Origin of the sequence: Pseudomonas sp. Pseu.R1 (genome assembly GCF_045764065.1) — a bacterium.
In the GTDB taxonomy this organism is placed as follows: domain Bacteria; phylum Pseudomonadota; class Gammaproteobacteria; order Pseudomonadales; family Pseudomonadaceae; genus Aquipseudomonas.
The window spans coordinates 4,217,693-4,275,363 of the sequence record NZ_JBJGEE020000001.1 but is presented as its reverse complement, the minus strand read 5'-3'; the positions used below and the strand labels follow the sequence as shown (position 1 = coordinate 4,275,363).

At 56.5% G+C, this 57,671-nt stretch carries 48 protein-coding genes and 1 pseudogene (2 of these 49 running past the window's edge); 22 read left to right on the top strand and 27 right to left on the bottom strand.

Annotated elements, in window-relative coordinates; genetic code table 11:
* Positions 1-8,126, top strand: partial view of a retention module-containing protein gene (locus ACI5GA_RS19605; RefSeq protein WP_421423885.1) — the 3' portion only. Its footprint begins 5,425 nt before the window's first position; the window shows 8,126 of its 13,551 coding nt (coding positions 5,426-13,551); the start codon falls outside the window, past its left edge; its stop codon occupies positions 8,124-8,126.
* 83 nt (positions 8,127-8,209) lie between these two features.
* A complete protein-coding gene (locus ACI5GA_RS19600; RefSeq protein WP_404636534.1) occupies positions 8,210-8,548 on the top strand; it encodes a tryptophan synthase subunit beta in 339 nt (112 codons plus the stop codon).
* 164 nt (positions 8,549-8,712) lie between these two features.
* Here the strand turns inward: ACI5GA_RS19600 and lapD are convergent, their stop codons facing one another.
* Together lapD and lapG are read right to left on the bottom strand one after the other, a co-directional pair.
* The gene (gene lapD, locus ACI5GA_RS19595) at positions 8,713-10,659 is read right to left on the bottom strand and encodes a cyclic di-GMP receptor LapD (RefSeq protein ID WP_421423884.1); all 1,947 of its coding nucleotides are present in this window, start codon (positions 10,657-10,659) and stop codon (positions 8,713-8,715) included.
* Between the two features lie 8 nt (positions 10,660-10,667).
* Positions 10,668-11,363 (bottom strand): cysteine protease LapG, encoded by a 696-nt coding sequence (gene lapG / locus ACI5GA_RS19590; RefSeq protein WP_421423883.1) that lies wholly within the window; start codon positions 11,361-11,363, stop codon positions 10,668-10,670.
* Positions 11,364-11,550: 187 nt separating this feature from the next.
* Here lapG and ACI5GA_RS19585 point away from each other — a divergent pair, with 187 nt between their 5' ends.
* Positions 11,551-12,384 carry a hypothetical protein gene (locus tag ACI5GA_RS19585; protein ID WP_421423882.1) on the top strand — a complete coding sequence of 278 codons (834 nt, stop codon included), beginning with the start codon at positions 11,551-11,553 and terminating at the stop codon, positions 12,382-12,384.
* A 44-nt stretch (positions 12,385-12,428) separates the two neighbouring features.
* Here ACI5GA_RS19585 and ACI5GA_RS19580 read toward each other — a convergent pair whose 3' ends face one another.
* The 5 genes from ACI5GA_RS19580 to ACI5GA_RS19560 form a co-directional block, all read right to left on the bottom strand.
* Positions 12,429-13,403, bottom strand: coding sequence for a KpsF/GutQ family sugar-phosphate isomerase (locus tag ACI5GA_RS19580; protein WP_421423881.1), 975 nt, complete (start codon positions 13,401-13,403; stop codon positions 12,429-12,431).
* 77 nt (positions 13,404-13,480) lie between these two features.
* Positions 13,481-14,107, bottom strand: a complete 627-nt coding sequence (locus tag ACI5GA_RS19575; protein WP_421423880.1) for an acyltransferase — start codon at positions 14,105-14,107, stop codon at positions 13,481-13,483.
* The gene (locus ACI5GA_RS19570) at positions 14,107-14,871 is read right to left on the bottom strand and encodes a TylF/MycF/NovP-related O-methyltransferase (RefSeq protein WP_421423879.1); all 765 of its coding nucleotides are present in this window, start codon (positions 14,869-14,871) and stop codon (positions 14,107-14,109) included. Before ACI5GA_RS19570 ends, ACI5GA_RS19575 begins: the two co-directional genes overlap by 1 nt.
* A complete protein-coding gene (locus ACI5GA_RS19565) occupies positions 14,871-16,079 on the bottom strand; it encodes an ABC transporter ATP-binding protein (protein WP_421423878.1) in 1,209 nt (402 codons plus the stop codon). The genes ACI5GA_RS19570 and ACI5GA_RS19565 overlap by 1 nt, the downstream gene beginning before the upstream one ends.
* A complete protein-coding gene (locus ACI5GA_RS19560; protein ID WP_421423877.1) occupies positions 16,069-16,830 on the bottom strand; it encodes an ABC transporter permease in 762 nt (253 codons plus the stop codon). The genes ACI5GA_RS19565 and ACI5GA_RS19560 overlap by 11 nt, the downstream gene beginning before the upstream one ends.
* A gap of 446 nt (positions 16,831-17,276) precedes the next feature.
* On the opposite strand from ACI5GA_RS19560, the gene ACI5GA_RS19555 reads away from it, so the two are divergent.
* Complete coding sequence (locus tag ACI5GA_RS19555; protein ID WP_421423876.1) at positions 17,277-18,347, top strand: class I SAM-dependent methyltransferase; 1,071 nt, start codon at positions 17,277-17,279, stop codon at positions 18,345-18,347.
* A 70-nt stretch (positions 18,348-18,417) separates the two neighbouring features.
* Here ACI5GA_RS19555 and ACI5GA_RS19550 read toward each other — a convergent pair whose 3' ends face one another.
* Positions 18,418-20,397 carry an acyltransferase family protein gene (locus tag ACI5GA_RS19550; protein WP_421423875.1) on the bottom strand — a complete coding sequence of 660 codons (1,980 nt, stop codon included), beginning with the start codon at positions 20,395-20,397 and terminating at the stop codon, positions 18,418-18,420.
* Between the two features lie 716 nt (positions 20,398-21,113).
* Here ACI5GA_RS19550 and ACI5GA_RS19545 point away from each other — a divergent pair.
* The 5 genes from ACI5GA_RS19545 (at position 21,114) to ACI5GA_RS19525 (ending at position 27,852) form a co-directional block, all read left to right on the top strand.
* Positions 21,114-23,498 (top strand): glycosyltransferase, encoded by a 2,385-nt coding sequence (locus ACI5GA_RS19545; protein ID WP_421423874.1) that lies wholly within the window; start codon positions 21,114-21,116, stop codon positions 23,496-23,498.
* Positions 23,499-23,517: 19 nt separating this feature from the next.
* Positions 23,518-24,612 (top strand): NAD-dependent epimerase/dehydratase family protein, encoded by a 1,095-nt coding sequence (locus ACI5GA_RS19540; RefSeq protein WP_421423872.1) that lies wholly within the window; start codon positions 23,518-23,520, stop codon positions 24,610-24,612.
* A 12-nt stretch (positions 24,613-24,624) separates the two neighbouring features.
* The gene (locus ACI5GA_RS19535; protein WP_421423871.1) at positions 24,625-25,575 is read left to right on the top strand and encodes a glycosyltransferase; all 951 of its coding nucleotides are present in this window, start codon (positions 24,625-24,627) and stop codon (positions 25,573-25,575) included.
* Positions 25,575-26,705 carry a glycosyltransferase family protein gene (locus tag ACI5GA_RS19530; RefSeq protein WP_421423870.1) on the top strand — a complete coding sequence of 377 codons (1,131 nt, stop codon included), beginning with the start codon at positions 25,575-25,577 and terminating at the stop codon, positions 26,703-26,705. Before ACI5GA_RS19535 ends, ACI5GA_RS19530 begins: the two co-directional genes overlap by 1 nt.
* A 223-nt stretch (positions 26,706-26,928) precedes the next feature.
* Positions 26,929-27,852 carry a glycosyltransferase gene (locus tag ACI5GA_RS19525; protein ID WP_421423868.1) on the top strand — a complete coding sequence of 308 codons (924 nt, stop codon included), beginning with the start codon at positions 26,929-26,931 and terminating at the stop codon, positions 27,850-27,852.
* 80 nt (positions 27,853-27,932) lie between these two features.
* Here the strand turns inward: ACI5GA_RS19525 and rfbC are convergent, their stop codons facing one another.
* A complete protein-coding gene (gene rfbC, locus ACI5GA_RS19520) occupies positions 27,933-28,478 on the bottom strand; it encodes a dTDP-4-dehydrorhamnose 3,5-epimerase (RefSeq protein WP_421423867.1) in 546 nt (181 codons plus the stop codon).
* A 294-nt stretch (positions 28,479-28,772) separates the two neighbouring features.
* Between rfbC and ACI5GA_RS19515 the strand changes: the two genes are divergently transcribed.
* Positions 28,773-29,768 carry a glycosyltransferase family 2 protein gene (locus ACI5GA_RS19515; protein WP_421423866.1) on the top strand — a complete coding sequence of 332 codons (996 nt, stop codon included), beginning with the start codon at positions 28,773-28,775 and terminating at the stop codon, positions 29,766-29,768.
* A 27-nt stretch (positions 29,769-29,795) separates the two neighbouring features.
* On the opposite strand, the gene ACI5GA_RS19510 is transcribed toward ACI5GA_RS19515, so the two are convergent.
* The 10 genes from ACI5GA_RS19510 to cbpA all read right to left on the bottom strand — a co-directional run bounded on the left by ACI5GA_RS19510 (position 29,796) and on the right by cbpA (position 38,976).
* Entirely contained in the window at positions 29,796-30,707 is a 912-nt protein-coding gene (locus ACI5GA_RS19510) for a glycosyltransferase (RefSeq protein ID WP_421423865.1), read from the bottom strand.
* Between the two features lie 30 nt (positions 30,708-30,737).
* Positions 30,738-31,628, bottom strand: coding sequence for a glucose-1-phosphate thymidylyltransferase RfbA (gene rfbA, locus ACI5GA_RS19505; protein WP_421423864.1), 891 nt, complete (start codon positions 31,626-31,628; stop codon positions 30,738-30,740).
* Complete coding sequence (gene rfbD / locus ACI5GA_RS19500; protein ID WP_421423862.1) at positions 31,625-32,530, bottom strand: dTDP-4-dehydrorhamnose reductase; 906 nt, start codon at positions 32,528-32,530, stop codon at positions 31,625-31,627. The genes rfbA and rfbD overlap by 4 nt, the downstream gene beginning before the upstream one ends.
* Positions 32,527-33,603: a dTDP-glucose 4,6-dehydratase gene (gene rfbB, locus ACI5GA_RS19495; protein ID WP_421423861.1), complete on the bottom strand. Its 1,077-nt coding sequence runs from the start codon at positions 33,601-33,603 to the stop codon at positions 32,527-32,529. Before rfbB ends, rfbD begins: the two co-directional genes overlap by 4 nt.
* A gap of 224 nt (positions 33,604-33,827) precedes the next feature.
* Positions 33,828-35,165 (bottom strand): DEAD/DEAH box helicase, encoded by a 1,338-nt coding sequence (locus tag ACI5GA_RS19490; RefSeq protein WP_421423860.1) that lies wholly within the window; start codon positions 35,163-35,165, stop codon positions 33,828-33,830.
* A 48-nt stretch (positions 35,166-35,213) separates the two neighbouring features.
* Positions 35,214-36,113 (bottom strand): drug/metabolite exporter YedA, encoded by a 900-nt coding sequence (gene yedA, locus ACI5GA_RS19485; protein ID WP_404636506.1) that lies wholly within the window; start codon positions 36,111-36,113, stop codon positions 35,214-35,216.
* Positions 36,114-36,237: 124 nt separating this feature from the next.
* Positions 36,238-36,852, bottom strand: a complete 615-nt coding sequence (locus ACI5GA_RS19480; protein ID WP_404636505.1) for a 3'-5' exonuclease — start codon at positions 36,850-36,852, stop codon at positions 36,238-36,240.
* A gap of 140 nt (positions 36,853-36,992) precedes the next feature.
* Positions 36,993-37,472 carry an NYN domain-containing protein gene (locus ACI5GA_RS19475; RefSeq protein WP_404636504.1) on the bottom strand — a complete coding sequence of 160 codons (480 nt, stop codon included), beginning with the start codon at positions 37,470-37,472 and terminating at the stop codon, positions 36,993-36,995.
* Between the two features lie 233 nt (positions 37,473-37,705).
* Positions 37,706-38,005 (bottom strand): chaperone modulator CbpM, encoded by a 300-nt coding sequence (locus ACI5GA_RS19470; RefSeq protein WP_404636503.1) that lies wholly within the window; start codon positions 38,003-38,005, stop codon positions 37,706-37,708.
* A 17-nt stretch (positions 38,006-38,022) separates the two neighbouring features.
* Positions 38,023-38,976 carry a curved DNA-binding protein gene (cbpA, locus tag ACI5GA_RS19465; protein ID WP_404636502.1) on the bottom strand — a complete coding sequence of 318 codons (954 nt, stop codon included), beginning with the start codon at positions 38,974-38,976 and terminating at the stop codon, positions 38,023-38,025.
* Between the two features lie 299 nt (positions 38,977-39,275).
* Between cbpA and ACI5GA_RS19460 the strand changes: the two genes are divergently transcribed.
* Positions 39,276-40,541 (top strand): Hsp70 family protein, encoded by a 1,266-nt coding sequence (locus ACI5GA_RS19460; RefSeq protein WP_421423858.1) that lies wholly within the window; start codon positions 39,276-39,278, stop codon positions 40,539-40,541.
* Positions 40,542-40,828: 287 nt separating this feature from the next.
* Here ACI5GA_RS19460 and ACI5GA_RS19455 read toward each other — a convergent pair whose 3' ends face one another.
* The 3 genes from ACI5GA_RS19455 to ACI5GA_RS19445 all read right to left on the bottom strand — a co-directional run bounded on the left by ACI5GA_RS19455 (position 40,829) and on the right by ACI5GA_RS19445 (position 43,260).
* Positions 40,829-41,839 carry an AI-2E family transporter gene (locus ACI5GA_RS19455; protein ID WP_404636500.1) on the bottom strand — a complete coding sequence of 337 codons (1,011 nt, stop codon included), beginning with the start codon at positions 41,837-41,839 and terminating at the stop codon, positions 40,829-40,831.
* A gap of 271 nt (positions 41,840-42,110) precedes the next feature.
* The gene (locus ACI5GA_RS19450) at positions 42,111-42,401 is read right to left on the bottom strand and encodes a PsiF family protein (RefSeq protein ID WP_074751914.1); all 291 of its coding nucleotides are present in this window, start codon (positions 42,399-42,401) and stop codon (positions 42,111-42,113) included.
* 73 nt (positions 42,402-42,474) lie between these two features.
* Entirely contained in the window at positions 42,475-43,260 is a 786-nt protein-coding gene (locus ACI5GA_RS19445; RefSeq protein WP_421423857.1) for an AraC family transcriptional regulator, read from the bottom strand.
* 97 nt (positions 43,261-43,357) lie between these two features.
* On the opposite strand from ACI5GA_RS19445, the gene ACI5GA_RS19440 reads away from it, so the two are divergent.
* Positions 43,358-44,242 carry a DMT family transporter gene (locus ACI5GA_RS19440; RefSeq protein ID WP_421423856.1) on the top strand — a complete coding sequence of 295 codons (885 nt, stop codon included), beginning with the start codon at positions 43,358-43,360 and terminating at the stop codon, positions 44,240-44,242.
* Positions 44,243-44,245: 3 nt separating this feature from the next.
* Here the strand turns inward: ACI5GA_RS19440 and ACI5GA_RS19435 are convergent, their stop codons facing one another.
* Positions 44,246-44,482, bottom strand: coding sequence for a hypothetical protein (locus tag ACI5GA_RS19435; RefSeq protein ID WP_404636496.1), 237 nt, complete (start codon positions 44,480-44,482; stop codon positions 44,246-44,248).
* A gap of 59 nt (positions 44,483-44,541) precedes the next feature.
* A complete protein-coding gene (locus ACI5GA_RS19430; protein WP_404636495.1) occupies positions 44,542-45,432 on the bottom strand; it encodes an esterase/lipase family protein in 891 nt (296 codons plus the stop codon).
* Positions 45,433-45,601: 169 nt separating this feature from the next.
* On the opposite strand from ACI5GA_RS19430, the gene osmE reads away from it, so the two are divergent.
* From osmE to ACI5GA_RS19415, 3 genes and pseudogenes are all read left to right on the top strand, one after another.
* On the top strand, positions 45,602-45,940 hold the full coding sequence (gene osmE, locus ACI5GA_RS19425) for an osmotically-inducible lipoprotein OsmE (protein WP_404636494.1): 339 nt from the start codon (positions 45,602-45,604) through the stop codon (positions 45,938-45,940).
* 323 nt (positions 45,941-46,263) lie between these two features.
* Entirely contained in the window at positions 46,264-46,797 is a 534-nt protein-coding gene (locus ACI5GA_RS19420) for a ferritin-like domain-containing protein (protein ID WP_404636493.1), read from the top strand.
* Positions 46,798-46,905: 108 nt separating this feature from the next.
* Positions 46,906-48,162, top strand: a pseudogene (locus ACI5GA_RS19415) (IS3 family transposase).
* Positions 48,163-48,187: 25 nt separating this feature from the next.
* On the opposite strand, the gene ACI5GA_RS19410 reads toward ACI5GA_RS19415, so the two are convergent.
* Positions 48,188-50,254, bottom strand: coding sequence for an AsmA family protein (locus tag ACI5GA_RS19410; protein WP_421423854.1), 2,067 nt, complete (start codon positions 50,252-50,254; stop codon positions 48,188-48,190).
* Positions 50,255-50,515: 261 nt separating this feature from the next.
* Here ACI5GA_RS19410 and ACI5GA_RS19405 point away from each other — a divergent pair, with 261 nt between their 5' ends.
* The 7 genes from ACI5GA_RS19405 to ACI5GA_RS19375 all read left to right on the top strand — a co-directional run bounded on the left by ACI5GA_RS19405 (position 50,516) and on the right by ACI5GA_RS19375 (position 55,608).
* Positions 50,516-50,785, top strand: coding sequence for a hypothetical protein (locus ACI5GA_RS19405; protein ID WP_421423853.1), 270 nt, complete (start codon positions 50,516-50,518; stop codon positions 50,783-50,785).
* Between the two features lie 220 nt (positions 50,786-51,005).
* Entirely contained in the window at positions 51,006-51,638 is a 633-nt protein-coding gene (locus ACI5GA_RS19400; RefSeq protein WP_404636490.1) for a TetR family transcriptional regulator, read from the top strand.
* A 171-nt stretch (positions 51,639-51,809) separates the two neighbouring features.
* Positions 51,810-52,310: an urease accessory protein UreE gene (gene ureE, locus ACI5GA_RS19395; RefSeq protein ID WP_404636489.1), complete on the top strand. Its 501-nt coding sequence runs from the start codon at positions 51,810-51,812 to the stop codon at positions 52,308-52,310.
* 10 nt (positions 52,311-52,320) lie between these two features.
* Positions 52,321-52,995 (top strand): urease accessory protein UreF, encoded by a 675-nt coding sequence (locus tag ACI5GA_RS19390; RefSeq protein ID WP_404636488.1) that lies wholly within the window; start codon positions 52,321-52,323, stop codon positions 52,993-52,995.
* 50 nt (positions 52,996-53,045) lie between these two features.
* Positions 53,046-53,660: an urease accessory protein UreG gene (gene ureG, locus ACI5GA_RS19385; protein WP_062378949.1), complete on the top strand. Its 615-nt coding sequence runs from the start codon at positions 53,046-53,048 to the stop codon at positions 53,658-53,660.
* Between the two features lie 28 nt (positions 53,661-53,688).
* The gene (locus ACI5GA_RS19380; protein WP_404636487.1) at positions 53,689-54,261 is read left to right on the top strand and encodes a HupE/UreJ family protein; all 573 of its coding nucleotides are present in this window, start codon (positions 53,689-53,691) and stop codon (positions 54,259-54,261) included.
* A gap of 210 nt (positions 54,262-54,471) precedes the next feature.
* On the top strand, positions 54,472-55,608 hold the full coding sequence (locus tag ACI5GA_RS19375) for an AGE family epimerase/isomerase (protein ID WP_421423852.1): 1,137 nt from the start codon (positions 54,472-54,474) through the stop codon (positions 55,606-55,608).
* A 148-nt stretch (positions 55,609-55,756) separates the two neighbouring features.
* On the opposite strand, the gene ACI5GA_RS19370 is transcribed toward ACI5GA_RS19375, so the two are convergent.
* Both ACI5GA_RS19370 and ACI5GA_RS19365 read right to left on the bottom strand, forming a co-directional pair.
* Complete coding sequence (locus tag ACI5GA_RS19370) at positions 55,757-56,530, bottom strand: SDR family oxidoreductase (RefSeq protein ID WP_404636485.1); 774 nt, start codon at positions 56,528-56,530, stop codon at positions 55,757-55,759.
* A 916-nt stretch (positions 56,531-57,446) separates the two neighbouring features.
* Positions 57,447-57,671: the 3' end of an ABC transporter ATP-binding protein gene (locus tag ACI5GA_RS19365; protein WP_404636483.1), read on the bottom strand. The gene runs 492 nt beyond the window's last position; only the last 225 of its 717 coding nucleotides appear in the window; its start codon lies off the right edge, out of view; it ends in the stop codon at positions 57,447-57,449.

Sequence of the window (57,671 nt, the reverse complement as noted above, 5' to 3'; positions counted from 1 at the left end):
ACCCGCAGGCGAACGATCAACTGTACTTCGCGACCACCAACGCGAAGATCACCGTGACCTCAGCCACTGTCGACGGCAAGCTGGTGTTCACCCTGACCGGTGAAGCCACGCAGGCCGAATACAACGACGTGCTGAAATCGCTGCGTTTCATCAACAACAGCGATAACCCGTCGAGCGTCAACCGCGTGATTGACGTCACCGTCAACGATGGCTCCGACAGTTCCAACACCGCTCAAGCCATTATCAAGGTCGTGCCGGTCAACGACGCACCGACGTCTGTCGGCGACGGCTCTGGCATCTCGTTCACCGAAGGCGGCGCTGGCACCACTCTCGCCGGCAAAGTCACCGTCGCTGACGTCGACAACGACAACCTGCAAAGCGGCAAAGTCACCCTCGTTGGCACTCAGACTGGCGATGAGCTGACCGTGGGTTCGCCAAACGGCCACATCACCGTCACCCAGTCGGTGGTCGACGGCAACATCGTGCTGACCCTGACCGGTAACGCTACAAAAGCCGAATACCAAGCGCTGATCGACTCGATCACCTTCAAAAACACCAGCGACAACCCGACCACCGATCCGCGCGCGATCACTGTCACCGTCAACGACGGTGCGCTGAACTCTGCGGCGTCCAGCACTGCCGTGACCGTGGCCCCGGTCAACGACGCTCCGACCATCACGTTCACCGGCGCAAGCTACACCGAAAACGGCGCAGCCACCCCGCTGGTCACGAACCTGGTCATCAAGGACGTCGACAGCGGCCAGCTGTCCAGCGCCACAATCACCCTGAGCGGCATCAAGGGTGAAGACCTGATCGTTTCCGATTACTACAAGGGCGGCACCGAAGGCGACACTTCGCTGGGCATTCACTACAGCCTGAGCAACGACGCTAACGGCAACATCGTCATCACCCTGACCGGCAACGCGTCGATCGACGACTACAAGGCGCTGATCAGCTCGATCACCTACGCCAACAACAGCGACAACCCGCACGCTGACGCGCGCGGCGTGAAGATCGAAATCACTGACGTCGATGCGCACGGCACTGACAACCAGTCCGGTTTCAGCACCGGCAGCGTCACTGTGACCCCGGTGAACGATGCACCGATCATTGGCCACACCGGCACAGGCACCAGCTTCGGCAACACCTGGAACGAATCCCTGGCCGATGGCACCCCATCGGGCAGCGGCAAGGGGCCAGGCAAAATTGCTCGCGATTTCACCCTGACCGATCCGGACACCACCGTTCTGAAGTCTGCGACCATCACCCTGACCAACTCGCACGATGGCGACATCCTGAACGTGGTCAAGAATGCGGGTCTGACGTACGAAATCACTAACGTCAAAGACGCTCAGGGCAACATCGTCAGCCAGACCATCACTTTTGGTCCGGGCACCGCAGCGCAATACCAGACTGCGATTCAGTCGATCACGTTCGACAGCTCGTCGCATAACCCGAGCACTGAAAACCGCATCATTAACATCACCATTGATGACGGCGGCGATGTGAACAACATCGCTACTACGGTTTCGACCATCCGGATTACCACCGTCAACGATGCGCCGACCGTGGGCACCGACAAGGTCACCTTCACCGAGAACGACAACGCCGTTTCGGTGGTGAAGAACCTGCAACTGAACGATCTGGACAACACCACCCTCAGCAAGGCCGTCGTCAGTGTCAGCGACATGAAGGCTGGCGAGCTGTTGACGTTCACCGGCACCACGCCTGACGGCGTCACCGTGACCGAAGTGAAGAACGCGTCGGGCCAGGTCACCGGCTTTACCCTTTCCGGCGTCGCGACCCTCGAGCAGTACAAGGCGCTGATCGAATCGATCAAGTTCCAGGCACCGGGCGATAATCCGATTGCAGGCACGCGTGGCGTCGACATCACCGTCACCGACTCCGGCGCCAAAGGCAACGGGGTGAACGGCAAAGAATCGTTCCTGGCCCACGGCGAGATCTCCGTGGTCGCGGTCAACGATGCTCCGACGGCCAATGCCGCTCAGGGCAGCGGCAACGAGGACGACGGGCAGACCAACCCGGGCATCGCCATCACCCTTAGCGGCAGCGATGTGGACGGTCAGATCGACCACTTCAACCTGGTCGATCTGGGTGCGCACGGCACGTTCTACGCCGATGCAGCCCATACGATCGCCATCAACACCAGCACGGATATCCCGGCCTCCGGCAACAGCGCGACCATCTACTTCGTACCGGATGCGGATTGGAGCGGCACCAACGACTTCACCTATAAAGCGGTGGACAATGGCCTGGCCGGCAAGGACGTGCTGAGCTCGCCTGTCGTGAATGGCAGCGTTACCGTGAACCCGGTCACCGATACACCATCGCTGACCATGGATGGCGGTTTCACCCGTGGCATCGACTTCCAAGGGTCCGGCACAGGCACTAACGTCGCTGTCGAGCAGTTCAGCGGCGGCGTGTGGCACACCGATAACTCCGGCAATGCGGTGGAAATCAACACCGCCAGCACCTATGGCGTGAATGACCCGAAACAGGCCTCGGGCAACCACGTCATCGAGCTGGAGCGCAACACTGGCGACAAGAGCAACCTGTGGACCGAATTCTCGGCCAAGGCGGGCCAGACCTACACCGTAACCGTCGATTATTCGCCACGGGCAGGTGCGCTGGACAACTCGACGATCAACGTCTTCTGGGGTACGACCCTGATCGGTACGCTGAACGCCAACGAGGTGGACCTCAAGACCTACGCGTTCCAGGTTCCGGTCACCGCCGACGGCACTGCGCACCTGGAATTCAGAGCCGCAGACAGCAACTCCACTGGCGGCATTCTGGACAACATTTCGGTAACCCAGAACGTCAACACCGGTTATGAAGATCAACCTATCCTGCTGTCACCGATTCACGCAGCCAGCACCGACCGCGATGGTTCGGAAAGCCTGACCCTGACCCTCGGCGGTCTGCCGAAAGGCTCGGTCATTACCGATGGCAATCCGAGCCACGTCTTCACCGCTGGCGATAACAACGCCTCGGTGGATGTCAGCAACTGGAACCTGAGCGGCCTGAAATTCCAGGCACCGCTGAACTACAGTGGCACCGTTGGGCTGGAGCTGACCGCCACCGCCAAAGATGGCGCCGCAGCGCCTGAGAGCACGTCGCTGAAATTCGACGTAACGGTTATCGCCGTCGCGGACGCACCGACCCTGACCGTGCATACCGATGGCGGCAACGAAGACAGCGCCATCAAGCTGGATATCGCGGGGGCGCTGGTCGACACTGACGGTTCGGAATCCCTGACGCTGACGGTGGCAGGTATTCCGTTGGGCGCAGTGGTGACCGACGGCCACAACAGCTACACCTCGATTCCGGGCGGCGATGGCGCTGTCATCGTCACCGGCTGGGATCTGAACAACCTGACAATCACTCCGCCGAAAGACTCGACGGCGCCGATTCAGCTGAGCATCATCGCCACGGCAACTGAAGCGAGCAACGGCAGCCACGCTTCCACGACGCTGCCGCTGACAGTCAATGTCAACCCGGTCAATGACGCTCCAACCGCCACGGGCGGCAGCAGCACCGGGGACGAGGACACCACCCAGACCCTGCACTGGAGCAACTTCGGTGTTTCCGACATCGATTCTCCAGCCAGCTCGCTGGGCGTGGTCATCACCGGCCTGCCCGCCAATGGCACCCTGCTGCTCAATGGCGTGGCCGTTGCGCAAGGTCAGTTGATCAGCAAGGCCGACATCGACGGCGACAAGCTGACCTTCAAGCCTGCCGATGACGCCAACGGCAACAACTACGCCACCATCGGCTTCCAGCCGAGCGACGGCGGCGCGACCCTGGGCAATGCGTCCAGCGTTGTGATCAACGTCACCCCGGTCAACGATGCGCCTATTGCCGCCAATGATATTGGCCAACCTGTCACCGGCAGCCTGCAGGGCAACTACTACGGCTACAAACAGGGCAGCGGCGCGGGCAACGATGGTCCGAACCTGAGCAGCATCAAGCAAGCGCTGGACTTCATCGCCACGCACAAAGCCGATGCGACCTTCAACGCCAGCACCCTGAACTATGGTGGCTCGTTCGGCAACGACCTGGGCAACGCCGGAAACCTGGCGACCTTCTTGGGCACGGACAAGGGCTCGCTGGTTTACACCAACGGTACTGCGCAAACCACTACGACTGACGCGATCGTCGAGCTGGCGGGCAAGGTCAAGATGGAAGCAGGCAATTACTCGCTGAAGATCACGGCGGACGATGGCTATATCGTTTTGATCGATGGCAAACAAGTGGCTGCCTATGACGCGAACCAGTCACCTACCGCTCGTACAACCTCGTTCTCGCTCGCGACCGGCGGCGAACACAGCATCCAGATCGTCTATTGGGATCAGGGCGGCCAGGCTCAGTTGAAAGTCGAAGTGGCGGAGGTCACCGGCAACGTGATTGGCGGCTACAGCGTTCTGGGCACCAACCCGGCCATTGCGCTGGCGCATGACACCCTGACCACGCTCGAAGACCAGCCATTGGTCATCAAGGCGGCAACCCTGTTGGCTAACGACAAGGATGCCGACGGCGACGCATTGACCATCAACTCGTTGCAAGGCAACGATCCGAAAACGCCATCCAGCGTCACCGACGCGTCGGGCAAAGTGGTCGGTTCGGTGGTCATGGATGCCGCGGGCAACGTGATTTTCACCCCGGCCAAAGACATCAACGGTCCGGTGACTTTCACCTACACCGTCACTGATGGGCATGCGACTTCCAACACCGCCACGGTCACGGTCAACGTGACCGCCGTTAACGATGCGCCGGTCGCATCGGCCAGCACCGGTGCGGGCAATGAAGACACTACCCTCACAGGTCAATTGCAGGGTAGCGATGTCGATGACAACGACGTACTGAAATTCGCCGTCAAGGACGCTGACAAGCCTGCCGGTTTCACGGTCGACGATTCCGGCAAGTGGACACTGGATGCCAGCAACCCGGTTTACCAGCACCTGGGCGCCGGTCAGACCACCACCTTTAACGTGCCGTTTACCGTCACCGACAAGGCGGGCGCGACCAGCACTTCGACCCTGACCATCACTGTGACCGGCACCAACGATGCACCGGTGGCCAAAGCCAGCGTCGGGTCCGGCAGCGAAGACAGCACCCTCAGTGGTCAATTGCAGGCCACCGATGTGGACGATGGCGACACACTGACCTATGCCGTCAAACCGGCTGACAAGCCTGCCGGCTTCACAGTCGACGAGTCGGGCAAATGGACGCTGGACGCCAGCAACCCGGCTTACCAGCATCTGGCTGCGGGCGAGACCACGGTCATCAACGTACCGTTCACCGTCACCGACAAATCGGGCGCGAGCAGCACATCGAACCTGGCGATTACCGTCACCGGCACCAACGATGCACCCGTGGTCAGCAATGCTGCGGCCACCGGCACCGAAGACACGGCGCTGGTGTTCAAGTGGTCCGACTTCGGCATCAGCGATGTCGACACCGCCAACTCGGCACTGGGCATCAAGATCACCGCCCTGCCAAGCGGCGGCGATCTGCAGTACAAGGCCGCCAACGGTAGCTGGGTTTCCCTGACCGGCAACGACATCGGCAAGGCCTTCAGCTATGCCGACATCGCAGCGGGCAAACTGCAGTTCGTTCCAGCGGCCGACAAATCCGGCAGCAGCGACTACAGCACCGCCGGTGTAGGCGATCAAAAGTCTGTCTACAGCCAGTTGCAGTTCAGCGCGACCGATGGCGGCTCCGTCGCCACGCCGGGCACGCTGAACATCAGCATCCGTCCGGCCGTCGATCAGCCTTCCCTGTCGCTGGGCACCAGCGCGGTCACATCGACCGGCCTGGTCAAGGATGTCTGGGTGGGCACGCTGACCGGCATGGGCACCGACGGCAACGGTGCGAGCGAATCGACTATCAAGGCCGGTTTCAATACCTCGACCGCTCCGACGACCCATACCACGGCAACCGCCGCGCAGGATGGCAACGTTGCCGCGGGCACCGGTACCAAGCTGTCCGGCCTGATCTATCTGGAAGCGGGTCACACCTACAACTTCTCGGGTTCGGGCGATGACAGCCTGCTGATCACCGTCGGCGGCAGCACCGTGGCCAAAGCGACCTGGGGCAGTAACAGTGGCGCCATCTCGTCGACCGGCTACACCCCGACCGAGTCCGGCTACTACACGCTGGATATCTACCACTACAACCAATCGGGCCCAGGCAGCTACACCATTAACCTGGTGGACAAGACCAACAGCACCGGCGCTTCCCAGACCGTCGCCCTGAACAGCGCCAACGAGCTGTTGTACACCTCGGCAGACGACCTGAAGGCTTCCGGCCTGAACGGCGTGACACTGCATGAAAACGGCGCAGGCTCCGGCGAGGGTTACTACACCGCCTACGACCTGAACCACGGTACCGAAAACAACCCGATCAAGCTGAGCTCGATCACGGCGAACTACACCGATAACGACGGTTCGGAAACCCACGTCACCACGATCAGCGGTGCACCTGCGGGCTCCATCCTGACCGACGGCGCCGGTCATAGCGTCACCATCGCCGCTGCCAACACCGCGGTCGATGTGAGCAAGTTCGACCTGAGCAGTCTGGTGATCAAGACGCCTCAGTACTACAGCGGCAACTTCACGCTGACCGTCACCGCGACGGCCACGGAAACCGCGCTGGTTGGCAAGCCGGGCGCCGTTGCGACAGCCACGGACACCAAGCAGATCGCAGTGACTGTCGACGCAGGCGTCTACAAGGCCAGCGAAGGCACTGCGGGCGACAGCACCGTTGTCGGCACGGCTTCCAATGACATCGTGGTCGCAGACGTGACCGCAATGAAGCTGGTGGCGGGTCAGAACTACGACATCGCCTTCATGATCGACACGTCGGGCAGCATGCAGAAGCAACTGTCGACCATGAAAACTCAGCTGATCTCAGCACTGACGCAACTGTCGACGTCGGCAGGCAGCGAGCATGCCGGAACGGTCAAGGTTTACCTGACCAACTTCGGCAGCACCGCGCACACGGGTCAGAGCTTCGACATCTCGACCACTGCGGGTCTGAAAGCGGCAACCGACTACGTCAACGCGCTGACCACGAATGGCAACACCAACTACGAGTCGGTGTTCAACCAGACGAGTGCATGGTTCAACAGCAGTGACGCCGTCAACGCCGGTGCTCAGAAACTGACCTTCTTCATCACTGACGGCCAGCCGAACACCTTCGACAGCAGCACCCCAGGCGTCGGCAACACGCTGGATTCGCACACCACTGCCGCTTACAACAAGCTGGTGGCCGCGAGCACCAACGGTATTGAAGCGATCGGGATCAACACCAGCGCGCTGGACAAGTACGACACCAACAACCACTCGCAGAACGTCATCGATGTCAGCAAGCTCAAAGAGGCGATCCTGAGCAGCGAGACCCTCACTGGTCCAGGCAAAGACACCGTCAGTGGCGGCGATGGCAACGACATCCTGTTCGGTGACATGATCAACTACAAAGCACTGGAAGGGACCGCTGCGCTGAAGCAGTTCGCTGCGGACACCCTGAAAGTCAATGTGTCGACCATCGATGATGCTGCGCTGCACAAGTTCATCACCAGCCACACCGATGATGTTGCTCAGTTGGCCAACACGTCCAACACCTATGACGCGACCAAGTATCCGTTGCTGGGTGATGGCAACGACACGCTGCTGGGCGGCAATGGCGATGACATCCTGTTCGGTCAAGGTGGCAACGACACCCTGATCGGCGGCAAGGGCAATGACATCCTGTTCGGCGGTGCTGGCACCAACACGTTCGTGTGGAAACAGGGCGACACCGGCTCTGACGTGATCAAGGACTGGAACAAGGGCAGCAGTAACACGCTGGACCTGAGCGATCTGCTGCAAGGCGAAAACGGCAACGACGATGCCAACATCGCCAAGTTCCTGCAGATCAACAAGGTCGGCTCCGACACCTACCTAGAAGTCAGCACCACCGGTAAGTTCGACGCTCAGACCACGCCGAGCAATGCCGCTCAAACAGCCGATGTTCACATCAAACTGGAGGGCGTGAGCTGGGATAACAGCATGCTCAAGTCGTTGATTCACGATGCTCATACCATCAAGGTCGATTCGCACTGATAGCTCAAGCGCGTGAGCTGATGTACTGTGCTGGCAGCCGTGTCATACGGCTGCCAGCCATTGCATTCATTGAGGAATGAGCCATGTTTTACGTTCAGCGCGATGCAGAGGGAGTGCTTGTTCGTGTGGAAGCGGCCGCGTTTGCCGAGGCGACCGGACAACTACCGGCCGACGATCACGAGATCCAGGCCTGGTATGCCAATGAGGTGGTGGAAAAGAGCCTGAACCAGCTCAAGTTGAGCGACATGGAGATGATCCGTGTACTCGACGACTTGATTCAGGTGCTGACCAGCAAGGGCATCCTGAATGTCACGGACTTGCCTCCCGCCGCTCAGGCGAAATTGCTCGATCGTACCCAGGCCCGGCAAACACTGGGTGGCCTGAGCGACTTGATCAATGATGATGAAACGCGGTTGATTTAAAGCAACTCTCGTCGGGAAGCGCTGCGCTTTCTGATTGAACGCAATTCCCTGTGGGAGTGAGCTTGCTCACAATAGGTGTGTCATTCAGCGCATAAGTGTCTGAAAGATCCAATCGTGAGCAAGCTCACTCCTACAATTCATTTATAGCCATCCAAACCGCAAGCTCACTTCCATGGCGCCGGGTCACCGACCAACTGCCCCTGCACCCCTTCAATCCCCATCTCGGCAATCACCTGACGCTCGCCTTCGGTCTCGACTCGTTCGGCGATCAATGGCAGGTCAATGCTGTGCGCCGCACGCTGAACGGCCTCGATGAACAGCCGCTTGTGACTTTCCTCGTCAATGGCACGAATGTAACTGCCGTCTATTTTCAAATACGCCAGCCCCAAATGCGCCAGGTTGCCGATCATGCTGAAACGACCGCCAAAGCGTTGCAGCGCCAGGCTGAAACCGGCCTCCTGCAAACGACGGGTCAGCTTCTCCAGCACCGCCTGCTCCGGAAGCTGTTCTTCGCCGATTTCAAACGTCAAACGCCCTCGCAGTTTTGGGTACTGACGCAGCGCCTCGAACACCTGATTCAGCGCAGCCGAATCGCTCAACGTCGCCGCCGACAGGCTCAGCGCCAACGGCTGATCATGGGTTTCCATGTGTTTGAGCACTTGTTGCAACATCATCACATCAAGACGGCTGGCCCAGCCAAAGCGCTCGATCCACGGCAGGAAACGACCGGCCGCAATCGCCTCGCCCTGCTCATTGATCAACCGTGACAGGGCCTTGTAATGCATCACACGTTTGATGTCCCGCGCGTAAACCACCGGCTGGAAGAACAACTCGAAACTGCCGTGACTGAGGGCGTGGTCCAGCACCAGACGCCAGGTATGCTCGTCATCTCCCGAGCGGGTCACCACGCCATTTTCGACACAGGCCCAGGTCTGCTCGCCTTGGGTTTCAGCCAACGCCAGCGCCTGATCCGCCAAGGCCAGCAAGGTCAGCGGCGCCTCACCTGGCGTATACGGCGCCAGCCCCATGTGAGCGACAGGCGAAACATCGGACGCACCTGTCGCGCCCAATGCGTGGAGGGCCTGTTCGATTTCGTGAACCAGCGCCAACGCTTCCTTGTTGGACATGCCCGGCGCCAACACCGCGAACTCGCCACCGCGAGAACGGCTGATGAGGTTGCGCGTTTTCGGATGCTTCTCACATTGTTTGAGCAACACCTGCGCCACGGCGATCAACAACGCGTCGGTGCGCTTACCGCCCAAACGCGAGTTCAGACCGGCCAGGTCCTGAACCCGCAGCAACAGCAGATACCCGTCCAGGTGCTCCTCCTGATTGCTGACATGGGCCTTGAGCTGCATATCGAAGTAACGGCGGTTGGACAGCCCCGTCAAGCTGTCCTGATAGGACTCGACGCGCAGCTTCTCACTGCGCTCGGTACTTTCCTGAAACAGCGCCTTGAGCTTCTCTACCATCTGGTTCATTGCCTGCACCACGCGGCGCAGTTCAGGGGTGCGCGGCAGCTCCGGCAGTGTCAGGAATTCCCGACGACCGATCGCCTGCGATTGCGCGACCATGTAATCCAGCGGCTTCAACTGCCGACGCAGCAACATCGCCCCGAGTGCTCCGCTCACGATGCCACACAGCACCAGCCAGCCCAGGCTGCCCAACGCGCTCTGCCAGAGTTTGGCCAGGGCGAACATCGGATGACTCACCACCTCGACCCGCGCCGTCTGCTGCCAACCCTTGCTGACAATGGCCTCGCCCCCCGCAGGATCGAGGCCGATCAGATCGGTGAACCACTGCGGTACGCCTTGATTGTCCGGGGTCGCGCTGCGCTCGACGATCACCGCATCGGTCGCCAGATCCACCACGCGAATGCTGGCGTAATAACCGCTGTCGAAAATGGAGGTCACCATCAGCTCGACCATCGTCGGATCGTCGATATTCGCGGTCAGCGACAACGCCAGCGACGTCGCCGCATCCTGCGCGTGAGAGCGCAGCTGGTTGACGTACTGCGCCCGCGAGCTCTCCAGACTGACGACAAAACTGCCTGCGAACGCGACCACCAGAAACAGACAGATAGCGATCAACAGCTGTTTGAAAAGAGACATCGGTACTCCTAGTTCTCAGGCTCGACGGGGAAGCCTTCGGCGGTCATTTTCTTCAGCACGTCCTGCCAGCGCGACAGACGTTTGGTATCGCTCACACGCTTGTTGCCCTGCGCACCCGGCAAGAACAGCCCTTCGGCGTTGAAGGAATACACAGGCAACAGGTCCGAACGTTCGCTGGCAGGCTTGATTTCATTGATGAGGCTGTCGAGTACCAGCGGCATCGCGCCGGGGCTCGAATAGTAGGTCAGCACCATGTGCGCGCGGTTCAGGCGCAAGGCTTTAACGTAAGTGATTTGCAGCTTCTCGCTGGAAACACCCAGATGACGCAGGCTGAAATACTTGGCGATGGCGTAGTCTTCACAATCACCTGCGCCCTTCCACAGCGCCTCGATGGGCGTGGCCCAATAATCGACCTCATGCCACAGGTCGATGTCTTCTTCATAGCGCATCTGCTTGTTGAAGAACTGGTTCACCACTCTCAGCTTGTCCATCTCGCTGATCTGCTTTTCGGTCGACAGCAGATTTTGCCAGGCGTCGATCCGCTGCTTACCGGCCCCCAAAGGCCCATACAACGCCTCGGCACGGCGACTGATCAGCGAAAAGTCCCAGTCAGCGCTCAGATAGCTCGCACACGCCGTGCACGTCAGTGCAAGCGCGAGCAGCAGCCAGAGTCCAGGGCGCTTGTGGGCGGAGAGTACTGCCAACTTGTCTAGTCCATCAGGCAAATGGATAACAGGTGAGATGGTGAGGGGTTGGCCGGGGAAAGGCAATGGCGGAATGAGATCATATGTGCACCGCTCTCAATAAGACGGCGCTGCAGCCACGCCACATCCGGTCAGCTTTTTGTGATGGCCTTACATAAAGGGCAAAGGTACAATTTTGGTCCAGACCATGAAGACCGGCGCCAGAATGGACAATCTAGTCAAAAAGCACGCATATTCAGCAATCGAAGAAGCAACACTGGTGTTGGCGCCATTTCCACATATCTACGTTGAGCGCATTCTGCCCGATGAGTTTTATTCAAAATTACTGAGCAAGCTTCCACCTGATGATGATTACGATATTTATCCCGCGCCTTATGAGCAACGGCACTATATCCAACTATCTCCCAGCCGGACTACGAAGCTAACAGAAGAGGTATCACAATTCTGGAAAGAGTTTGAGGCGTGGATTCATTCTCAAGAATTTCTTGAGATTCTGGTCGAGAAGTTTGGAAAGCGCCTCCAGATCAACCATCAGTACAGAGAAAAAGACTTGATGAAGAACTCTATTTCTGACGAGTGCGTGAGAGTAAGTCCAAGATCACTGCTGGTTCGTGATTATCAAAACTTCGCGCTCGGCCCTCACACGGACAGTGAGACCAAATTCATTGTTGGGGCGTTCTACTTCCCAAAAGATGAATCACTCCGCGAGTTCGGAACAAGCATCTACACACCGAAAGATAAACATCTGACCTCCTGGTCCTCCCCACACATGAAGCATGAAGATTTTAACCTTGTTAAGACCTTCGAGAACCGCCCGAATACCATGTTGGTTTTCATGAAAACTGATCATTCTTGGCATGGCGTCGAGCGCAAGCAACACTCTAATGTCGGCCGAGACGTCCTATTCTGGATTCCACAGATCGGCGCAGCAGCAGGCGCGGAAATTCCGCTGCGACTCCCCAAAAAGTGGTTCAGCAAGCCATCACTGTTAGACCGCATAGCATCCAAAATGGGCGTTTAGCTTTGCGCCACCGGATGAAGGCCCGCACTGTGCGGGCCTTTCTGTTAAATGACACCCGCGCGTAGCAAATCTTGAAGGTTGAACGCACCAACTGGACGCGCGTTCTCGTCAACCACAATCAGCGATCCTACTTTGTGGTCTTCCATGATTTTCAACGCCTCAGCTGCGAGCATATCAGGGCGCACAGTCTTCCCATGCGACGTCATAACCTCATCAATGAGAGTTATGCGAACGTCGACTGAACGATCCAAGGCACGCCGCAAATCACCATCCGTAAAAACCCCCGCGAGTCGCCCGTCAGGCTCAACAATCGCTGCCATCCCAAGACCTTTACGGGTCATTACCATCAACGAGTCACGTAGCAGCGTGCCACGACTAACCAGTGGTAAATCGTCACCGCAGTGCATCACATGCTCAACCTTAAGCAAGAGACGTCGGCCAAGCGCCCCTCCCGGATGAGAGAAAGCGAATTCCTCCGCAGTGAAGCCACGAGCATCAAGCAAGGCAATTGCCAACGCATCCCCCATGACCAACGCTGCTGTAGTCGAGGACGTCGGTGCCAGATTCAAGGGGCAAGCCTCATTTTTAACGCTCGCATTGAGGTTAACTTCTGCGGCCTTCGCCAACGCCGACTCCGGGTTCCCCGTCAGACTAATAACTTTAATTCCTAAACGCTTGAGCAACGGGAGCAATGTAACGATCTCGGCCGTGCTCCCGGAGTTGGAAAGAGCGAGGATAATGTCTTCCGACGTAATCATCCCCATATCACCATGACTGGCCTCAGCAGGGTGAACAAAAAACGCCGGAGTACCAGTGCTTGCCAGAGTTGCAGCGATTTTCCGCCCAATGTGCCCAGACTTGCCCATGCCGACCACCACGACTCTGCCCTTGCTGGAGATGATCAGTTCGCAGGCATGAGCGAAGTCCGAGTTGATATGCGCGAGCAGCCCCTCAACCGCCTCGATCTCCAGGCGGATTGCGTGCTGGGCTGATTGAATAAGATTATAAGCTCGAGTCATAAGTATAAAATCGATATGATAAAAACAAATATTGGGCAAGTGCTCATATTTCGTATATTTTGAACCTCATATACATATCAATCAGGGGCATCAAAGCCTGGACGATATTTGATGAGCCTGGCGGGCACCCCACCCACTATGGCTCCGCGCTCAACTGGCTTATTGACGACAGAGCCGGCTGCAAGAATAGCCCCATCAGCGATATTAACGCCGTCTAGAATCCGACAGCCTGTACCCACCCAAATATCGTTACCCATCACGATGCCAATACGAGTGAGGCCCTGCTTAGCGATAACCACATTGGGATCATCATAAACATGGTTAGCAGGAATGATGACGGTATGTGCCGCAATTCTCACGTAATCACCCGTTTTCAAACCACCGTGTCCATATACAACACAATACGGATTCAGCGAGTTGGATCTGCCCAACTCGATTGAACCACCCGGTCCGGTTTCTACGATCGCGCCATATTGAATAACACTGCCATCACCAATCACAATCCGCGACTGAGCATTGGTACAGATTAGTCGCGCGCCGGATTTGATCACGACACGCTTGCCAATGACTATATTTTCCAAACATCCTTCAAAGCACGCATCAGGCGCAATTTGAGCGCCCTCACCCTGCAAGAACGCAGGCTCCTTTTGCACCACCTCAGGAGCGAAAATCAAACGCTTTAGTTTTGAAAGCAGCGATAACATCAGTACTTCACCACGTACGCTTTGGTCCGATTAGGCGCATCATCCCCGTAGCGAATCTGAGCCAGCTTTTCAGGTTTATCACTGAAAAACTCGTCAATGGCTTTCCCCGCCATTGGATAATTAACGGAGTTGTAATCATCGAAAAAAATCACTCCGCCTTTCACCATGCGGTTATAAAAGTACTCCAAGCACTCAATGTGAGGTTCGAAAAGATCGCAATCGATATTGACATAGTGGTAGCGCTCCTCACGCAACAGTGGCAAGGTTTGACTGAACAGCCCCTCCCGCAGCTCCACATGGGCGCTCAGCCCCGCTGAATCGACCAACGATTGAACATGAGCAAGAGATGTTTCTGTGAATAATGTTTGATTTCGATAGACGGCATCTTCTGGAGCAAGCATTTTATCCTGCTCCGACAACGGTGGCAGACCACTAAACGTATCGAGACCGATCATTCTGAACGGTATGCCGGACTCAAAAGCATACTTCGAGCATGCAATCAAACTGCTGCCGGTAAAAACCCCACACTCTACCGCATTGAATCGGGAGAGATTGCCAAGTCCTTTATTCCAAAAAAAACGCCCCCACAGACCTTTTCTCTTTTGTTGCCTGTCACCTCTCAAATAGTTAGCAATTGCTATTTGAAAGCCGTGCAACACAGGAATCCGCTCGAAGAAAATTTCCGGGAACGGCGGCATATGCGGAAACGCCAAGGAAGCATTGAATTTAGGTTTTTTCTTTTTTACAACTTGATCTGAAGACATTATTCTACCTTAGCACTGGAAATAGCCAAACCCAAATCAACAATACCCGTTTGCCCCGATACGGTCGCGACGTCGAAACTGAAGAAGTTTTGCGACATCTCCAAGGGAACAGCCGCATCCCCGACAACCTCGTTAATAATATAACTCAGAAAATACTTCCCGCCGAGCAGCCGATTATCGAAGGAGAACACCAACTTATACTCATCGCCTTCTTCGACATCCGTAAGCATTGGGCCGACTTCGGATCCATCAATAGAGCAGACGCTGATTCCAGAGCTGTTCCTAATACCAAAATTAAAAGCCACACAACTGATAGCAGATGGAGCAACAAACACCCCACTAAAAAGATACTTATTTGAATCCTTGAGGTACTCCAGCGAAAAATTCGTAATCATACGATCCGCCGACGCATCACTGCCTCGTGCCACCTTACCGGCGGAACGGTGCTTCATCTCTTGCGTGCTTCGAATATCCTTATAAACCTCCAGCCCTTCAAACACTGAACCGTCATGAACTTTCTTGCCCCCTTCAATGACCACAGCGCGAGTGCAAAAATTTGCCAAGAGATTCTGATTATGAGTCACCAACAAAAATGTCTGCCCCGCATCCCGCATCGCACGAATACGGTCGTAGCATTTCATACGAAAGCTGGCATCGCCCACCGCCAACGTTTCGTCGATAATGATAAGGTCCGCATCCACATGCACGGCACAAGCAAATGCCAGACGAGATTGCATCCCTGAAGAATACGTCCGAAGGGGTTGATCGAAATACTCACCCAGATCAGCGAAAGCAATAATGTCCGCGATTCTGCGATCTGTACCTTCCTTACCAATACCTTGGATACTGCAAAAGAGATACGCATTCTCACGACCTGTGAAGCTAGTATTGAATCCAGCAGTGAGCCCCAAAAGTGTTGCAATTCGGCCATACCGCTGCACAGACCCTTGAGTGGGTTCGATGACATTGCCCAAAATACCAAGCAACGTCGTCTTCCCCGCGCCATTGCGCCCAATGATGCCTACTGTTTCACCGCTGCGCACTTTCAGATTTATGTTATCTAAAACCTTCTTACCGCCCACAGCTCTGGACGTTCGCTTGAACAGTGCGTCAAAAAAAACAGTGGTCGGACGTAATGAGCTTGCGTAGCGCTTGCTTACACTTACAGCCTCCAGGAGCACTCGGTTGTGCTCAATATTAGACGACATCAGCGACAACCCCTTTAATTCTTTTGAATAGCCATATCGCCAACACACTCAACAGCAGGCAAGAGACAAACAACGCACCCAGCACACCCCATGACGGACTATGCCCGAACACCAGCGCCTCCCTCAGAGGCTCAACAATCAATGTAAGAGGATTGAGCCAAAGCAGAAACTGAAATGACTCAGGGGCGAGGCTAACAGGATAAGAGATGGGTGCCGCGTAAAACAACACTCTCATCAATAGTCGCACGGCCTCTGAGATATCACCGATGAACGGACCGACGACCGACAAAATCAGAGAAACTGCTGATATAAGAATTAAAGAAAAGCTGAGCAGCACCGCTGTCCATGCGATATTTTCCGCCTCGAACTTTGAAAACCAAGCACACAGAATTAAGACCATGACTGCATACACAGCGCCGTGAATATAAGCTCGCATCAAATTCGCCACCCACAGCACCCATAATGGAAACGGCGATTTGACCACGTACGTTCTTTTACTGGAAAAGAGTATAGTCGAGGAGTTAACAACATCCGATATCAACAAATAAATAGATAGCCCTATAAAAAAAGGCAAAACAAAGCCAACCGACACCTCTGCACCTGGTTCTTTCCAGCTAACTTTTAGTATTCCACCAAAAACAACGGTATATACAGACAGCAAACACAGGGGCGTCAGCAACATCCAGAAAATGCCCAGCAACGATCGCTTGTATTTTGCTTGCAAATCTCGCCTGGCTAAATCCCAAGCCAATCTAAAACACTCTCCTAGCCCCATAAAATCCTCATAAAACGACGTGCAGCCAATTGACACTATTCCCAAGCACGAGAGTATAAAGGAAATGCTCCCCAGAAAGCGATCTGACCTATGCTTTGACTCTCCGCCAGCGGCATGACAAGCGCCCCTTAGAGTCAGGACGCAGGTGAGCGGATCGCCAACGCAGGCCCCGGAAATGACCGCACGTATGCACCAACCCCAGAGAGCCTACACCGCCAAGACAGACTCGAGGGCTGACGGACGGCACACCATAATGCGCCTCCCCTCCGGTTCGCCTCAGCGGGCCCGACAAAAAGACTGACTACATCGAAATCTTGGGATAGGATCCAGCTAAGGCGACCAAACGATTCAAGCGTCACCATTAGATTTCCGCCTTTTATGAGCCCCTAAGAAAAACTACTTATCGATATTCTAAGGCTAATATGAATTTATTCGACATGGTCAGCCGTAAAGATGAAGTCATCACAGTCAACGACAAGGTTTCACTCGCCAAAGTAAAACTGTCCGACGGCGAGCTATGGCGCTGCTTACGCATGGAGCAGCACCGAAGCACCCATATCACGGTATCCGCCATTACGCAGTGGTATCCGTTCTCCACGCGTCCTGAAACAGTAGGTTGGTACGCACGCACCTTGAAAAACTCCGCAACGGTCGAAGTACGGCTAGTGCAAAAAGATACAATCATGGGCTCCACGCGGATCAATATCGATACGACACCTAAAGCAATTCCGATTCCTTGGCCGCTCATACAGTCCCCGCTCTCTCCTGAACTGTCGCTCACCCTTCACTTTGATCTCGCAAAGGGTCAGCAGGCAGATCTGATGATCAACCGTTGCCTGGAGCGAAGCGAGCTAACATCGCTCGCACATGGAAATGGGATAGAGATTGGGCCAGGACCACGCCCGCAAATTCACAACAGCGCTACAGTCTCGGTAAAATACGTAGAAGAAATGTCTGCCGGGGAATGGAAAAACTTATACGACAAAGATGGGCAGTACGAATCAGACCACTTCGACTGGTCCAACCATATTGTTGGCAAAGCGAGCGAACTCCCTTGCGAAAATGGATCACTCGATTTCATATTTTCCAGCCACGTATTTGAACACTTAACGAACCCCCTCGGCCATCTGAGCCACTGGGCATCTAAGTTAAAGTCTGGCGGGGCCATTCTAGCGGTTGTTCCTGACGTTGCCGGGACCAAAGACTACCGGCAGCAACCTAGCAACCTTCAAGAGATGCTCCACGAGCAGCGGGAAGATATCTGGGAACCATCAGAGCATCACTATCGTCGCTGGGCGAGCACTCGCGGCGAGTGGAGTAAGCGGGTTGAAGAGGCCATGGCGCAAAAGCGGTCCATTCACGTACATTTCTATACACGAGAAAATACCGCAACCGTTCTGAATTATGCAACGGCTCACCTCGGCTTCGAATCTTTTCATCTCAGACACACCCCAAACCACCGAGATTTCTATTGGGTGCTTATCAAAAAATAGTGACGAGCGCACCGAGATATTAAAAAGCATCTCGGTGCGCCTTTACTACCCTCGTATCGATCGCACAGGACTAATCAAGAACATCCGGCATATTGAATTTTGCCCACTCGGCGAACTGAGAGATTATCAACCGACTGCCATACTCCGAGTAATGACGAAAATCTCGAAGCAGAGGCATTCCACCTTGCACTAAGTGACACTTCTCCTCATCGCAAAATAGCTTATTCTGGTCGAACAGCGGAACATCAGGATGTCGGGCATGAACCTGGCGAATGACATTTTCAATACCCTGCTGCTGAGCCTCCACCGCTCTTCGATCAACTTCACAATTATTCGCTCTGGTGCCAAACGGCCGAGAGAAACAAGTACGAATGTCATAGGTAACTTCTGGTTTCGGCAGGAAGATAACAGACTGTACACCATGCGCCTTCAGGAACGTCAGCTTCTCATCCAGAAATTTCATATAGCGGACATTTGCATTATCCCCTCCTGGCTGTTCAGCGCCGCTAATCATGTCAACGCGGCGACCCTGCTCATCAATACGGGGCCATAGCATACTAATGATTGCGAACTTTATAGAGGGATTATCTTTAACAATTCTCTCCTGCATATCGCAGTCAATCTCATAGCCTCCAGGCTCACATGACCCATAGGATAGAACGTTCTGTCTGGAAAAGCGGCTGTCTTCAACCAATCCCCCATACAAGTGGTTGGCGTAGCTGTTTCCGATCAGTATGAGCGTGGGCGATCCTGGGCGCTCCTGTGAGCAAAAGTACCGAAACGTCCCTGGATACAACGACACACAAAGGTCATTCTTTGTATACTTCCACGTTGGTCCTACCATTTGAAGTGTCGCTTCCTTACGAGCAGCCTCAAACCCACGGGACGGAAAGCCGTGCATTTTAAATATCACGCCAGCCGCAACTGAAACAACGGCCATGGCCGCAACCAGTGCATAGGTCTTTGTATTGCCAGCACCGTAACGAAGCGGGCGCTCAACATATTTAAACGTCAGCCACGCCAAGAGCACTGACGCTACCGCGATAACTATACGCACCCACGCCGGGGGGAGACCGCCATTGATGACGTGCGCAAATGACAGTAATGGCCAGTGCCATAGATACAGCGGAAAGCTGATCAACCCAATGACCACAAGCAGGCGATGTGCAAGCACCTGCCTGTTCAACCAGGATTCTTCACCTGCAAAAATAACCAAGGCGCACCCAAGAGTAGGCAGCAACGCCCAATATCCTGGGAAGTGAACATTCTCTTTCGCCCAAATGTAACCCACGCTGATACACGCCAGACCCGCCACCGAGCTAGCGTTTGCTACTTTCACACCAAAGACAGTGTACCGTGCAACTTGGTGAAGCCTTTCTTTATGGAAGTGCACCCCCGCAGCCAGCAGGGCACCAAGCCCTAGCTCCCAAAATCTTGAATAGGGGAGATAGAATGCTGCCACCTGGTTATCACGAATCAGATGAATGGAACTCCAAAATGACAAAGCCAGCAAAATCGCAAGCACGCCATAGATACTGACCCTACTTCGCCAAGCGGCAATTAATACCACAGGCCAAACAAAATAAAACTGCTCCTCAATACCCAAGGACCACAGATGAAGCAGCGGTTTGGTAACGGCATCTATGTCAAAATAACCACTTTCTTTAAAGTATCCGAAATTTGCAGAGAAGCCCGCGCCGTACAAGACATGTTTACTCAGCGCTCGGTACTCATCTGAAAACAGAGAAAACCAACCACCCCCCATTACAAATAACATAACCAGCGCCAACGCGGGAAATATACGCCGAATACGACGCTTATAGAAACCCGCAAAACTAAATACACCCTCGCTCAGTTCCTTATACAGATTACTTGAAATGATAAAGCCAGAAATAACAAAAAATACGTCAACACCTATAAAGCCACCGGTCAGCGCACTCGGAAAAGCGTGATACAGCAACACCCCCAAAACTGCCAGCGCCCTCAACCCGTCGATATCCGGCCTATAACCGACATGCCCCGAGCTTGCCGAAGACTTAAATATGGTCATCAATGCACCTTGCTAATGGAATATCCCAACACCCAATCATGCCACCACTCATTCGCCGGTGAACGCACTAAGATGTTTTACCCTGACCAACCAGCTCTCCCCTGAGAAAAGCGGCGCTACCTTAGCACATACGTCAAGGCGTATAACCATCACAACCAGTGACTGGCAAAGGTCATCGCTCCACCAACGCCCCCTCATTCCATTCATTAACTGGAATGACATGGCCAATCCGTCCCAACGTACTCCCGCCTTGAGCCGCCGAAGACATATTCAGTAACCATCTACCCTGCCGTCAGAACTCCACCATTGGTAAGCGCGCGACTGTTTCAATTTGGAAACACGCAACCACGCATGACCGAGATTGACGGTATTCAACGGTCCGCGCCGGTTGATTGACGAGGATCAAGCTCTCTTTCGATGAACGGGGTGTTATCGCTACAAAATATCCACGATGAGACTCGTTTAGGTAGAATGGCCCACGCATGGGACGTGCCAACGTCTGTCGCGCCCTTGAGCCCGGCTAGCCGCAAAACTGCCACCGCGCGACCACCAAGGAGAGTACATCGCCACCCCTAGCTTCAACGTCGCAGCCCATGCTGGCAGTAGGTGCCTCAACGGAAAGCATCGCGGACCGCTGCAGCGCCACGCACTCAATGCACCTTTTTTCAATCAAAGAGCAAAGTAGTTAAATGCTGAAGGCCGGAGAACACTTAGGGATGAATAACCTTCAGAATGAGCAGTCACTCGTTATCGGCTGGTGTGTGTCCTCTCTTTCACCCAATGTCGCCAGCGTTCGCTATCGTGCGCTCTTGCCCATCGTCGCTTTGGAGGCAGCTGGGCACACGTGCCACCTATTCACCAATACCGACCATGTTGATTTGAGCAGCCTGGATGCGCTGGTCATTGTCAAAGACTTTACCCTCGAGGCTTATCAGCTTATTCAAAGAGCCAAAGCAGCGCACGTCCCAGTCATTTTTGACCTTTGCGACAACATTTTTGTCGAGGGATACGGCAAGCACTCTGCGAACGCACCAAGCGAGATGTTCTCGGCGATCACCAAGTACATCGATGCCGTAGTCGTCACTACCGCCCCGCTAGCAAATGCCATCTCGCGTCACGCGCCCGATGCCCTGATCAATGTCATCCCTGACGGGATCATTCAGAGTGATGTGGGAGTGGCTATCGATGCTCGCCTGCTAGCAGCACGCTCGCGGGCGAATCCGAGAAAAGCATCGGGTGGAGGCATTATCAACAAGCTCCGACATAAAGTCCGAGTGATGGGTGGAGCATCGCTGAGGACCCTGTTCAAGAAGGTGATTAAACGTTGGCGGACGCTACTGACGCTGGGCTTCTGGCAGCGTCGCGTGAGCAAGGTGCTGGCTCATGTAAAAAACAAAGTCGCGATGGCGGCAATTCGTCGTCACCACGCCGCCGCGGCAGCACCGGCTATCAGCACAGTGCCTAGGGAAGAGCAAACAGTCGCATCACCCAATGCGGCACGCCTACTTTGGTTCGGCAATCATGGCGCTGATTACGCTGATTTCGGGATGATGGACTTGCTGCGCATCAAGACGGATCTTGAAGTCATCGCGCAAGAATACGACGTCGAATTAGTGGTCATTAGCAACAACCGGGAAAAATACCTCACCTATATAAAACCCATAGCTATCGCGTCGCGTTACATCGAATGGACGCCAACGATTGTCGAAGCGGAAATGTCGAAGGCGACTCTCGCGCTGATCCCTAATTCTCGCGACGAGTTCAGCATTTGTAAATCTGCCAATCGCTCGGTCCATGCTCTAACGAACGGGCTACCCGTCGTCGCGACCAGTACACCGAGCCTGTCCCCGCTCCAAGGCAGCATTTGCATTGATGACTTTACAGCTGGGATGAGACGTTATCTTTCCTCAGAACAAAATTCCGCCAATGACGTCAGCTTCGGCAACAAACTTGCCATGACTCATTTCGGCCCAAAGGTAATCAGCCAGTCTTGGATCGACACGATAAAAAACGCAATCGCCAACGCTCGAACTGAAAAGCCTGTCCCTCAAGTCATTTTCGTGCTGAATCTCATCCAGGACGTTGATGTAGTGCTGCCTGTCATCACCGAAGCTGACAAACGGGGCATCGCTTTTGAAGTTTGGTGCAGTTCCACCCTGTTGAAAAAGCATCCCCGCGTTTTGAGTATCTTCCAAGATCTCGACACCTCGCCCGTTGTGCTTCTTGAAAGCGAAGCCAAACGACTACCCGCGTTCTCTTCAAGCACGCGAGCACTTCTGACGGTCACCGAAACGAATCTTGCACCTCATGTCTTCACTCGCACACTGACCGAACGCGCTAACAAATACGGTTTGATGACGGCAACGTTGCAGCATGGCTTTGAAAACGTAGGCTTGACCTACAGCGACGAGATTCATCATGTACGCAAAGTAACCTTCGCGGCGAAGAAGGTATTCCTCTGGGGCCCGTTAGGCACATTGCACCCAGCGGTGAAGCCAGCAACACGCGACAAGTGCGTGCCTATTGGCTGCCCTAAGCTCGTGAGCCAAGCTGTAGCGAACCTTGACCATATGATCAGCCCAACGGCTACAGTAATTGGTATTTTTGAGAATCTGCACTGGCATCGGTATGACGAAGCCTACAGGCAGTTCTTCATTGAAGGCGTAGTGTCTCTGGCTGAGCGTTTTCCTGAGATGATTTTTCTAATCAAGCCTCATCAGGCGGGCCTATGGTTGACAAGACGATATAAACGGGACAAGCCTGTTGCGCCTAACATCCTGATCGTTGACCCCGAAAAATCGGAATGGCAACGATTCGATATCAACCAACTACTGGGCAGAATGGCGGCGGTTATCACCTCACCCTCTACTGTCGCGTTGGATGCCGCACGCAGAGGCCTCAGTGTCGCAGTCGTGGCCCATGACCTGCAGCTTGATCAATACGCGCCGTTACCTCGAATCAACACAATCAATGACTGGATAAGTTTCGTTGTCAGCATAGGCACTAGCTCTGCGCCCGACGGACGCTCTCTAGAGTTCGTAAAGCGTACGGTCATTGAAGGACCCGCAGCATCCAACATTCTGGACTACTTGATTAGTTAATTTTTACGGAAATTCTTTAATGACTCATAACGTGTTAATTACTGGCGGTGCAGGGTTTATCGGCTCTCGCTTAGTCATTGCCCTCCTGAAAAAAGACCCTGCTTGTAAAATCTGGGTTTTTGACAATCTGCACCCTCAAGTCCACGGCGACCACCCTGCGACCCCGGAGTTCGGGGCTGGTGTTACGTTCGTCAAAGGCGATGTTACTGATGCTCACGCCCTCACAAACGTCGTAAAAGCGTGTAATCCGCAGATCGTTTATCATCTGGCAGCCGAGACAGGCACAGGACAGTCGTACGACGAGCCAACGCGCTATTGCGCAGTAAATGTCTTGGGTACCAGTCACCTCATCGAGGCATTGCGTACTCAGACAGATGTAAAGAAAGTCGTACTGGCGGCGTCTCGCGCAGTCTATGGAGAAGGCGGTTACATCGATGCTAAAGGAATCGAGTTCGTCGGCCTTCCGAGGCAACCTGAGACCATGGCGTCTGGCGACTTTTCGGTCCCTGTGCCTGCCGGAATCGAACTGCCCACTCGGCCGATCCCAAGCCATGCAGGCCTGCCGCCGGCACCGGCCTCCGTTTATGCGTCGACAAAGCTAATGCAAGAATATCTGTTGTGCCAAGCAGGCGAAGGCTCTCCGTGGGATGCGGTCATCCTGCGCTTCCAGAATGTCTATGGTCCAGGCCAGTCCTTGCGCAATCCCTATACAGGAGTATTGTCGATCTTCGCACGACAGATTTTGTCCGGCGCAGAGCTAGCCATCTATGAAGATGGCAACATCGCGAGGGATTTTGCCTACGTTGATGACATCGTCGGTGCCTTGGTATCGGCAGGGAACACAGATGTTAAACACGGAACCATCATGGACATCGGCAGCGGTGAGCCCGTCACCATCCTCGATATGTCGAAGATGCTGATGCGAGCTCTCGGCAAGCGCGATGATGCTTTGAAGATTACCGGCGCATTCCGCATCGGTGACATCCGATACGCGTGTGCGAACATAACGGCCGCTCGGGAAATCATGAACTGGCACCCTCAGATCAGCGTTCAGGAAGGCGTGATCCGGCTAGCAGAATGGGCAAAAACCGAATTCAGCAACGTACAGGGATAAGGAGAGCTTACTGTGTCCAATGATGAGATCATCCGAGTCTACGTGGGCGTAGATCGGTCGCAGCTTCTTGCTGTACCGGTCTTGGAGTATTCCATCAAGCGCCACACGACAGCCAATGTCGAAGTCATTCCGATGCTTGACTTACCGGTCCCCGTACCCGCAGACCCTCGAAATGGGCAGCGGACGGGTTTCTCGTTCAGCAGGTTCTGCATTCCAAAGTTAGCGGGTTATAAAGGCAAGGCGATTTACATGGACGCGGACATGCTGGTGCTCCGTGACATCCGCGAGCTGTGGAACATTCCTTTCGATGGCGCGAAAATCATCATCCAGCAAGAAGTGAAGCACACAGAAGACACCACCCAAAAAGTAGGTGCTCCTAAAGTGCGAAAGAAACAATGCGCAGTCATGCTGCTCGACTGTGATCGACTCCATTGGGACGTCGAAGATATTGTCCATGGGATGGATCAAGGTCGATATGATTACGATCAGTTGATGTCAGAGCTGATCATCCTTGACGAAGAGCATGTTAAATATGGTGTGCCGTTTGAATGGAACAGCCTGGAGCACTGGGACACTGACACCCGTCTGATTCATTACACCGACGTTTATACTCAACCCTGGTCGGCGTGCGGTAACAAATTCGCTTGGGTCTGGTTCAGTGAGGTTCGTCGGATGCTCGCCGATAAAACACTCACGGAAGCGTCGATTCGAGAGGAAATCAAGCTCGGGTATTTTCGCCCGTCGCTCATTCGAGATATCAAATATCGTCATTTGATTCCAGCCTTCCTGCACAAGATGTGGGATACCAAAAACGCTGCCCTCGACAGGCTTTCAGGATATGTGCCTCACAAAGCCGTTTATGAAGCCAAGCGTGAGAGACAACGAGTGATTAAGGACTACGAAGCACAACTTCTGGCCAAGACAGCGGCTGATCTGCCAACCTCCAATGAGGCCGGTCGCTGATGTTTGCGTTTCTTAAATCCTTGATAAAAAAAGCGCCCGCTGATAGTACCGCTGATTTCGATGTCTATAAGGCTGGTAACGCCGGCGCACAAAATGTGTTGATATTTACAGAGCACGTCAATGCAACATACTTCATTAGCTTTGACATTCCGCTCCGGAAAATCCATCAGCAAGGCGAGGTTAACTTCGCCGTCGTTTCGCAAAATTTACTCAAGCAAAAAGGAACTGCGGCAATCCCCCAGTGGAAAGCCTCATTTCGTCCCGACGTCGTGGTCATGACACGCTACGGCCTGCCTCATGGACGGCAGATTCTCAACTACTTCAAGCAGGAAGGTATACCCGTCATCTATCACATTGACGACAATCTGTTGGAGATTCCTCACTCCTTGGGTGCCGAAATTCAAAGAGTCCAAGGGGCCGGCGAGGTGATCGAAGAACGCCGCTACCTGCTCGAAAACTGCAATTTGATCTACGCATCGACTCCGCATTTGGCTAATTATCTACAAGACGTCTTTCCTGGCCAGCGTGTGTTTCACGGCATGTACGCACCCTACATGGCGGCACACATCAGCGAAAGCTCCCCTCCCACACGTGACTATCAGGTCGTGGGCTACATGGGTTCGAAAGGTCACCAAGAAGATTTGGAACTTGTCACATCGTCGATCGTTTCTCTACTGGAGGAGCGCCCCAATCTACACTTTGAGGTGTTTGGAACTATCCAAATGCCGAATGAGCTACAGCGGTTTGGCGATAGAGTAAAGAGCCATAAAGTGAATCAGGCCTACAGCGGGTTCCTCTCCACGCTGGCTGCATTGAACTGGGATGTCGGTCTAGCGCCATTGGTAAACGAGTCGTTCAATCTCTGCAAAGCACCGACCAAATTTATAGAATATACCGCGGCAAATATCCCAGTTATTGCATCGAATATTCCGGTTTACAGCAATGTCATCCCTGAAGGGGGTGGAATGATTGTCACGACCGATTGGCATTCGACGATAGCGCGCTTATTAGATGCTCCGGCAATGAGGGCCTCAACCCTTCAGACGGCCCGAGATTTTTGTCAGTCTCAATTTTCGGAAAACAGGCTACAACAGCAGGTCAAGCAGGTACTGGCTGAAGCCACGCAATAGAACCGCTAATGAGGGAAACCAATACGAATACGTTGAAAGTCTGAAGAATTTTCAACGAGGCTCAGATGAACAAACGCGAACGCAGCTCACCAACGCCGGGCATGGCTGAATTTGAGCCCCCTAACGTGCTGCCCCATCACCCAACGCACGACGCACGACGCACGATCAGAAACTTGCCGCCTACGGCGTTTGCAAATAGAACTGAGGCTTCGGAGCTATCGACATGGAAGAGACAATGCTACACACAGTAAGCGATCCTGAGCTGGTCCGGGTATTCGTGGCGGCCACGCCGGCTGAATGGCTGCCAATGAAAGTTCTGGAGTTTTCTATCCGTGAGCAAACAGAACTGCCCGTTGAACTGTCGGCTATTTACACGCACGCCCGTACAATCCCTGTTCCCAAGGACCCTGCCAACAGAGCGCGAACACCATTTTCATTTCAGCGTTTTCTGATCCCTGAGCTCTGCAATTTCCAAGGTAAGGCGATTTACATGGACGCCGACATGCAGGTGTTCCAAGATATATCAAGTCTTTGGAAAACCCCCTTTTTAGGCAGCGACCTGCAAACAGTAGGTAACGGTTCAGGAGGGCGACGTTCGCAATTCAGCGTCGTTTTGTTGGACTGCGCCCAGTTGAACTGGAAAATCGAAGACATCATCGCTCAACTCGACGACGGCACTCTGACCTACCAGACACTGATGTTCGATATGAAGGTTGCCAAGTCAGTCTCATATTCTCTTCCAGAGAAATGGAACTCACTGGAGCATTTCGAACGTGGCGAAACCTGCCTTCTTCATTACACTGATATGAATATTCAGCCGTGGGTTTCGCTGAGTAACCCAAACGGTCAACTCTGGGTGGAATGCCTCAAGCGTGCGATCGAGCAAGGATTTATCACCCGGCAGCAACTGAACCAAGAAGTCGCGCTAGGCCACGTCCGACCATCCTTGATCAGTCAAGTAACCAGCGATTCACTTTCAAACTGGAAACCTTCACTGGGCGAAATCTGGCGAGATCTACACTTTTCTCCCCCGTTCTATGCGATCACTGCGTCTAACAAAGGAGGATTACGCACAGCACTGTCCAAGCTTTCACGCGCGCTGCAGATACTTAAGCTCGCCGTCGTCAGCCAGCCAGCCCATCGTTAACCGAGAATCGCGCATCATCAGAAGCGGCCGGCATATAGCATGCGGGCCGTATTCATACCGTCACACGGACTTGTGAGGGGTCAGTCGAACACTTCGGCGTCGCCCAGCACCTTGCCTTGGGCATCTTTTGCCGATAGGACCGGCTCACAAGAGGTCGGCCACTCAACTGCCAATTCATCATCATTCCATACAATGCATCGCTCATGTGCTGGGGCATAGTAATCAGTGGTTTTGTATAGAAACTCAGCCGCTTCAGACAACACAACAAAGCCGTGCGCAAAACCTGCAGGAACCCACAGCTGCTTTTTGTTTTCGGCACTCAGGTGAACGCCAACCCATTTTTTGTAAGTCGGGGAGCTCTTACGGATATCCACAGCCACATCAAACACTTCGCCCCGAATGACGCGAACCAACTTCCCTTGAGGTTGCTTAATTTGATAATGAAGCCCTCGTAAAACATTCCGGGTCGACGCGGAATGATTATCTTGCACGAAGTTTACCGGATAACCAATGACTTCCTCAAAATTTCGTTGATTGAAACTTTCAAAGAAAAACCCTCGAGCATCACCGAACACCTTTGGTTCAAATATTACAACTTCTGGGATATCAGTACGTGTAAAGCTCACCACATCACCTCTATAATGAAACGTCTCAAACCCAATACAGGCCGATCGATCGCCGACCGCTATCTACACTCTCGCTTCAGGAGAGGCAGGCTATCAAAAAATAGCGACAAACGCGTAACGTGCGCGCCTGAAACCAAAGAATTTGGCACAGTTTATCATGAGTAAACATTCACGCCAGCCACTCGGGTCGTTTAGCTGCCTTTCTAGAAAAATCTGGCACCTGTAGCACGCTTCCATTTACCCTCCCCCTTGATATACTCAATTACTGTTTTTTGACGTGCACGGTTCAGCAGAATGCTTACGCGTAAGATCAGCACCACGACCCAACTAATAAACGCCAAGAGTGACTCGTCAACGCCTCAGACGGAAGACTTCACTGTCGCCATTCTGCTGTGCTCATACAACGGCGAGAAATTTCTGGATCGACAGATTGAGTCCATCCAGAGACAAACTCACAAAAACTGGACACTTTACATTTCCGATGATGGTTCATCCGATAGTACTCTATCGGTCATTCGCGCGTTACAAGGGGCAGTTCCTGCAGGAAAAATCCACCTTTTCAAAGGTCCTCGGCGCGGATTTGCCAGCAATTTTATTTCGTTATTAACACGCGCGGAAGTTCAAGCGGATTTTTATGCTTTCTGTGATCAGGATGATATATGGCATGAAGACAAGCTCGAGAGAAGCCTAAAATGCCTTGCTTCGGCTCCCTCCCACCTTCCAGCACTCTACTGCGCGAGAACCCGTCTGATCGACGAACAAGGCGCAATCATTGGCTACTCGCCACTATTCAGCAGACCCCCTGGATTTTCCAACGCCCTTGTTCAAAGCATCGCTGGCGCCAACACGATGCTGATCAACCATCAAGCCCGCGCACTTCTGAATATTGATTTTGAAGCAGCTCCGATTGTCGCTCACGACTGGCTGATATACCTAATCGTTGCGGGTGCAGAAGGTTTCATTTATTACGATCCTCTTCCCGCGCTGGATTATCGGCAGCACCCCGGAAATATCATCGGTGACCAGTCTGGATTTCACCTCAAGCTGACCCGCTTCAGGAAAGCATTTTCCGGGCGCTTTAAAGTTTGGTGTGATCACAATATAAAAATTCTGGGTCGAGTCCGCCATGTCTTGACGAAACAAAACCAGGTAAAACTTGATGACTTCTCCAGTGCCCGCTCAAGCGGCCTGTTGCGCCGAATGCACTTAATGAGAAGAGCCCGGATCTATCGTCAAACCGCCACTGGGAACATCGGCTTGTTTTTTGCGGTCGTGCTCAACAAGCTTTGATCATGCGTCTCAATGACCACAATCGTGTCAGGCCCCTATGACGGCTTTAATTAAGCAAATTGCCGTCAGGGCGACTCGGTCCCGTAATCGACGTCGAAGCACAGGAGACATCAGTGCGAGCCTCAGTATCGAAAAACGCGTTAGAACCGGTACCTGTAGAAAGGTGAAACTTGGAATATTCAACAAGGAGGACGTCAACTGGATCTGACCGAACCACCATCCATTAACAATTCGACGCCATCTTGCCCTGGCGGATCCAACACCAGCGTTTACGCCTACTTGGTTGCTCGCGTGCTGCCGATAATCCATGCCTGGGGCTGAGTCGATAATCCAACGGAAGCCTTGGCTACGTGCAAACGCGTAGCAAAACCAGTCATGCAGCGAGATATCCTGAACTCTTTCCCACTCAACTATCAGGAAACGCTTGAAAGCCCTCGCTAGCGTCGCACTGAGTACATACGTGCATCCTGGCCCTGCCGCCTCGAACAAATAATCCCATTTCACTTGGGGCTGTGCCTTGTCCACCAGCATGCGGCGTCCATCCGGCCAGAACGCCACGACGTTGCTTGAGTAACCATCCACCCTGTCGGAACGTAGCTTAGCAACCGCGCGCTCTAGTTTGTCGGAATACCAGATGTCGTCTTGATCGCAGAATGACACATAGTCGCAACACTCTAAGTCGACATCTCGCACAAGCCGGAAAAAGTTACGAGCAGCGCCGCCGAAGGGGCCTAGCGGGGGAAGTAAATAAACATTCGGATGCGCATCGGCATAGCGAGTACACCAGTCTTCCGTCCCGTCGCTGGATGGATCAACGCTGATGTACACGTTGACGTGCACCCGGGTCTGGGCTAGGACAGAGGCCAATTGCTCCTCTATCCATGACATCCCGTTGTATGCCGCTAGGAGTACGGCGACCGTGGGTAACTCAGAAGACATTTATTTGTTTCCAGGCACGAAATTGCAGAATCAAGCGCGGTCATGATCCAGCAGCTTTTGCAAATACTGCCCATAGCCAGTCTTCTTCAGCTTTTCAGCTTGGGAAGCTACCTGCTCAGCCGTGATCCAGCCATTGGTGTAGCCAATCTCTTCCAGACACGCCACCTTCCAGCCTTGGCGCTGTTCGATGGTGTGTACGAAATGGCTCGCCTCCAGCAGCGACTCGTGGGTGCCGGTGTCGAGCCAGGCGAAACCGCGGCCGAGCATCTGCACCGTCAGGCTCTTTTGCTCCAGGTAAACACGGTTGACGTCGGTGATTTCAAGCTCGCCACGCTCGGATGGCTTAATGCTCTTGGCGATCTCGACGACCTGGTTGTCGTAGAAGTACAGCCCAGTCACCGCGTAGCTCGATTTCGGCTTGGCAGGCTTTTCTTCGATGCTCAGTGCACGACCGTTGGCGTCGAACTCAACAACACCAAAACGCTCTGGGTCGTTAACGTGGTAGCCGAACACGGTTGCGCCTTCGGTCTGCTTGGAAGCCGCGCGCAGGTTCTCGGAGAAGTGCTGACCGTAGAAGATGTTGTCGCCGAGGATCAGGCAGCATGGGTCGTTGCCGATGAACGCTTCACCGATGATGAACGCTTGCGCCAGGCCGTCCGGGCTTGGTTGTTCAGCGTAGGTCAGTTGAATGCCATACTGGCTGCCATCGCCCAGCAACTTGCGGAACGCAGGCAGGTCTTCAGGGGTGGAGATGATCAGGATTTCTCGCATACCTGCCAGCATCAAGACCGACAGCGGATAGAAAATCATCGGCTTGTCGTAGATCGGCAGCATTTGCTTGGACACGCCCAGTGTGATCGGATGCAGGCGAGTGCCCGAACCGCCAGCCAGAATGATCCCTTTACGATTGGTCGTGTTCATTTGTTCAAAGCTTCCATAAGCACGCGGGTTACACCACTTTGCCAATCCGGCAAGTGTAGGGAGAAGGCGTTGCGAAGTTTGTCCGTCGCCAGACGCGAGTTCATCGGGCGGCTGGCAGGCGTTGGGTATTCGGTCGTGGCGATAGGATTGATCGTTTCCACGGCCAGAGGTTCGCCGTTCGTCCGGGCAAATTCGATGACGTAGCTCGCGTACGCGTGCCACGAAGTCTCGCCCGCAGGCGCCAAGTGGTAAATGCCACAGAGCGCGGGGTCAACCAAGGTTTTCTGCAGGGCAGCGACGGCAACATCAGCGAGCAGGTCGGCACCGGTAGGCACGCCAACCTGATCGACAATCACGCTGAGCGTTTGTCGTTCTCTGGCCAGGCGCAGCATCGTCTTGGCGAAGTTGTTGCCGCGTGCGGCGTACACCCAACTGGTGCGGAAGATCAGGTGTTTACAACCCGATGCAACGATCAGCTGCTCACCTTCCAGCTTGGTAGCGCCATAGTAGTTCACGGGGGCAACGGCATCGGTTTCGCGCCACGGCGTGGTGCCGGTGCCGTCAAACACGTAGTCGGTGGAGTAATGCACCAGCAGTGCGTCCAGCGCTTTGGCTTCTTCGGCCATGACGCCGCTCGCCAAGGCATTCACGGTGTGCGCCAGTTCGCGCTCCTTTTCAGCCTTGTCGACTGCCGTGTAGGCCGCAGCATTGACGATGACATCGGGCGCGAAGCTGCGGATCGCCGCACGCAAGCCGGTGAGGTCAGACAGATCGCCCGACAGCGTTCCGTAAGGCGTTACTGCAGGGTGACGGTCCAGCGCGACCACTTCACCCAAGACACTCAACGCTCGCTGCAGCTCCCAGCCAACCTGGCCGTTTTTACCCAGCAGAAGAATCTTCATGCTTTGTCGGAGCGCGCGGCGTAGTTCTTGTCGATCCACTGTTGGTAGCTGCCGCTCTTCACGTGCGCCACCCACTCAGGGTTGTCGAGGTACCACTGGACGGTTTTGCGGATACCGGATTCGAACGTCTCTTCCGGGGTCCAGCCCAGTTCGCGCTGGATTTTGCTGGCGTCGATCGCATAACGCAGATCATGGCCGGGGCGATCCTGCACGTAAGTCAACAGATCAACGTGCGGACGGAAAGCCGATTCTGGACGCAGTTCATCGAGCAAAGCACAAACGGTACGCACGACTTCAATGTTCTGCTTCTCGTTGTGACCACCGATGTTGTAGGTCTCACCCACTTCGCCTTCGGTCACGACTTTGTAGAGCGCGCGGGCGTGGTCTTCAACGAACAGCCAGTCGCGGATCTGGTCGCCCTTGCCGTAAATCGGCAGCGGCTTGCCTTCCAGCGCGTTGAGGATCACCAGCGGGATCAGCTTCTCGGGGAAGTGGAACGGCCCGTAGTTGTTCGAGCAGTTCGTGACCAGCGTCGGCAGAGCATAGGTACGGGCCCAGGCGCGAACGAGGTGGTCGGAGCTGGCTTTACTAGCCGAGTAAGGCGAGCTTGGCTGGTAAGGCGTGGTTTCGGTGAAGAGGTCTTCGGGACCTTCCAGATCGCCGTACACTTCGTCGGTCGAAATGTGGTGAAAACGGAACGCCGACTGGCGAGCGTCATCAAGGGTCGACCAGTAGCCACGAGCCGCTTCCAAAAGCGCGTAGGTGCCGATGATGTTGGTCTGGATGAACTCGGACGGGCCGCTGATGGAGCGGTCGACGTGGGACTCGGCAGCCAGGTGCATGACGGCATCAGGCTGATGCTTGTGGAACACGCGATCCAGCGCTTCACGGTCGCAGATGTCAACGTGTTCGAACGCATAGCGTTCGCTCTGATCAACGCTCTGCAAAGACTCCAGGTTGCCCGCGTAGGTCAATTTGTCGACGTTAACGACAGCGTCAGTGGTATTGGAAATGATGTGACGCACGACAGCTGAGCCAATGAAGCCAGCGCCGCCGGTGACTAAGATTTTCACGCGAGTTTCGTACCTTGAGTTGCTGACGGCCGCAGAGCGCGGCTATCTGATCCATGAAAGCGAATGCCGGGGGACACAACCCCGGCACCAAGACTCATCCGACTGAAACGCCCGCATCGAGTTCGGCACGCCCAGCGAGAAAAACGGCGAGCATTTTAGCGCCAAATGTAAGCATTAATAACACAGATGTTTATTGATTCATTTCGCCAATAACGACAAACACCTCAAGGCTTACGCTTCCTCGGCCCCGTATTAAACGCAGGCACCTTCCTCACCGGCTTGGCCGCAGGCACATCGGCCACCGTCTCGCCACTATCAACCCACTTGCCCAGATTGCGCTTTCCACCGCCGCCGCTGACTTTGGGCTTCTTCGGCTTTTTCGGTTTCTTGAGAATCTGTCCGCTTGCATCAGTGACCGGCACGCGGTGGTCCGGAATGAAATCCGGCTCTTCCTTGCGTTGCAACGTCTGACGGGTCAGCACTTCGATGGCGCTGAGCAATTCGACTTCGTCGGCGCAGACCAGCGAGATCGCTTCACCGGTCTGTCCGGCGCGTCCGGTGCGGCCGATGCGGTGCACGTAGTCTTCAGCGACGATGGGCAGGTCGAGGTTGACCACGGTCGGCAGGTCGTCGATGTCCAGGCCGCGGGCGGCGACGTCGGTGGCGACGAGAATTTGCACTTCCCCGGTCTTGAACCGGTCCAGTGCGCGCTGGCGGGTCGCTTGTGGCTTGTCGCCGTGGATGCCGTCGGCGTTGATGCTCAGGCCTTGCAGACGCTCTACCAACTGGTCGACACCCACGCGGGTTTTAGCGAACACCAGTACCTGCCCCCAACGCTGCTTTTTCAGCAGATGAATGAACAGTTCGGTTTTGCGCTTCTTGTCGACGGTCACGATCCACTGCTTGACCGAAGACGCTGCGACGTTGCGCGGGCTGACTTCGATGCTCAGCGGGTTGTTCAGCATCTGGCTGGCCAGGGCGCGGATCGGGTCGGAGAATGTGGCGGAGAACAGCAGGGTCTGCCGACGTTTGGGCAACGCGGCGTAGACGCTGCGCAGTTCTTCGGAGAAGCCCAGATCGAGCATGCGGTCAGCTTCGTCGAGGACGACGGTCTGCACTTGGGAGAATTTCACGGCGTTCTGGCGATTCAGGTCGAGCAAACGCCCCGGCGTGGCCACGAGCACATCGACGCCGCGACGCAGTTTCATCATTTGCGGGTTGATGCTCACGCCGCCGTAGACCGCGTAGGTCGTCAGTGGCACGTGTTCGGCGTACTGACGAATGGCTTCGTGGACTTGCTCGGCCAACTCACGAGTCGGTACCAGCACCAGCGCGCGCACCGAGTTGGGCCCGACTTTCGGGCCTTCCATCGTCAGGCGTTGCAGCAGCGGCAAGGCGAACCCTGCAGTCTTGCCGGTGCCAGTCTGAGCAGCGGCCATCAGGTCGCGGCCTTCCAGCACGGGGGGGATGGCCTTGGCCTGAACAGGGGTGGGTGTCTGGTAACCGAGCGCTTCGAGCGCGCGCAGCAGGGGGTCGATCAGGCCGAGTGTGGCGAATGTCATGGGAGTACCGTTGCAAAAGGGTCAGCGCGTGGCGCAATGGCGCGCAGTTTACCCTGTCTGCACCAGATTCTGCTTGCGCCACTGCGGCAAGCCGATCAACACCACGGCACTGATGATCACGGCCATGGCGGCCATTTCTGCGGGACCAATGTGTTCGTCGGCAAATAACACGCCCAGCAGGACGGCCACTGCCGGGTTGACGTAGGCGTAACTGGTCGCCGCAGCAGGGCGTACGTTCTTCAGCAGGTACATGTAGGCACTGAACGCGACGATGGAACCGAACACCACCAGATAGGCCATCACCAGCCAGCCGGACACGCCCGGCGATTGGGTCATGCGTTCGCCGCTGAGGTAGCTGCCGATCAGCATCATCGCACCCGCACTGAGCATTTCGCAGCCGCTGGCCATGGCGCCGGGCGGAAGTGGCAGATAGCGGCTCCAGACCGAACCAAACGCCCAGGTGGCTGCTGCGAAGATCACCAATGCAGCGCCCAAGGGGCTGGCCTGAAGGTTGGAGCCGAGGTTGAGTAAACCGATGCCAATCAAGCCGAGCACGATGCCCGCCCACTCCAGCCGGGTGTTGCGATGGCCCCAGATCAGTCCGAACAGCAACGTGAACAAAGGAACCACCGCTACGGCCAATGCCGCCACGCCCGAGGCCACGCCGTTGTGCTCGGCCAGGGTCACGGCGCCGTTACCGCACGCCAGCAGCAGGAAGCCAATCATGGCCGACGCCTTCCATTGCTTCCAGGTGGGCATGGGTGCCCCACGCAGGCGCATGAAGGCAAACAAAATTGAGCCTGCGATGGTAAAGCGAACGCCGGCCATCATCAGCGGAGGCCAGGTTTCGATACCGATGCGAATGGCGAGGTAGGTCGAGCCCCAAATCACGTAAAGCGCGAAAAAGGCCCCGATGAGCAACAGGGGAAAGCGGCGGGAAGCAGGCATGAAAGGCTCAACCAGGATCTGTGTTTTTTATGGTGAGCCAGTGTAGAGAGGAAATTGCGACAGAATCAGTTACAACTGGGTTTTATTCGACCCGTACACTTTTGCCGGTAAAACCCGGTTTCAGTCAGAACCCGCGATGTTTGCTGATGGCGTCAGCCATTTTCTTGGCCGGGACTTTTTGCAGTGTGCACAGCAACTGGTGTGACACGCCGCTGATGCCGTGGGTTTCGCGCAGCTCCCGGCTCAGATGCGCCGTCAGGTTGGCGGCCATCTCCGCATCCGCCAGCGCCCGGTGCGCCTTGCCGGTGTTGGGCAATCCGGCCCACGAAGTCAGCGTACCCAGTTTGTGATTCGGTGCGCTGGGCATGAGCCGTCGCGCCAACAGCATGGAGCAGGCGAAGCTTTGTTCACGGGTGCGTTTGATGCGGGAGAACTCGTAGTCCCAGAACTTCTGGTCGAACGCCGCGTTATGCGCGACCAGCGGAGTCGATCCGACGAACTCGGCGACCTCGTTCATGACCCGCTCCGCCGAAGGCGCCGTGCGCAACATGGCGTTGCTGATGCCGGTCAGCGATTCGATGAACGCCGGAATGCGAACGCCCGCGTTCATCAGGCTTTGATAACGCTCGACGATCAGGCCGTTCTCCATGAGCACCACGGCAATCTCGGTTGCGCGGCAACTGCTGCTGGGGGCGATGCCGGTGGTTTCGAAGTCGATGACGGCGATGCGTTCTTGCATGGGAAAACCTTTAATTCTTCTGTTTCACGTCAGCCCACCTGTAGGAGTGAGCTTGCTCTGGGCGGCAATCCGACGATGACTGTGTGTCAGGCGCTTCAGGTGGGCGGCCGCGATATCGATAAGTACACGCACCGGAGCGATCAACTCTTGAGCAACAACCCGCCTTCAATCGGCACATACCGGCTGGCTGCACGAATCAACGAATTGGCCGTCAGCCCCGGCACGCCATAGGCCACCGCCTCGACGCCATGCTTGCTGATGATGCGATCAAGCAGCAGATCAAAATCGCCATCCCCCGAGGCCAGCACCACTTCATCAACCTTTGGCGCAACGTCCATGATGTCGATGGTAATGCCCACATCCCAGTCCCCCTTGGCCGAGCCGTCACTGCGTTGGATGTAAGGCTTGAGTTTGACGGTGAAACCGAGGTTGCGCAGGATCTGCTGGAATTGCTGCTGTTTGCTGTCGCCACGGTCGATGGCGTAGGCGTAGGCCTCGACGATCTGCCCACGTTTGCTGATGTCCGCCCACAACGCGGCATAGTTGAAGTGGCAACCATGAGCCTGACGCACGGTGTAATACAAGTTCTGTACGTCGGCGAACACCGCGATTCTTCTCACCCGAACTCCTCGATGCGCTGACAGGCGGCAAGGGTCCGAACGTCGGACCGGCGCTCAGTATGCCAGTTTGAGAAAGGGATTGAAGCGCTGCATTGACGGGGCGACCGCTTTCGCCACCAAGGCGGCTCCCACACGTAGCTCGCCGAATCCGAATCTTATGTTCGACGCTAAATCTGTGGGAGACGGCCGGGCGGCGCTCCGCTTGCTGGCGAAAGCGGCTCCCACATCAGACATCAATCCTGCACGAACCGCCCCAGGCGCTGTTTGAGCATGCGGTTCTCGGCCCGCACTTGTTCCAGTTCGTCGAGCAGGTTCAGCGCTAGGGCGACGCCGTCCCATTCCATGGCCAGATCGTGGTGCAACTTGGCCGCACGTTTGGCCACCGACAGCGACGAGGTGTCGAACAGCCATTCATCCGGCCGCTTTCCCTGGGGTTCGACGATACCGTGCTCGACGATTTCGATGACATAGGCGGTGGGCATGTCGACCACCTGACAGAATTCCTGCATGTCTACGACCAAGGTGTTGCGCATGATCAGTGACTCCCCTTTTAGCTACTCCACTGAGCCCTCGGGTCGAAAGCCGCTTTCTTGGCCAACTGCTCCCAGAGGGCTTTGGTGGCGTCATCGGTGGATTTGGGCATAACGATCTTCAGTTGCGCGAACAGATCGCCTCGCTCGCCCTGTTTATTCAACAGACCATTACCTTTAACGCGCAATCGCTGCCCGCTCTGGCTGTCCGGACGAATGGTCAGGTTGATCTTGCCGGTCAGGGTCGGCACGGCGACCTTGGTGCCCAGCGCGGCCTCCCATGGCGCCAGCGGTACGGTGATGATCAGGTCATGACCTTCGACGTCGAACTTGGGGTGCGGCGCCAGACGAATGGTCAGGAAAAGATCACCATTTTCGCCCCCGGCAATGCCCGGTGCGCCTTGCCCCTTGAGGCGAATGCGTTCGCCATCGGTCACGCCCGCTGGAATCTTCACGTTCAGGTTCTTGGTAATATCCGCCATGCGCTGGCCGTTGGCACTGTGCTGCGGCACCTTGAAGCTGATCTTCTTCGATTCGGTCGACAGGGTTTCCTCAAGAAAAATCGCCAGGTCCAGTTCCACGTCCTGCCCTCTGCGCCCGGAGCTGCGCGGACGCCCGCCCTGCTGGCCGCCACGATTGCCAAAAATCGAGCTGAAGAAGTCGGAAAAGTCCCCGCCTTCGAAGCCGCCACCGCCAAAACCACCGCCCGCGCCACCGCGGCTCTGCCAGCCCGGAGGCGGCTGGAAGCGGCCTTGTTGACCGTATTTGCGAATGTCGTCGTACTCGGCGCGTTTTTCAGGGTCGCTGAGCGCTTCGTAGGCCTCGGAGGCCTCTTTGAACTTGTCTTCGGCGCCCGCTTCCTTACTAACGTCAGGGTGATATTTGCGTGCGAGCTTGCGATAGGCGGTCTTGATTGTCTTCTCGTCCGCGGTCGGCTCTACGCCCAATATCTTGTAATAGTCTTTGAAGTCCATCTAACGGTCACCCATTCTGGTGTCTCCAGCACAGTTGCGTACCGCGTTATCAGATGAGAACGCCGACCGCGCTGAATGTTGCAAAGTTATCGGCACACAGCCTCGCGCGCTTGAAACAGGTTTCAAACCGGGCCGAATGCAATGAAGAGTTGCCTGCAAGATTGGGGGTGTCGGGCCTCTATTCAAGCCATCGACGTTAAATAGAACCTTCTGACGCGAAAAACCGACACGCCGCGCTACGCATCCGCCGTCCACTCGCATACACTGCGCGGCCGTTTTTTGCCCGGAACGTACAGAACATGAGCACCCCATCCCCGGCCCGAGCCCTTGGCATCGACTTCGGCACCTCCAACTCCACAGTGGGCTGGCTGCGCCCCGGAGCGGAAACGCTGATTGCGCTGGAGGACGATAAAATCACCCTGCCGTCGGTGGTCTTCTTCAACATCGAAGAACGCCGCCCGGTCTACGGCCGTCTGGCGCTGCACGAATACCTGGAAGGCTACGAAGGGCGTCTGATGCGCTCGCTCAAGAGCCTGCTGGGTTCCAAGCTGATCAAACACGACACCAGCGTGCTGGGCACGGCGATGCCGTTCAAGGATCTGCTGGGCCTGTTCATCGGCGAATTGAAAAAACGCGCCGAAGCGGTCGCGGGTCAGTCGTTCGAGCAAGTGGTGCTGGGCCGTCCGGTGTATTTCGTCGATGACGACGCTGCTGCTGACCAGGAAGCTGAAGACACGTTGGCTGAAGTCGCCCGCAAAATCGGCTTCAAGGATGTCTCCTTCCAGTTCGAACCGATTGCCGCAGCATTCGACTATGAGTCGACCCTGGATCGCGAAGAACTGGTGCTGATCGTCGACATCGGCGGGGGTACGTCGGACTTCTCGCTGGTGCGCCTGTCACCGGAGCGGCGTCTGGTCGATGAACGCCAGAGCGACATTCTGGCCACCGGCGGCGTGCACATCGGCGGGACAGACTTCGACAAACAGCTCAGCCTGCAAGGCGTGATGCCGCTGTTCGGTTATGGCAGCCGGATGAAAAGCGGTGCGTACATGCCCACCAGCACCCACATGAACCTGGCGACCTGGCATACCATCAACTCGGTGTATTCCCAGAAGTCGCAACTGGCGTTGGGCAGCATGCGTTATGACATCGAAGACACCCTCGGCATCGATCGCCTGTTCAAGCTGATCGAACAGCGCGCAGGCCACTGGCTGGCGATGGAAGTGGAAGAAACCAAGATCCAGCTGACAAACGCGCAAAACCGCATGGTGCCGATGGACCGTATCGAGGCAGGTCTGAATGCCGACCTGACCCGCGCGCTGTTCGAGTCGTCCATCGAGTCGTTGTTGGAACGTGTGCGGGAAAGTGTGACGAGCTTGCTGGGTGATGCGGGTGTGGGCGTGGCGGATGTCGACACAGTGTTCTTCACCGGCGGCTCCAGCGGCATCCCGGCCCTGCGCAACAGCGTCTCGGCGATGCTGCCCAACGCACGGCACGTGGAAGGCAACATCTTCGGCAGCATCGGCGCGGGGCTGGCGATCGAGGCGAAGAAGCGGTACGGCTGATCCCGCCGTCGCATTGAACTGCTGATGGGAGCTATGTTGGCTGGCCAACCCCCTTCGCCACCAAGGCGGCTCCCACAATGATTGCGTCGAATCCAAATCTTGTATTCAACGCTGAAACTGTGGGAACCGGCTTGCTGGCGAAAGCGGTGGACACCGCATTCCGATCGTTCCCACGCTCCGCGTGGGAATGCCGCCCAGGACGCTCCGCGTCCCGTCGACGCAGAGCGTCATCACCGCGTGTCCACGCAGAGCGTGGGTACGATCAGTCAGGGCTTGGGGTCAACAGATCAAACGAGCTCAGCCTTGCGCAACTCGCTCTTCAGGTACGCGTAATAAATCGGCCCCGCCACGACACCCGGCAAGCCGAACGCCGCTTCGAAAATCAGCATCGCCAGCAACAACTCCCACGACTTGGCACTGATCTGCCCTCCGACGATCCGCGCGTTGAGGAAATACTCGACCTTGTGGATCACGATCAGATAACCCAACGCCGCCAATGCCACCCAGATCGACAGCGACATGCCGACGATGAAGATCAGCGTGTTGGACATCAGGTTGCCCACCACCGGCAACAAGCCCAGCAGGAAGGTCATCACGATCAGCGTTTTGGTCAACGGCAGGTGCACACCGCACAACGGCAGGATCACCGCGAGAAACACCGCAGTGAAGGCGGTGTTGAGCGCAGAAATCTTGATCTGGGCGAAGACGATGTTGCGGAAAGCCTGGCTCAACAGGTGCAGCCGCTCGAACAGCGCAGCGGCCAAGGGCTTGCGCTTGGTGACGTCGGGAATGCGTTGCAGGGCGATGATCGCGCCCAGCACCATGCCGATCAGCAACGTGACGAACATGTGGGCCGCGCCCTTGCCCAGCAATTGCAGCTCGCCGATGTGCTTGGTCAACCATGCACTGAGAGACGCCTGGAACTCCGACGCGCTGGCAGGCAGATAGCCGTCGATGAGTGGCGGCAACTGACCTCGGGCGCGCTCCACCAGAATCATGAATTTATCGAGCGAGGCCCCAGGGTTTTCGGCCTCGTGGAGGATGAAACTGATGGCACCGGCAAACAGCAGCGACAGCACACTGACCACCAGCGTGCCAAGCAACGCCACTGCCAGCCAGCGCGCGCGCTCGCCAGCGATCAGACGTTGTAATTGCGGAGTGAGCATGTCCACCAGTTCATAGACCAGCAACCCGGCCAACAGGCTGGGCAGCAGTTTGAGCGGTAACACCAGCAACAAACCACCGAACACGATAATGCAACTGGCCAGATACACATGACGCGGCGAAAACGTTGGCATACAGCCTCAAAACAAACGGCCTGAAAAGATGGGCAGTCTGCCAGCGTTCCCCGCCCACGACCAGCGCCGGAGAGCGTCGTTAGTCGCTCGGTCTTGTATCGTTTAATCCTGCATAGCCAGATCCAGCCGTGACACACATACCTTGCGGGAGCGAATTCATTCGCGAGAGGCCGGTACGTCTGATGCATCTCTATCGACTGTACCGCCGCCATCGCGAATAAATTCGCTCCCACAGACGCGTACCACTCCGATAACTCTCGTAACAAATGGCTTATTTTTTCTTCAGGCAATCACTCATGAACGCCTTGCGCGCATCGCCCTTGAGCGCCTGCGTGGTGGCGGTCGCGTTGCAGGTCTTCATCTTCTCCTGCTGGGTAGCCGCCGGAGCGGGTGCAGCTTTGAGGCAAGTGCTCATGAATGCCTTGCGCTCGTCGCCCTTGAGGGATTTGGCCGTGGCGTCGGCATTACAGGTGGTCATCTTGTTCTGCTGCGCAGTCGCGGCGAAACCTTGAGCGCACATCAACAAGCCCATGACCAGAAGAGGAACACGCAGCATTTTCATCGATTTTCTCCAAGAGCACCGCGCACCTGCGCAGCGTTCGAAGAAGTGTAGACAAGGATTGTTGCGGCATGTGTCAGACCCGGCGCGCCTGCCGTCGATACTGGTCCGGCGTACAACCGGCTTCACGCTGAAACATGGCAATGAACGCCGAAGCACTGCTGTAGCCCATGTCGAATGCCACCTCTTGCACGGTCATACCCTTGTCCAGCGCTTGAATCGATGACAGAAAGCGCAGCCGCTGGCGCCAGTCGCCAAAACTCATGCCCAGCTCCCGCAGACACTGCCGTGCCAGCGTGCGCTCACTGACATTCACTTGCGTGGCCCACTCCGCCAGCGTGCGGTTGTCACCGGGGGAGGACTGCAACGCCGTCATGACCGCGTGCAGCCCGCCACTTTCGGCATACGGCAGATAACGGGTCTGCACTTTGGCTGACTGCAGCTGATCCAGCAGTACCTGCGCCAGCCGCCGATCCCTTTCGCTCTCCGGAACTTTCACGTCACGCTCGGCGAAGTCATGCAGGATCGCCTTGAGAATGTCGCTGATCATCAACGTACACGGCTGACCCGGCAGCACCTGACAATGCTCGACCGCCACGTACAGCGAGCGATACACGACGGCTTCGCGGTTGTAGCAGCTGTGTTCGAAATTCGGCGGTATCCACACGCCGTATTGCGGCGGTGAGAGAAAACGTTGACCGGCGATGTTCAGCGCCATCACGCCACTGGACACGTAGTTGAGCTGGCCCCAGGCATGGCTGTGGGGCGCGCTGTGGCTGTCGGCGCCGAACTCGTCATGGCGCAGGTACACCGAGGAGGGCAATTCACTGAGCAGCGGCAGGGGGATGAGATTCTTTTCCACAGTGTCTGGATCGCCTATGAGGTTGTCCGAAAGCGAGTATACGCTTCGATTCGGACACGACGATAATACGCCCCTCTTTGTTCTCGACGGTCACCCTATGCAATACCTCTTTCCCCTGCTCACGATCATGATCTGGGCAGGCAACAACGTCATCACCAAAGCCGCGGCGGGGCGAATTTTCCCGGCGGAGATCGGTTTCTACCGCTGGCTGCTGGCGGGGCTTTTATTCACGCCATTTTTGCTGCGGCCGGTGTGGCGCAATCGAGCCGTCATCCGCCCGGTCCTCGGAAAAATCGCCATTCTCGGCGTGCTGGGCATGGCTATTTACCAGAGCTTGGCGTATTACGCGGCGAACATCACCACCGCCACCAACATGGGGATCATCCTGTCTCTGGTGCCGGTGATGACGCTGGGTATGTCGATCGCCAGCCTGGGCACGGCACTGACAGCGGGAGCGTTGGTGGGCGCACTGGTGTCATTCGCGGGCGTGCTGTTGGTGGTATCGCAAGGGAGCTGGGCGGTATTGGTGGCCCACGGTGTCAACCTGGGCGACTTGATGATGCTCATCGCAACGCTGGCCTACGCGACCTACAGCACCCTGCTAAAGAAATGGCAGTTGCGTATGCCGCCACTTCAGTTGCTGTACCTTCAAATCCTGGTGGCGATTGTCGCGCTGTTCCCGCTGTTCCTGCTGTCAGCGAAAACCGGCCTCAACGCTCGCAATATCCCGCTGGTGCTCTACGCGTGCATTCCGACGTCGATGATCGCGCCGCTGCTGTGGATGAAGGCCATCAGCATCCTCGGCCCGAGCCGCACCACGCTGTTTTTCAACCTGGTGCCAATCCTCACGGCGCTCGTCGCCGCCCTCGCACTGGGCGAGCGACTGGCGGCGTATCACTTCATCGGCGGCGCGCTGACCCTGGGCGGGGTGATCCTGGCCGAACGCTGGACCACGCCACTGCGCACAGCCAGCGCGCGCTGAGGCTCAGGCGTCGTCGCGTTCTTCGGCGCTGTGAATCGACACGTCGGTGATGCCCGCCACATGGGGCATGTCGACGAGAGATTCACCATCGGCCAGCGGGTCGTCGTCCAGTGCCACATGGTGCTTGTGTGCCAGCTCATGGACGACTTCGATGATCGGGACATCCAGATTGTCGATCACGTCGACATGATGTTCCCCAGCCAGGTTGTACTCAATTTCATACTGCTCTTTATCGCTCATCGCATCACTTCCTTAACGACCCACTCGGGCCTGCTGATCACGAACCACGGCTCATAAAGTCAAAGACCGGCGGCTTTCAACCGCGCGGCATGTTCGAGAAACAATCCCACAGGATTGGCTCCCTTGCCCACCAGACCGAGGTGCTGGTTGACGATGTCGAAATGGTCGAGCGGGAAGTCATCGCCGATGACAGTGCCCAGGTGAGAACTGAATCGCCCGACCATGCCATCCGATTGACCGCGCTCTTTGGTGAACGTGCGAGCAAATATTCGACAGGTGAGATTGGTGGTATCGAGCAGGTTCTTACCCCGGTCTGTCCGCCCTGGTTGCAAGGTGCCGGACCATGAGTAGTAGCGCACGCCGTTGACCACTTCCGCGCCCTGCCCGCCCCATGTATCGGGCAGCCCCTGGGGAAACAGTTTGTTGAAACGGGCGACCCCGCTGGTCGTCAGCGAGTGATGTGCGGCGTCCACATCCGTGGGCAGTCGGGTGCCGCGATACCCCGTGTCGAGTATCGCCAGCACCCACGTGGTCAGGCGAATGGCGGCATTCACCAAACGCCCACGCAAGGTGCTCTGTGGGTAATGTTCTTCGAGGTAATCTGCCAGTTCCGAGCCGTGGTTGGGGCCTGCAACGGACGTGACAGATGCCACCAGATCCGGGCGTACACCGGCGACGTAGCGGATGGTCAGCGCGCCCTGGCTGTGGCCGATCAGATTGACCTTGGCGGCGCCAGTTTCTTTAAGAATCTCTTCGATTCTGGCCAGCAATTGCTCGCCCCGAATTTCGGTGGAATTCACGGCCGACACCATCACCGGAATGACCGTCGCCCCGCCACGACGCAGCGCCGGGACGATGCCATACCAATAGGGATAAACCACCAGTTTCACGAAGCCCAACAACCCCGGCACCAGCACAATCGGGTAACGGGTGGCCTGATCTTGTGTCATGAATGATTAAATCCCTTGCCGACTGCTACAAACGTTAGCCGCAAACCGTTCATCAATGATGACAAAACAGAACTGATGCCCCATCGCCATCTTTGATCGAACTCTTTCAATCCACCAATGCTCATAACAGCAACGGGCCGATAACGGCCTTTCTGTGGAGTGATCGGTTATGTACAAGCAATCTCTGGCAGTAGTGTTCGCAATGGCCGCAGTGGCAGGATGTACATCGACAACCTTGCAAAACCCGGTGGATTTCGCGACTTATCGCAACGAGCCGCTGGTCAAGCAAGTAGACGACGGCATGACCGAGCAACAGGTGCTGACCATCGGTGGTGAACCCTCCACCCGCGTACATCGCAAGGTTCATCCGGGCACCTGCAACAACTACGTGCTGAACAAGGATGGTCATCAGCAGACCTATTACGTGACCTTCAATGCCAATGGCCGTGTAGACAGCAAGGGCTTCATGACCTGCGATCAGCGCGAGGCGAATGAGCGGGCGATGTGATTGATCAACCGCATTCGCCACCAAGGCGGCGCCCACAGGGATCGCGCCGAACTCGAATCTCGTTATCGACGCTGAATCTGTGGGAGCCGGCTTGCTGGCGAACGCGCAGTGTCAGTCGCCGAAGATGGATCTGACACACCGCATTCGCCAGCAAGCCGGCTCCCACAATGCTTCAGCGAGCTGATCTGAGCCACGCAGCAAAACAAATCAAACTTTTCGCAGCACACACCACTCACACCTTTGAACCCGATCTTGCCAGGCGTCGATCAGTTCGACGCACAAGAGCGAGACGGCCAAAACCGGATCAGCCCTGGAGATGAATCATGAGCAATGTGCATCAATTGTCGGATGTCAGTTCCCTGCGTGAGCGCGCGCGTCAACATGTCGAAAACGGCGCCGTGACCGAAGGCTATGACGCCGATCGCGAAACCATCCTGCGCCTGCTCAACGAGTCGCTGGCAACCGAGTGGGTTTGCGTACTGCGTTACAAGCGTCACTACTACATGGCCAAAGGTGTGAAAGCCCAGGTGGCAGCGGCGGAATTTCTGGAACACGCCAATCAGGAAGCCGCCCACGCCGACATGCTGGCCGAGCGTATCGTGCAACTGGGCGGTGAACCGGAACTGAACCCTGACCTGCTATCGAAGAACTCCCACGCGCAGTATGTGGCCGGAAGTACGCTCAAGGAGATGGTCACCGAAGACCTGATCGCCGAGCGCATCGCCATCGACAGCTATCGCGAGATCATTCAGTACATCGGCGACAAAGACCCGACCACCCGCCGGATCTTCGAAGACATTCTGGCGCAGGAAGAAGAACACGCCGATGACATGGCGGACATTCTTGACGGGCTGTGATTGATCGTCGGAATGCAAAAAGCCAGGACCGGTGTCCTGGCTTTTTTGTGAGTGTTGTCCCGTCCTGAATAAGGTTTACACCTTCTGACCTTTCCTCAGGAGGAACCAATGGATTCGGGAAAAAGGCGCAGTCAGCGGGATTACACGCTGAGCTTTAAATTGGCGGTCGTCGATCAGGTCGAAAAAGGCGAGTTGAGTTATAAAGAGGCTCAACGGCGTTACGGGATTCAGGGGCGTTCGACTGTGCTGGTGTGGTTACGCAAGCATGGGCGCCAAGACTGGAGCCAAGGCGCCTACATTCGTGCCCAGAGGAGCCGACCGATGGACGATCCGAAGCTGCCGCTGACCCCAGAGCAGCGAATCAAGGAGCTTGAAGAAAAGCTCGCCCTTGCCAATCAGAAAGCCCAGTTCTTCGAAGCCGTGGTTGACGTGCTGAAGAATGATTACGGTGTTTCAGTCGTAAAAAAGCGATCCGGCAAGTCCTCTCCCAAGGGCAAATCCAAGGTCTGAGCATCGTCAGGGCTTGCCAATTTCTGGGTATATCCCGGCAGGCTTACTACAAGCGAAACCGGGTCTGCGACATGCAAGCCAGCCACGCTCAGAAAGTACTGGGGTTTGTACTGGAAACCCGACTTCAGATGCCGCGGCTGGGCACGCGCAAACTACATGGTCTGATGCAAGGCGAGCCTGAGCTGGCGCGGACGGTGGGTCGGGATCGGCTATTCGACATCCTCAGAGACAACCGTCAACTGATTGCGCGCAAGCGCGCCTACCACAAGACCACTGACAGCCATCATCGCTTCCGGCGTCATCCCAACAGATTAAAACCTGGCCCCGAGCAAGTGACAGCCACCGGTCCCGAGCAGGTCTGGGTGGCAGACATCACCTACTTGCCCACCCAGCAAAGCGTCGCGTATGTGAGCCTGGTCACCGATGCTTACTCTCGAAAAATAGTTGGTCATCACGTGCATGAAACCTTGCATGCCGACTCGGTTGCCCAGGCAATGCGCAAGGCATTGAGGGATAGAAAAACAGATCAGGTGCTTGTGCATCACTCTGATCGTGGCTCGCAATACTGCTCGGATCTGTATCAGAAGCTGCACGCCAGGCACGGGGTGAGGTGTTCGATGACGGATGGTTATGACTGCTACCAGAACGCGCTGGCAGAGCGGGTGAACGGCATATTGAAGACAGAGTTTCTGCTACATCGCCCGAGAGACCTGGCCGAAGCCAAGCGTATGGTCGACGAATCGGTGGATATTTATAACCGCAAGCGGCCACATCAGGCCTTGAAATACAAAACGCCCGATGCGGTGCATCGAGCGCTTTGAGGGCGAAACAGGCGTAAACCTATTTCAGGACTAGACATGTGTAACTAGGAGACCGCGATCTACTGGACGGTCTTCGGCGCCTTGCCCGAACGCATCTGTTCCAATAGCGGCGCACATTGATTCGGCTCACCGCCACTCGGAGCCACCAGCGCCAGCAACCCCGCCGCAGGCCCCACTGCCGCGCCCAGTAACACCATCCCCGCGCCGCGCAACAACAGCGGACCGGATTGCACCCCGGCACTGGGCTTGATGAACGGTCCACGCACATACAGCGGCGAGCGCAGTGAGAACACGCGGAAGCCCTTGGACTCGGGACTGATCTTCAAGTCCAGTTGCTCGGTCTTCATGTTCGCGGTGCCGTCGATGTAGATGATCGCGTTCTCGGTATCGAAGACTGACAACTTGCTCGTCGCCAGTCCGTCCTTGAAGCCGAAGTTGGACGCGGCACAGTTGATCTTCACGTTCTTGTCACCGAACAGCGTCCCGACTACGTAGTTACCGACGTTCAGGCCCGCGATTTCCATGAGGTCACGGCTGATCGCACCGTCGTTCACCAGCAACTTCATCTCGCCGTTGGCAGTGCCCAGCAAGGCCGCCACCGAGTTGCCCTTGCCGCTGATGTCGGCATCACCGTTCAACTCACCGAAGCTGGTTTTCATCGGCTCGAAGGTCGGGAACAACTGCTTGAGTTTGAAGCCACGCGCGCTCAACTTCGCCCGACCGTCCAGCGGCTGCGAGTGGCCATTGAGCTTGATGTCCGCATCCAGCTTGCCGCCGGCCACGCCGAAACGCAGGGGTTGCAGGCTCAGCTGCCCATCGTTGAGCACCACATGGGTATAGAGATCCGTGAACGGCAGCTCGGCGCTCTGGACGATGCGCTTGCCGGTGAACTCTACATCCGCGTCCATCGCGCTCCAGCGATCGGTTTTGAATTCTTCGACAGGCAGCACCTTGTCCGCTGGCTGTTTACTCTCGCCACCACGGCTTTTCTGCTCGGCGTTGGAATCGGCGCCGATGAGCGGTTTGAGGTCAGCCATCAGCAGTTGGTTGGAAACCAGTGCACCGGTCAACTTGGGGCGCGGCTGGCTGGCGACGAAGCCCAGATCGCCATGGATGTCACTGTTGCCGATCTTGCCGTTGAAGCCCTTGTACTGAAACGCTGCTCCAGCCGGATCGTGCAGCTTGGCGATCAGACGGCCATCGGTGGAATACGGCGGGGAATCCGGCAGCGTCACGCCGGTCAGCGGATAGAGATTTCCCAAGCTGTCGCCGGAGAGCTTCAGACGCAGGTCCAGTTCGCCCAGGTTTTGCGGATCGGTCACCGTCCCGGCAATCGACACTTTGGTGTTTCCTGCGCTGACATCGGCCTGAACCGGGAAGGGTAACGCAGCATCTTTCAGCGCCAGCAACCCGCCGACCTTACCGCTGCCGTTGAGTTTTTGCCCGTGGTACTGGCCTTTGGCGGTGAACCCAAAGGCGTAATCCTGCGCGGATGCGCCCTTATCCTGCACTTTCTTGGCTTCACCGCTGCCCACGATGTCGCTGAACGGGATCGGCTTGCCCAGCGGATCGATGACCACCTCCACCGAGGTGTTGATCATCTGATCGTTGTAGCTGACGAAGCCTTTGTCGAAGCCAATCGAACCGATGTCTACCACCCATTTGGAAGGTTCGGCATTGGGGTCGCTCTTGGGCAGATCGAACACCCAGTTGGCGCGCCCATCGGCCAAGCGCTCGATTTTGGCATTGGGTTCGGTCAGGTCGATGCGCGGGATGACCACTCGTTGCGCCAGCAGCGGCAAAGGCGCCAAACGCATTTCAACGCGCTTGAGGGTTACCATTTGAGGGGTCTTCGACCATTCGGGGTTGCCCAGCGCAATGTCTTCAGCCGACATGTGCGGCCACGGCACCCACGCGCGCCAGCCGCCTTCGTCTGGCTCTCGGCGCCACACCACCGCCAGGTTGCCATTGATGGCGAACGGTCGGTGCAGTTCGGCAGATACCTTTTCATTGATGGTCGGCTTGAGCCGGTTCCAGTCGAAGGTCGCGATCACGATGATCAATACGGCCAGCAACAGCAGCACGATGCCCGCTGTCCAGGCAAAAATCTTGCGTCCTCGCGTCATTGCGTTGTCTCCCCAAATCCAAACGCCCATCCTGGCGGCGTCTTACACGTCATAAGCCCTTCGACTGACAAAAGCCCCGTGGGTTTGATGAAATCTCGAAATCAGCCTGTAAGCGCCCCCGCAGGCCTTGATTCTCCTGGGCTGCACGCCCGAATCAATTCTATCGATGGTCACCATCAGCCCTTTGAACTTCTTTATAGACGTCGCCCCGGTAAAATCGCCTCCATGTTCTCTACACGCCCTTTCGAGGAGCACCCACTCATGAAACGCCAACTGATCGCACTGACCCTTTCCCTTCTCGCTTCGAGCGCATTTGCCATGCCTGCCAGCGAACAGCCTGTTCTCGGCGAAGTGAAAGCGACTCAGCAGGTTGGCCTGCCGACGCTGGCACAAAACGGTCCTGATCGCCTGATCAACCAGTATCAACGTGTCGCTTCCGAAGAGAATTGCGATACCTTGGCGCACCGCTATCAGCGCGTTGCCGACAACGGTCCGGATCGTCTGGTTCAGCAGTATCAGCGCGTTTCCTGAGCCAAACGGCATCCTGTAGCAGCACAGCTCGCCAGCGGTAGACCCTCTCTGTGGGAGCCGGCTTGGTGGCGAATGCAGTTGACCAGGCAACATAGAATCTCCCCCCAAGTAAAAGAACGGTGAAGAAGTATCCACCGGTGATATCAGGAATCTGAGTTCGACGCCGCACAAACGCATTTGTTAGAGTGCTGCCCAATTCTGGTTCAGAAACCCAAGCCCCATGCTCCCCCGCGCCGAACAGAAACAGCAGACTCGCCACGCCCTGCTCGATGCCGCACGGGGTTTGATGGAGAGCGGGCGAGGTTTTGGCAGTCTGAGCCTGCGCGAGGTCGCGAAGACGGCGGGGATCGTGCCAACCGGCTTCTATCGCCACTTCGACGACATGGATCATCTGGGCCTGGCGCTGGTCAGCGAGGTGGGCCAGACCTTCCGTGAAACCATTCGCCGCGTGCGCCACAACGACAACGTCAACACCGGCATCATCGACGCCTCGGTGCGGATCTTCCTTGAAGTGGTCGCAGCCAATCGTTCTCAATTCCTGTTTCTGGCCCGCGAGCAGTACGGCGGCTCGCTGAAGGTGCGCCAGGCGCTGGGCGCACTGCGTGAGGCGATCATCGCTGACTTGGCGACCGACCTTGCGTCGATGCCCAAATTTCACCACCTCAACACCGACGACCTGTCCGTCATGGCTGACTTGGTGGTGAAAAGCGTGTTCGCCATGCTGCCCGAACTCATCGACCCGCCCTCCGTGACCTTGGCTGAGCATTTGACGCCTCGGGCCAAGATCACCCAGCAATTACGCTTCATCTTTATTGGTGCCAAACGCTGGCAGGGTCTTGGCAGCACCGAATAACCAATAACGCACCAAAAAGAAACACAATAAACCATCACGCACCAAAAACACGCCATTCTGCGCCCCACCCTCAAGCACACCTGCACTGAATGTAGGCAATTTCCTTCAGCCGACACTGTTGGCAAGCCACTTGCTCTAGCCATGTCATCGCACATTGCTGGAAGTTTTCCAATGCTGGTGATTCATCAACGAATCGAACCCCAGACCGAATGGGCCGCTGAGCTGCATTTGAATTTCGAGGCCCGGAGCAAAAGCCGTCTGCGCTGTTTCAGTGCCGAAGGCGAAGACGTCGGGCTGTTTCTTGAACGAGGCCAACCGCCCTTGCGCGATGGCGACTTTCTGAAGGCTGAGGACGGCCGCATCGTTCGTGTTTGCGCGCGCCCCGAGCAGTTGATGCACGTGACCTGCGCCAGCGCCTTCGAACTGACCCGCGCTGCTTATCACCTGGGCAACCGCCACGTTGCGCTGCAAGTCGGTGATGGCTGGCTGCGCCTGCTGGACGATTACGTACTCAAGGCGATGCTCGATCAACTGGGCGCGACCACCGAATCCATCGAAGCGCCCTTTCAGCCAGAACACGGTGCTTATGGCGGTGGCCACCACCACTCCCGCGCCGGAGAAGAAGACTTCAACTATGCGCCGCGCATTCATCAGTTCGGCGTACGTAAATGAGCCTGCGTTCATGAACAAGGCATGGGCGCTGTTGCGTCTGGCGAGCCCGCAGTTGCCGATTGGCGGTTACAGCTATTCACAGGGGCTGGAGATGGCTGTCGAAAACGCCACGGTCACCGATCCCGTCACGGCGGGTCGATGGATCAGCGATCAACTGCTGCTCAACCTGTCCCGTTTTGAAGCCCCGCTGTTGCTCGCCCACTGTGTCGCCGCCGCCAACGATGACTGGGCTGCCCTGCTGCAATTGAGCGAAGAGCACCGCGCCAGCCGCGAAACTCGCGAGTTGCAGCTGGAAAGTCGGCAGATGGGCTACTCGTTGCAGCAGTTGCTCAACGGTTTGCCCGAACTGGATCAACCGGCCCGGGACTTCTTGCAGCAGGTCGATGAGCCTCATTTGGCGCTGGGTTGGGCCTTGGCCGCCCGCGCCTGGCAGATCGAGCCGCAAGACGCCCTCGCCGCCTGGCTGTGGAGCTGGCTGGAAAATCAATTGGCCGTCTTGATGAAAACCTTACCGCTGGGTCAGCAAGCCGCGCAACGCCTGACAAGCGAGCTGACACCCTTGCTGCAACAGGCACAGCAGCACGCCTCTGAACTCGATCCGACACACATCGGCAGCGCGCCGTTTGGCCTGGCCATCGCGAGCATGGCTCACGAGCGCCAGTACAGCCGCCTGTTTCGATCCTGACTGCTTATAGGCCTTATGAATCGCACAAGAAGATCAACGGAGAACACGTTATGAACAGCCAACCTCTGCGCGTCGGCATCGGTGGCCCGGTCGGGTCCGGCAAGACTGCGCTGACCCTCGCCTTATGCCTGGCCCTGCGCGAGCGCTACAACCTCGCGGTGGTCACCAATGACATCTACACCCGCGAAGACGCCGACTTTCTGGTGCGTAATGAAGCGCTGGCGCCCGAGCGCATCATCGGCGTGGAAACCGGCGGCTGCCCGCACACCGCGATTCGTGAAGACGCGTCGATCAACCTGGAAGCGGTCGACCAATTGAACCGTCGCTTCGAAGGCCTGGACCTGATCATCGTCGAATCCGGCGGCGACAACCTGTCCGCGACCTTCAGCCCTGAGCTGTCCGACCTGACCATCTACGTGATCGACGTGTCGGCAGGCGACAAGCTGCCGCGCAAGGGCGGGCCGGGCATCTGCAAATCCGACCTGCTGGTGATTAACAAGATCGACCTGGCACCGCTGGTGGGCGCGTCGCTGGAGATGATGGACCGCGACACCAAGAAAATGCGCGGGGATAAGCCGTTCGTGTTCAGCAATCAGAAAACCGGCCACGGCCTGGAGGACATCATTGCCTTCATCGAGCGCCAGGGCTTGCTGACTGCGGCCTGATTTCAACCACTCAAGGGGATTACTGTTCATGAATTTCAAGAAACTGTTCGGCGCTCTGGCGCTGCTGCTGGCCCCGGCGCTGGCGTTCGCTCATCCGGGTCATGACGAAAGCGGCCTGATCGCCGGTATCAGCCACCCGCTGAGCGGCATCGATCACTTGTTGGCGATGGTGGCTGTCGGTCTTTGGGCCGCACAACAGAAAGGCGCTGCACGCTGGGCGCTGCCATCCACGTTCGTCGTCACCATGCTGATTGGCGGCCTGTTGGGCTTTGAAGGGCTTGAACTGCCTGCGCTGGAGAGCGGCATTGCTGCTTCGGTGTTTGCATTGGGTCTGGCCGTCGCGCTGGCCGTTCGCCCGCCGCTGTTCGTCGCGGTAGCAGCCACAGCGCTGTTCGCAATGTTCCACGGTGTGGCGCATGGTCTGGAATTGCCTGAAATGTCCAGCCCGTGGGGTTATGCACTGGGCTTCGTCGGCGCTACTGCTGCGCTGCATGCCGCCGGTTACGCCGTGGTGCGGTTCCTGCCTGCCGCTGCGGCACCGATTGTGCGTGTTGCCGGTGCGCTGTCGGCTGCAACTGGCGTGTGGTTGTTCGCAGGTTAAAACCCTGCACAACACCTGTGGGAGCCGGCTTGCTGGCGAATGCAATAGATCAGGCACATCGATAGTGACCGATACACCGCCTTCGCCAGCAAGCCGGCTCCTACAGGAGTAATGCGCAAAGTCAGTTACATTTGCTCCACCGTTTACCCCCGTCATCCCCACCTCCTGCTACCATGTCGCGCAATTTGCCCTCTGCCGCGACGCCATCCGATGCCTGACGCCTCTCCCCTCTCTGCCCAGTCTGAACTGTCCACGGCCTTCGCCCGCGTGCAGCAACACTTCATGGATGTGATCGTGCCGCTCTGGCAAGGGCCGGGCTGGAATGCCGACATGGCGTTGCCCTATGAAGCGCTGGACGCTCAACACCAGCCGCTGCCGCCTCAACGCTATCGCGCCATGGCCTGTGCGCGGCAGCTGTTCCTGTTTTCCAGCTTCATCGGCAACCCTCAAGTCCCCAACGCCAAAGCGCGTGCGGCAGCGTTGTTTCGCTCGCTGCAACAGCACTTTCACGATGCCGAACACGGCGGCTGGTTTTACAGCATCGATCCAGAGGGTGCGCCGCTGGATCGCCGTAAGGATTTGTACACCCACGCCTTTATCGTTTTCGCCTGCGCCCACTACTGGGCCAAAGTGCGTGAGCCGCTGGTCGAGTCGGTACTCAATGCTGCGCTGCACATCGTGGCCGAGCGTTTTGCCGATGGCGACGGGCTGTATGAATCGGTGCTCGCCGAAGACTGGTCGTCACTGGACGCAGGCCCTCTGCAAAACCCACTGATGCACTTGGCCGAGGCCTTCCTAGCCGTGGTGGAAGTGCGCGAAGACGCCGACACGCTGGACGCCCTCGACGCGCTGGCCGAAGGCATGCAGCGCCGATTCGTCGATGCCGCAAAAGGCGTGATGCTGGAGCAGCCGCTGGACGCTGTGGATAACTGGTCCGAGCCGGGGCATCAGTTCGAATGGTTCTATTTGCTGGAATCGTCGGAGCACTTGCGGGGCACGCCGCTGCACCAATCGCTGACTACGGCATTTGCGCATGCCGAGGCACAGGGCGTCGATCCGATTACAGGGGCGGTGGTGGCTTCGCTGGATGTTGAAGGTGCGGTGAAAGATGGTACGCAGCGCATTTGGGCACAGGCCGAGTACCTGCGAGCCTTGACGCTGCGGCCTGACAGTCAGGTGTTGCTGGCTCGGCAGTTGGAGGCGCTGGAGCGGCGTTTTCTGCACCCGGGCGGCTGGAACGAGTGCTTGGATGGTCAGGGCCAGATCAGCCGCAGCGACATGCCGTCGACCACGCCGTATCACTTGGCGACCTGTTACATCGGCTTGGCCCAGTACTTCAAAGCATGACACTGCCCCCCTATGGGAGCACCTCAAACATTGTGGGAGCCGGCTTGCTGGCGAATGCGGTGTGTCAGTCTTAGATTAAGGTGACTGACGCACAGCGTTCGCCAGCAAGCCGGCTCCCACAGGTTGGCGTGATCTATACGATCAGCGCTTACTTCGCATCCCCACGCGTACGATCAATCGCAAACCCTGCCCAGGTCTGGCTCACAGGCATCAGCTCAAGGTTGTTCACGTTAACGTGCGCCGGGGTGTTCATGATCCAGAAGATCGTCTCGGCGATGTCCTGCGGCTGAATCGGCTCGGCGCCTGCGTAGGTGGCGTCGTATTTGGCCTGGTCACCGCCGAAGCGCACCAGCGAAAACTCGCTTTCGCACAAGCCCGGCTCCAGGTTGGTCACCCGCACGCCTGTGCCGATCAGGTCGTTGCGCAGGTTCAACGAGAACTGGCCCACGAACGCTTTAGTGCCGCCGTACACGTTACCGCCCGGATACGGGTAGTTGCCCGCCACCGAACCCAGGTTGACGATGCTGGCGCCGCGGCCATAAGCGATCAACCGCGACAGCAGCGTGCGAGTGGTGTAGACCAGCCCTTTGACGTTGGTATCGATCATGGTGTCCCAATCGTCCAGATCGCATTTCGGCGCAGGGTCAATGCCCAGCGCCAGACCGGCGTTGTTGATCAGGCCACGGATCTTGGCGAACTCGGCAGGCAGACCTTCGACGGCCTTCTCAACCGCTTCACGGTCACGCACGTCCAGCGTCAGGGTGTGGACCTTGGTTTGCTTGGACAACTCGGCGCTCAGCGCCTGCAAGCGCTCTTCACGGCGACCGGTCAGCACCAGCGACCAGCCCGCTTCTGCGAAACGGCGTGCGCAGGCTTCGCCAAACCCGGAAGTGGCACCGGTAATGAACACGGTAGAAGTCATGTGGTTCTCCTGACTGAGGGTGTCGGCTTGGGGATAAGTCCCGGATTTACGCAACCAACCGCGTTGCGCGTAGGAAAGTTCTGGAGAATGCCCGCGCAGGCGCTTCAGGATCAAGCCTGTTGATCACAATCGTCGTACAACCCAATCACTGTACAAAAAACGAACAATCTCGCCAAAGCCTTACCCTACGCGGCCTGCACGCAGTTTTGCCCATCTTATCCACAGTCAGACTCACAAAAACCGGGGGCAACTCGAAACGCCACAAGCCCCGCCATACAACGCCTGTGGGCAACTCGAACGGCAAAACGACTTGACCGGCTGAAACGTGTCTGCAATCAAACCAGGCTCTGATCTGGGCACTCGGACACAACCCAGCGCGCAAGCCTAGAGATTGCGCGATCTACAGCCGTCTTTCCAAGGGTTGCGCACAGAGTTATCCACAGGCTTGCGCACACTATTAACTGTATATAAAAACAGGCCTTGGAGCGTTGACAAACAGAGCAAAGGTAACGACTAAGACCGGTGGTCAAAAATCAACCAAGCCTCTACAAGCCACGTAAACAAAGGGCTGTAGCCAACTGCCACCAACTTATTCACAGTCGCCTCCACAGCAAAACTGGACAAGTCAAAACCGTGACAAAACAACCGTTTGCAGCGGCTAACTGTCGCGGTTTGGAAGCTCTTCGGAATTGTTTTCCACAATGGCTGGACATGGCAGATCTGAATGGTGGCGTGCTTGCAGATATCCATGGACCCGTGGGAGCCGGCTTGCTGGCGAAAGCAGCGTGTCAGCCAACTCATTCGTCCCAGATGCACCACCTTCGCCAGCAAGCCGGCTCCTACAGGCACCCCAAATGCAAAACGCCCCGAGTGCGTAACACTCGGGCCGTTGGTTATTGCGAGACCTCAGGAAGACTCAATGCCCGCCGAGATACGCGTTCCTCACCTCTTCGTTGGTCAGCAGCTCCTGACCGGTGCCTGTGAGACGAATCTCGCCGTTGACCATCACGTAAGCGCGATCTGACAGCTTCAGGGCGTGGTTGGCGTTTTGCTCGACGAGGAAAATCGTCATGCCGGTCTGGGCCAGTTCACGCAGGGTGGAGAAGATCTGCTTCACGATGATCGGCGCCAGGCCCAGGCT

Coding starts and splice junctions, on each gene's coding strand:
- ACI5GA_RS19410 (WP_421423854.1), bottom strand. CDS start 50,254: ATGACGCGAGGACGCAAGATTTTTGCCTGGACAGCGGGCATCGTGCTG.
- ureE (WP_404636489.1), top strand. CDS start 51,810: ATGCTGGTGATTCATCAACGAATCGAACCCCAGACCGAATGGGCCGCT.
- ACI5GA_RS19515 (WP_421423866.1), top strand. CDS start 28,773: ATGCTTACGCGTAAGATCAGCACCACGACCCAACTAATAAACGCCAAG.
- ACI5GA_RS19430 (WP_404636495.1), bottom strand. CDS start 45,432: ATGACACAAGATCAGGCCACCCGTTACCCGATTGTGCTGGTGCCGGGG.
- ACI5GA_RS19565 (WP_421423878.1), bottom strand. CDS start 16,079: ATGTCGTCTAATATTGAGCACAACCGAGTGCTCCTGGAGGCTGTAAGT.
- ACI5GA_RS19435 (WP_404636496.1), bottom strand. CDS start 44,482: ATGAGCGATAAAGAGCAGTATGAAATTGAGTACAACCTGGCTGGGGAA.
- ACI5GA_RS19480 (WP_404636505.1), bottom strand. CDS start 36,852: ATGCAAGAACGCATCGCCGTCATCGACTTCGAAACCACCGGCATCGCC.
- ACI5GA_RS19525 (WP_421423868.1), top strand. CDS start 26,929: ATGGAAGAGACAATGCTACACACAGTAAGCGATCCTGAGCTGGTCCGG.
- osmE (WP_404636494.1), top strand. CDS start 45,602: ATGTACAAGCAATCTCTGGCAGTAGTGTTCGCAATGGCCGCAGTGGCA.
- ACI5GA_RS19545 (WP_421423874.1), top strand. CDS start 21,114: ATGAATAACCTTCAGAATGAGCAGTCACTCGTTATCGGCTGGTGTGTG.
- ACI5GA_RS19440 (WP_421423856.1), top strand. CDS start 43,358: ATGCAATACCTCTTTCCCCTGCTCACGATCATGATCTGGGCAGGCAAC.
- ACI5GA_RS19585 (WP_421423882.1), top strand. CDS start 11,551: ATGAAGACCGGCGCCAGAATGGACAATCTAGTCAAAAAGCACGCATAT.
- yedA (WP_404636506.1), bottom strand. CDS start 36,113: ATGCCTGCTTCCCGCCGCTTTCCCCTGTTGCTCATCGGGGCCTTTTTC.
- ACI5GA_RS19460 (WP_421423858.1), top strand. CDS start 39,276: ATGAGCACCCCATCCCCGGCCCGAGCCCTTGGCATCGACTTCGGCACC.
- rfbD (WP_421423862.1), bottom strand. CDS start 32,530: ATGAAGATTCTTCTGCTGGGTAAAAACGGCCAGGTTGGCTGGGAGCTG.
- ACI5GA_RS19600 (WP_404636534.1), top strand. CDS start 8,210: ATGTTTTACGTTCAGCGCGATGCAGAGGGAGTGCTTGTTCGTGTGGAA.
- ACI5GA_RS19400 (WP_404636490.1), top strand. CDS start 51,006: ATGCTCCCCCGCGCCGAACAGAAACAGCAGACTCGCCACGCCCTGCTC.
- ACI5GA_RS19575 (WP_421423880.1), bottom strand. CDS start 14,107: ATGTTATCGCTGCTTTCAAAACTAAAGCGTTTGATTTTCGCTCCTGAG.
- ACI5GA_RS19380 (WP_404636487.1), top strand. CDS start 53,689: ATGAATTTCAAGAAACTGTTCGGCGCTCTGGCGCTGCTGCTGGCCCCG.
- ACI5GA_RS19510 (WP_421423865.1), bottom strand. CDS start 30,707: ATGTCTTCTGAGTTACCCACGGTCGCCGTACTCCTAGCGGCATACAAC.
- cbpA (WP_404636502.1), bottom strand. CDS start 38,976: ATGGACTTCAAAGACTATTACAAGATATTGGGCGTAGAGCCGACCGCG.
- ACI5GA_RS19540 (WP_421423872.1), top strand. CDS start 23,518: ATGACTCATAACGTGTTAATTACTGGCGGTGCAGGGTTTATCGGCTCT.
- ACI5GA_RS19375 (WP_421423852.1), top strand. CDS start 54,472: ATGCCTGACGCCTCTCCCCTCTCTGCCCAGTCTGAACTGTCCACGGCC.
- lapD (WP_421423884.1), bottom strand. CDS start 10,659: ATGTCTCTTTTCAAACAGCTGTTGATCGCTATCTGTCTGTTTCTGGTG.
- ACI5GA_RS19405 (WP_421423853.1), top strand. CDS start 50,516: ATGAAACGCCAACTGATCGCACTGACCCTTTCCCTTCTCGCTTCGAGC.
- ACI5GA_RS19470 (WP_404636503.1), bottom strand. CDS start 38,005: ATGCGCAACACCTTGGTCGTAGACATGCAGGAATTCTGTCAGGTGGTC.
- rfbA (WP_421423864.1), bottom strand. CDS start 31,628: ATGAACACGACCAATCGTAAAGGGATCATTCTGGCTGGCGGTTCGGGC.
- ACI5GA_RS19555 (WP_421423876.1), top strand. CDS start 17,277: ATGAATTTATTCGACATGGTCAGCCGTAAAGATGAAGTCATCACAGTC.
- ACI5GA_RS19570 (WP_421423879.1), bottom strand. CDS start 14,871: ATGTCTTCAGATCAAGTTGTAAAAAAGAAAAAACCTAAATTCAATGCT.
- ACI5GA_RS19455 (WP_404636500.1), bottom strand. CDS start 41,839: ATGCCAACGTTTTCGCCGCGTCATGTGTATCTGGCCAGTTGCATTATC.
- ACI5GA_RS19450 (WP_074751914.1), bottom strand. CDS start 42,401: ATGAAAATGCTGCGTGTTCCTCTTCTGGTCATGGGCTTGTTGATGTGC.
- ACI5GA_RS19370 (WP_404636485.1), bottom strand. CDS start 56,530: ATGACTTCTACCGTGTTCATTACCGGTGCCACTTCCGGGTTTGGCGAA.
- ACI5GA_RS19390 (WP_404636488.1), top strand. CDS start 52,321: ATGAACAAGGCATGGGCGCTGTTGCGTCTGGCGAGCCCGCAGTTGCCG.
- ACI5GA_RS19580 (WP_421423881.1), bottom strand. CDS start 13,403: ATGACTCGAGCTTATAATCTTATTCAATCAGCCCAGCACGCAATCCGC.
- ACI5GA_RS19550 (WP_421423875.1), bottom strand. CDS start 20,397: ATGACCATATTTAAGTCTTCGGCAAGCTCGGGGCATGTCGGTTATAGG.
- ureG (WP_062378949.1), top strand. CDS start 53,046: ATGAACAGCCAACCTCTGCGCGTCGGCATCGGTGGCCCGGTCGGGTCC.
- ACI5GA_RS19530 (WP_421423870.1), top strand. CDS start 25,575: ATGTTTGCGTTTCTTAAATCCTTGATAAAAAAAGCGCCCGCTGATAGT.
- ACI5GA_RS19490 (WP_421423860.1), bottom strand. CDS start 35,165: ATGACATTCGCCACACTCGGCCTGATCGACCCCCTGCTGCGCGCGCTC.
- ACI5GA_RS19420 (WP_404636493.1), top strand. CDS start 46,264: ATGAGCAATGTGCATCAATTGTCGGATGTCAGTTCCCTGCGTGAGCGC.